General features: G+C 71.8%; 32 protein-coding genes and 1 pseudogene. 23 read left to right on the forward strand and 10 right to left on the reverse strand.

Going from position 1 to position 41760, the window contains the following annotated elements; translation table 11 throughout:
• On the forward strand, nt 1–3727 hold a 3727-nt coding region (locus B0E53_RS07400), incomplete at its 5' end, for a family 78 glycoside hydrolase catalytic domain (protein ID WP_210405977.1).
• 66 nt (nt 3728–3793) lie between these two features.
• On the opposite strand, the gene B0E53_RS07405 is transcribed toward B0E53_RS07400, so the two are convergent.
• Nucleotides 3794–4825 carry a LacI family DNA-binding transcriptional regulator gene (locus tag B0E53_RS07405; protein ID WP_107075318.1) on the reverse strand — a complete coding sequence of 344 codons (1032 nt, stop codon included), beginning with the start codon at nt 4823–4825 and terminating at the stop codon, nt 3794–3796.
• A gap of 325 nt (nt 4826–5150) precedes the next feature.
• Between B0E53_RS07405 and B0E53_RS07410 the strand changes: the two genes are divergently transcribed.
• The 13 genes from B0E53_RS07410 (at nt 5151) to B0E53_RS07470 (ending at nt 19124) form a co-directional block, all read left to right on the forward strand.
• A complete protein-coding gene (locus B0E53_RS07410; protein ID WP_107075319.1) occupies nt 5151–6674 on the forward strand; it encodes a sugar ABC transporter ATP-binding protein in 1524 nt (507 codons plus the stop codon).
• Nucleotides 6671–7732, forward strand: a complete 1062-nt coding sequence (locus B0E53_RS07415) for an ABC transporter permease (RefSeq protein WP_107075320.1) — start codon at nt 6671–6673, stop codon at nt 7730–7732. Before B0E53_RS07410 ends, B0E53_RS07415 begins: the two co-directional genes overlap by 4 nt.
• Complete coding sequence (locus tag B0E53_RS07420) at nt 7722–8783, forward strand: ABC transporter permease (protein ID WP_107075321.1); 1062 nt, start codon at nt 7722–7724, stop codon at nt 8781–8783. The genes B0E53_RS07415 and B0E53_RS07420 overlap by 11 nt, the downstream gene beginning before the upstream one ends.
• A 38-nt stretch (nt 8784–8821) precedes the next feature.
• Nucleotides 8822–9904, forward strand: a complete 1083-nt coding sequence (gene rhaS / locus B0E53_RS07425) for a rhamnose ABC transporter substrate-binding protein (RefSeq protein WP_107075322.1) — start codon at nt 8822–8824, stop codon at nt 9902–9904.
• Between the two features lie 63 nt (nt 9905–9967).
• Nucleotides 9968–10321: an L-rhamnose mutarotase gene (locus B0E53_RS07430; RefSeq protein ID WP_107075348.1), complete on the forward strand. Its 354-nt coding sequence runs from the start codon at nt 9968–9970 to the stop codon at nt 10319–10321.
• The gene (gene rhaI, locus B0E53_RS07435) at nt 10318–11499 is read left to right on the forward strand and encodes an L-rhamnose isomerase (RefSeq protein WP_107075323.1); all 1182 of its coding nucleotides are present in this window, start codon (nt 10318–10320) and stop codon (nt 11497–11499) included. Before B0E53_RS07430 ends, rhaI begins: the two co-directional genes overlap by 4 nt.
• Before the next feature lie 36 nt (nt 11500–11535).
• A complete protein-coding gene (locus B0E53_RS07440) occupies nt 11536–13569 on the forward strand; it encodes a bifunctional aldolase/short-chain dehydrogenase (protein ID WP_107075324.1) in 2034 nt (677 codons plus the stop codon).
• Between the two features lie 30 nt (nt 13570–13599).
• Nucleotides 13600–13803 (forward strand): LuxR C-terminal-related transcriptional regulator, encoded by a 204-nt coding sequence (locus B0E53_RS07445; RefSeq protein ID WP_107075325.1) that lies wholly within the window; start codon nt 13600–13602, stop codon nt 13801–13803.
• The gene (locus tag B0E53_RS07450; RefSeq protein WP_107075326.1) at nt 13800–15233 is read left to right on the forward strand and encodes a rhamnulokinase family protein; all 1434 of its coding nucleotides are present in this window, start codon (nt 13800–13802) and stop codon (nt 15231–15233) included. The genes B0E53_RS07445 and B0E53_RS07450 overlap by 4 nt, the downstream gene beginning before the upstream one ends.
• A 2-nt stretch (nt 15234–15235) precedes the next feature.
• The gene (locus B0E53_RS07455) at nt 15236–16009 is read left to right on the forward strand and encodes a (Fe-S)-binding protein (protein ID WP_107075327.1); all 774 of its coding nucleotides are present in this window, start codon (nt 15236–15238) and stop codon (nt 16007–16009) included.
• Nucleotides 16010–16026: 17 nt separating this feature from the next.
• Nucleotides 16027–17427: a lactate utilization protein B gene (locus B0E53_RS07460; RefSeq protein ID WP_107075349.1), complete on the forward strand. Its 1401-nt coding sequence runs from the start codon at nt 16027–16029 to the stop codon at nt 17425–17427.
• Nucleotides 17424–18116 carry an LUD domain-containing protein gene (locus tag B0E53_RS07465; RefSeq protein ID WP_246835288.1) on the forward strand — a complete coding sequence of 231 codons (693 nt, stop codon included), beginning with the start codon at nt 17424–17426 and terminating at the stop codon, nt 18114–18116. Before B0E53_RS07460 ends, B0E53_RS07465 begins: the two co-directional genes overlap by 4 nt.
• A 432-nt stretch (nt 18117–18548) precedes the next feature.
• Complete coding sequence (locus B0E53_RS07470; RefSeq protein WP_107075329.1) at nt 18549–19124, forward strand: RICIN domain-containing protein; 576 nt, start codon at nt 18549–18551, stop codon at nt 19122–19124.
• A 64-nt stretch (nt 19125–19188) separates the two neighbouring features.
• Here the strand turns inward: B0E53_RS07470 and B0E53_RS07475 are convergent, their stop codons facing one another.
• Nucleotides 19189–22149, reverse strand: coding sequence for a helix-turn-helix transcriptional regulator (locus tag B0E53_RS07475; protein ID WP_168215257.1), 2961 nt, complete (start codon nt 22147–22149; stop codon nt 19189–19191).
• 273 nt (nt 22150–22422) lie between these two features.
• Here B0E53_RS07475 and B0E53_RS07480 point away from each other — a divergent pair, with 273 nt between their 5' ends.
• Nucleotides 22423–22776 (forward strand): hypothetical protein, encoded by a 354-nt coding sequence (locus B0E53_RS07480; RefSeq protein ID WP_146167612.1) that lies wholly within the window; start codon nt 22423–22425, stop codon nt 22774–22776.
• 50 nt (nt 22777–22826) lie between these two features.
• Here the strand turns inward: B0E53_RS07480 and B0E53_RS07485 are convergent, their stop codons facing one another.
• The 4 genes from B0E53_RS07485 to B0E53_RS07505 all read right to left on the reverse strand — a co-directional run bounded on the left by B0E53_RS07485 (nt 22827) and on the right by B0E53_RS07505 (nt 27574).
• Entirely contained in the window at nt 22827–23069 is a 243-nt protein-coding gene (locus tag B0E53_RS07485) for a DUF4236 domain-containing protein (RefSeq protein ID WP_107075332.1), read from the reverse strand.
• 86 nt (nt 23070–23155) lie between these two features.
• Nucleotides 23156–24847, reverse strand: a complete 1692-nt coding sequence (locus tag B0E53_RS07490) for a hypothetical protein (protein WP_107075333.1) — start codon at nt 24845–24847, stop codon at nt 23156–23158.
• A gap of 629 nt (nt 24848–25476) precedes the next feature.
• The gene (locus B0E53_RS07500) at nt 25477–25878 is read right to left on the reverse strand and encodes a DUF6069 family protein (protein ID WP_246835289.1); all 402 of its coding nucleotides are present in this window, start codon (nt 25876–25878) and stop codon (nt 25477–25479) included.
• 274 nt (nt 25879–26152) lie between these two features.
• Complete coding sequence (locus B0E53_RS07505) at nt 26153–27574, reverse strand: glycoside hydrolase family 6 protein (protein ID WP_107075336.1); 1422 nt, start codon at nt 27572–27574, stop codon at nt 26153–26155.
• 484 nt (nt 27575–28058) lie between these two features.
• On the opposite strand from B0E53_RS07505, the gene B0E53_RS07510 reads away from it, so the two are divergent.
• The 8 genes from B0E53_RS07510 (at nt 28059) to B0E53_RS07545 (ending at nt 37520) form a co-directional block, all read left to right on the forward strand.
• Complete coding sequence (locus B0E53_RS07510; protein ID WP_168215258.1) at nt 28059–29348, forward strand: MFS transporter; 1290 nt, start codon at nt 28059–28061, stop codon at nt 29346–29348.
• Nucleotides 29349–29617: 269 nt separating this feature from the next.
• The gene (locus B0E53_RS07515) at nt 29618–30799 is read left to right on the forward strand and encodes a condensation domain-containing protein (protein WP_107075338.1); all 1182 of its coding nucleotides are present in this window, start codon (nt 29618–29620) and stop codon (nt 30797–30799) included.
• Nucleotides 30796–32127: an MFS transporter gene (locus tag B0E53_RS07520; RefSeq protein WP_246835290.1), complete on the forward strand. Its 1332-nt coding sequence runs from the start codon at nt 30796–30798 to the stop codon at nt 32125–32127. Before B0E53_RS07515 ends, B0E53_RS07520 begins: the two co-directional genes overlap by 4 nt.
• Nucleotides 32120–33211, forward strand: a complete 1092-nt coding sequence (locus B0E53_RS07525) for a condensation domain-containing protein (protein ID WP_146167613.1) — start codon at nt 32120–32122, stop codon at nt 33209–33211. The genes B0E53_RS07520 and B0E53_RS07525 overlap by 8 nt, the downstream gene beginning before the upstream one ends.
• A complete protein-coding gene (locus B0E53_RS07530) occupies nt 33189–33419 on the forward strand; it encodes a phosphopantetheine-binding protein (RefSeq protein ID WP_168215259.1) in 231 nt (76 codons plus the stop codon). The genes B0E53_RS07525 and B0E53_RS07530 overlap by 23 nt, the downstream gene beginning before the upstream one ends.
• Nucleotides 33416–34624 carry a cytochrome P450 gene (locus B0E53_RS07535; RefSeq protein ID WP_107075341.1) on the forward strand — a complete coding sequence of 403 codons (1209 nt, stop codon included), beginning with the start codon at nt 33416–33418 and terminating at the stop codon, nt 34622–34624. The genes B0E53_RS07530 and B0E53_RS07535 overlap by 4 nt, the downstream gene beginning before the upstream one ends.
• Nucleotides 34621–36036 carry an amino acid adenylation domain-containing protein gene (locus B0E53_RS07540; protein WP_107075342.1) on the forward strand — a complete coding sequence of 472 codons (1416 nt, stop codon included), beginning with the start codon at nt 34621–34623 and terminating at the stop codon, nt 36034–36036. Before B0E53_RS07535 ends, B0E53_RS07540 begins: the two co-directional genes overlap by 4 nt.
• Complete coding sequence (locus B0E53_RS07545; protein WP_107075343.1) at nt 36033–37520, forward strand: aminotransferase class V-fold PLP-dependent enzyme; 1488 nt, start codon at nt 36033–36035, stop codon at nt 37518–37520. Before B0E53_RS07540 ends, B0E53_RS07545 begins: the two co-directional genes overlap by 4 nt.
• 103 nt (nt 37521–37623) lie before the next feature.
• Here the strand turns inward: B0E53_RS07545 and B0E53_RS07550 are convergent, their stop codons facing one another.
• The 4 genes and pseudogenes from B0E53_RS07550 to B0E53_RS39140 form a co-directional block, all read right to left on the reverse strand.
• Nucleotides 37624–40242: a tetratricopeptide repeat protein gene (locus B0E53_RS07550; RefSeq protein ID WP_107075344.1), complete on the reverse strand. Its 2619-nt coding sequence runs from the start codon at nt 40240–40242 to the stop codon at nt 37624–37626.
• Between the two features lie 174 nt (nt 40243–40416).
• Nucleotides 40417–40758 (reverse strand): nuclear transport factor 2 family protein, encoded by a 342-nt coding sequence (locus tag B0E53_RS07555; RefSeq protein ID WP_168215260.1) that lies wholly within the window; start codon nt 40756–40758, stop codon nt 40417–40419.
• Complete coding sequence (locus tag B0E53_RS07560; protein WP_210405979.1) at nt 40646–41362, reverse strand: hypothetical protein; 717 nt, start codon at nt 41360–41362, stop codon at nt 40646–40648. The genes B0E53_RS07555 and B0E53_RS07560 overlap by 113 nt, the downstream gene beginning before the upstream one ends.
• A 237-nt stretch (nt 41363–41599) precedes the next feature.
• Nucleotides 41600–41760: pseudogene (locus B0E53_RS39140) on the reverse strand (endonuclease/exonuclease/phosphatase family protein); the annotation flags it as partial.

A 41760-nucleotide genomic window follows, 5' to 3' on the forward strand; every position in this document is an offset into this window, starting at 1 on the left:
GGCCGCGGCGGCCGCCCCGGGCCCCGGCACCGGCGCCGGCCCGCTCGCGGTCGGGCGCCCGCGCACCGAGTACGCCGATCGCCTCCTCGGCACCGACGTCGCGCAGCCCCGCTTCTCCTGGACCGGCACCGCCCGCGGCCACGGCGCCACCCAGAGCGCATACCAGGTACTCGTGGCCAGCCGGCCGGACCGGCTCACTCCGGACGCGGCCGACGTCTGGGACTCCGGCCGGGTGGCCTCGGCGCGCTCCGTCGGCGTGACGTACGCCGGCCCGGTCCTGGCCCCGCGCACCCGCTACCACTGGACCGTACGGCTGTGGGACGGCGCCGGCCGGGAGACCGGGTGGAGCACGCCGACCTGGTTCGAAACCGGTCTGCGCGAGGACGGCTTCGGCGCGGCCCGCTGGGTCGGCGCGCAGCCGGACCTCGAGCAGGCGCCGCTGGACCTCGCCGGGGCGTCGTGGATCTGGACCCCGGGAGCCACCGCCGGCAACGCGCCGGCCGGCACCCGCTGGTTCCGGGGCCGGCTCACCGTCCCGGCCGGCGTCGAGATTGCGGCCGCGTACCTTGTCGTCACCGCCGACGACGACTACACCGCCTACCTCGACGGGCGGCAGGTGCTGTACGCGCCGCAGCAGACCGACGGCTGGAAGAGCGCCGAACTGGCCGACGTCACCGAACTGGCCCGCGCCGCCGTGGGCGGCACGCTCACCCTGGCCGCGGTGGCCACCAACCGGCCCGGTCCCTCGGTCAACCCGGCCGGCCTGCTGGCCAAGCTGGTGGTGACGACCACCACAGGCGAGCGGCTCCTCCTCGTCACCGACGGGACCTGGCGCAGCACCGATACCGAGCACCCCGGCTGGCAGGAGGCCGGATACGACGACAGCGGCTGGACCGGCGTGGCCTTGCTGGCCCCGTACGGGCAGGGCCCGTGGGCCGGCAACGTCACCGTGCCCCAGCCGCGGGCCCTGGACCTGGCCGGCGCGTCCTGGGTGTGGGGGCCGGGGGCGACGGTGAACAACGCGCCCGTCGGCCCGCGCTGGTTCCGTGCCCGGCTGGCCCTGCCCGCCGGGCTCGACATCGCCTCCGCCCGGCTGATCATGAGTGCCGACGACGATTTCACCGCTTACCTCGGCGGCCAGCTCACCCTGTCGGCACCCCAGCAGACCGACGGCTGGCGCACCGCCCGGGTCGCGGACGTCACCGCGCTGGCCCGCGGGGCCGTCGGCAAAGAGCTGGTCCTGGCCGCGATCGCCACCAACCGGCCCGGCGCATCGGTCAACCCGGGCGGTCTCATCGCGAAGCTCGTCGTCCGGACCGCCGACAGCCGCGAGCTGGTGCTGGTCACCGATGCCGGCTGGCGGACCACCGGCACGGTCGAGTCCGGCTGGGAACAGCCGGGGCACGACGACTCGGCCTGGTCGCCGGTGGTGGTGCTCGCCGCGTACGGGCAGGGCCCGTGGGGCAGCGGCATCGAGCCGCCGGTGGAGGAGCGGCCGGCGCCGCTGCTGCGCCGCGCGTTCCGGCTGACCAAGCCGGTGGCGAGCGCCCGGCTGTACGCCAGCGGACTCGCCTACCAGGTGCTGCACGTCAACGGGAAGCGGGTCGGGGACGCGGTACTGGACCCGGGGTTCACCGACTACGACGACACCGTCCTGTACGTGACGCACGATGTCACCGACCTGCTCGCCGAGGGACAGAACGTGCTCTGCGCCGAGCTGGGCCGTGGCTTCTACGGCATGACCACCCGCAACGTGTGGCGCTGGCACCAGCCACCGTGGCACGGCGAGCCCCGACTGCTCGCCCGCCTCGTCGTCGCGCACCCCGACGGGTCACGCACCGAGATCGTCAGCGACGATGCCTGGCGGATCACCGCCGGCCCCACCCGGTCCAATTCGCTGTACGCGGGGGAGACGTACGACGCCCGGCAGGAGCAGGACGGCTGGTCGACGGCCGGCTTCGACGACTCCGGCTGGGCGGAGGCGAGCGTCCTGGACGCCCCGGCCGGCACGCTGCGCGCCCAGGAGCACGAGCCGATCCGGGTGATCGAGTCCGTCGCCCCGGTAACGCTCACCTCGCCGCGCGGTGGCGTCTGGGTGGCCGACTTCGGCCGGACCACCGCCGGCTGGGTGCGGCTGCGCGTCACCGCCCCGGCCGGCACCACCATCCGCATCCTGTACGGCGAGAAGCTGCGCGCCGACGGCACCGTCGAGGCGGCCAACGGCAACGTGCAGAGCGCCCGGTTCCAGCAGGACGAGTACGTCGCCCGGGGCGGCGGCGAGGAGGTGTGGGAGCCGAGCTTCTCCTACAAGGGCTTCCGCTACGTCCAGCTCGACGGTCTGCCCGGCGCGGCGAGCACGGGCACCGTCACGATGCGGGTGGTGCACTCCGATGTCCGCGACGTCGGCGAGTTCCGGTGCAGCGAAGCACTGTTCGAGCGGTTCGAGCAGATGATGCGCCGGACGGTCCGCAACAACCTGCACGGCATCCCCACCGACACCCCGATGTACGAGAAGAACGGCTGGACCGGTGACGCGCAGGTGGCCGCCCCCACCATGGCGGGCCTGCTGGACCTGTCCCGGTTCTTCACCAAGTGGCTCGGCGACCTGCGCGACAGCCAGGTCTCCTCCGGCCAGGTGCCGGTGATCGTGCCCAGCGGCGGCTGGGGCTACCAGGAGCTCGCCCCGGCGCCGGAGTGGACGACCGTCTACCCGTTCCTGCTGCGGGAGATGCACCGGTGGTACGGCGACGACCGGCTGCTGCGGCAGCACTGGCAGGCGGTGGCCGACTACCTGGAGTGGGAGCTGGGCCGGCTGCGCGACGGGCTCGCCGTGACCGCGCTCGGGGACTATCTGTCGCCGGGCACCGGCGGGAACCCGCCCGAGGACACCCGGCTCACCGCCACCGCGTACCTGCACCGGGCGCTGGTGGCCACCGCCGAGGTCGGCGAGCTGACCGGCCAGGACGCGCAGGCCGCCCGGTTCCGTAGCGCGGCCGCCGGGCTGCGGGACCGGCTCAACGAAACATTCCTGGACCGGGCCCGCGGGCTCTACCGCACCGACCGCGATCCCGGCTACCGGCAGACCTCCAACGCGGTGCCGCTGGCCTTCGGGCTGGTACCCGACGACCTGGTCGGCGCGGTGGTGGACAACCTGGTGGCCGACATCCGCGACCGGGGCTGGCACCTCAACACCGGCTGCCTCGGCACCAGCGTCCTGCTGCCGGTGCTGACCGCGCACGGTCACGCCGACGTGGCCGTCCGGGTGGCGCGGCAACGGACCTACCCGAGCTGGGGCTACTGGGTGGAGGACGGCGCCGACACCATGTGGGAGATGTGGCCGACGTCGACGCGCTCGCGCCAGCACTACTTCCACGGCACGGTGGTGCAGTGGCTCTACGAGCACGTGGCCGGCCTGCGCCCGGTCGCCGACGGCTGGGGCCGCATCGTGGTACGGCCGGACGCCCGCACCGAGCTGTCTGCCGCGTCGGCGGCGGTGGACACGGTCCGCGGCCGGGCGTCATCGGCGTGGCTACTCGTGGACGGGCAGTTCGAGCTGACCGTGCAGGTGCCGGTGGGCGCCACCGCCGAGGTGCATGTGCCCGCGGCGCGGGCCGAGGACGTCGAGGCGTCCCCGGGCGGGCTGGTGACCGCCCGGCGGATGGCCGACGGCTACCTCGTGCACACCGTTGGCTCGGGCACCTGGCGGTTCGTCAGCACTTCCGCCTGAAAAGGCGACGACGCCGGCCGCGCGGGGGAGCGCGGCCGGCGTCGTCGTGCCGGGCCACCTGCGTGGTCAGCGCCGCACGCGTCGGGGTTGCTCGCTGGAGCGGCGTACGACCAGCTCCGGCTGGAACACGACGTGCCTGTGCCGGTGCTTCTCGCCGGACGCGGCCTCCTCGAGCAGCAGTTGGGCCGCGGTGCGGCCGAGCTGCTCGCGCGGTTGACGCACCGACGACAGCGGCACCGCCGCCGCGCCGGCGAACTCGATGTCGTCGTAGCCGACGATGGCCAGGTCGGCGGGGACCCGCAGGCCGCGTGCGGTGACTTCCTGCAGCACGCCGAGGGCGATCAGGTCATTGGCGCAGAAGACCGCGGTGGGCCGCTGCCGGGCGGGCAGGGTCAGCAGTTCCTCCGCGGCGCGCCGCCCGGCGGTGACGGTGAGGCTGGTGGTGGCGGCCACCCGCAGATCGGCGCCGCTGCCGCGTTCGTCGAGGGCGGCGGCGGCCCCGGCGTGCCGTTCGGCGACCTGGGCGATGGAGAACGGGCCGCCGAGGAACGCGATGCGGCGGTGGCCCTGGTCCAGCAGGTGGTCCATGGCCAGCCGACCGCCGAGCACGTCGTCCACGGCCACGGAGCAGAGGCTGGCCCGGCCCGAGCCCCGGTCGACGAGCACCACCGGGATGCCGCGGTCGACTAGCTTGTCCAGGTTCGCCTGGCGGCCGTGCCCGACCGGGGTGATGAGCACCCCGCGGACCCGTTGCTCCTCCAGCAGTTCCAGGTGCCGGAGTTCCCGGCCGCTGTCCTCGCCGCTGTTGCAGACGACGAGCATGGCACCGGCCTCCTCAACCACCTGTTCGGCCCCGCGCACCACGTCGGTGAAGAACGGGTTGGCCACGTCCAGCACCACGATGGCGACGGTGCGGCTGTGCCCGGCGCGCAGCTGGCGGGCGGAGTCGTTGCGGACGTAGCCGAGTGCCCTGATGGCGTCGAGCACCCGCTGCCGCGTGGCGGGGGCGACCGTGTCGGGCCGGTTGAGCACGTTGCTCACCGTGCCGAGGGAAACGCCGGCGTGCCGGGCGACCTCCTTGATGTTCGCCGCTGCCATGGGCTCCTCGACGGTCGGTGCGGTTTGGGTGGTCGCGGCCCGCTGTCGGGCGGGCGGCGGCCGCGGTGCGGTCGCGGCCGGACGGGGGCCGGTCGAACAGATCCGACCGGCTGACGACGGGCAGTCTATAGCGCCTAAAACGTTTCATCCAGTCCGGTACCGGTGCCCGGCGTGCCCCGATCCGACGACTGGCGAGGGGCCGCAAGGCCGATCGAATCGCCCGCTCCGGCAACAGGCAAGAAATCGGCGGGAAACTCTTGACGCTCACGAATGGCTGGCCCTACCGTCCATGCACAACCGATGAAACGATTCAGGAGGGGGTCGGATGAGCCCCGGCGCACCGGGCGCGGACGGCGCTCCGTTGCTGGAACTGGACGGCGTGACGAAGTCCTTCGGGGCCGTCGCCGCGCTGCAGGGGGTGCACCTGGCGCTGCACCCCGGTGAGGCCCACGCCCTCGTGGGCGAGAACGGGGCTGGCAAGTCCACCCTGGTGAAGGTGCTGGCCGGAGCGCACACCCCGGACACCGGCACGATGACCCTCGACGGCCGGCCGCTGGAGCTGCGTGACCCGGCCGACGCCCGGGCGGCCGGGATCGCCGTCATCTACCAGGAACCGACGCTGTTTCCGGACCTGTCGGTCGCCGAGAACATCTACATGGGCCGGCAGCCCCTGCGTGGCCTGCGCCGCATCGACGGTCGCGCGATGATCCGGGACGCCGAGCGACTGTTCGCGCGCCTCGGCGTTCGGATCGACCCCGCCCGCCCGGCCCGCGGATTGTCCATCGCCGACCAGCAGCTCGTCGAGATCGCCAAGGCGCTCTCCTTCGACGCCCGGGTCCTGGTGATGGACGAACCCACCGCCGCGCTCTCCGGCGTCGAGGTGGAACGGCTCTTCGGGGTCGCCCGGTCGCTGTGCGAGCGCGGCGCCGCAGTACTGTTCATCTCGCACCGCTTCGACGAGGTCTTCGACCTCTGCCAGCGGATCACCGTGCTGCGCGACGGCGCCTGGGTCTCCAGCGACAGGACCGTCGACCTCACCGTCGACGAGGTCGTGCGACGCATGGTCGGCCGCGAGGTGTCCTCGCTCTACCCGAAGCAGGACGCCCCGCTCCGCGACACCCTGCTGGAGGTACGCGGGCTCAGCCGCGCCGGCGTGTTCTCCGACGTGTCCTTCTCCGTCCGGGGCGGCGAGATCGTCGCTCTGGCCGGGCTGGTCGGCGCCGGACGCAGCGAGGTGGCCCGCGCGATCTTCGGCGTCGACCGCTACGACGCCGGCGAGGTGCAGGTCGCCGGCCGGGCCCTGCCGCCGGGCAACCCGCGCAAGGCGATCGCCGCCGGCATGGCGCTCGTCCCCGAGGACCGCCGCCAGCAGGGCCTCGTCATGGAGCTGTCGGTGGAACGCAACGCCACGCTCGCCCGCCGCCGGGCGCTGAGCCGGCTCGGCCTGCTTCTCGGCGGCGCCGAGCGCGCCGAGGCCCGCCGCTGGACCCGCCGGCTGCAGGTCAAGACCGCTCGCCTCGCCGCCCCGGTGGCCACCCTCTCCGGCGGCAACCAGCAGAAGGTCGTCCTCGCCAAGTGGCTGGCCACCCAACCACGGATCCTGATCATCGACGAACCGACCCGCGGCATCGACGTCGGCACCAAGGCCGAGGTCCACCGGCTGCTGTCCGAACTGGCCGGCGAGGGCCTGGCCATCCTGATGATCAGCAGCGAGCTGCCCGAGGTGCTCGGCATGGCCGACCGGGTGCTGGTCATGAACGAGGGACGGGTGGTCCGCGAGCTGCCCCGGGCCGAGGCCGACGAGACCTCCGTGATGTTCGCCGCGACCGGCCAGGGAGAAACGGCATGAGCCTCATCGACGCGGGCACGCCCGAACGGGTCGCCGACAACCTGCCACCCGGTCCGGGCCGACCCCGCCGCGGCCTCGCCGAGCGGCTGCTGGCCGTCCGCGAGCTGAGCCTGCTGCTCGCGCTCGGCGCGCTGATCCTGGTCACCACGTTGCGCAACGACCGCTTCCTCAGCGCGCAGAGCAGCAAGGACCTGCTGCTGGGCTGCGCGATCCTGGTGATCCTCGCGGTCGGCCAGACCCTGGTCATCGTCACCCGCAACGTCGACCTGTCCGTGGGGTCGATCCTCGGGCTGGTCGCCTTCGCCACCGGCGAGCTCTTCCTCGCCGCACCCGGCACGCCCTGGCCGATCGCCCTCCTGCTCGGGGTCGCGCTGGGCGCGCTGTGCGGGCTGGTGAACGGCGGCCTGATCGCGGTGGCCAGGGTGCCGGCGCTGGTCATCACCCTGGGCACCCTCTACGCGTTCCGCGGCGTTGACTACTACTGGGCCGCCGGTCGGCAGATCAACGCTGCCGACATGCCGAAGCCGTTCCTGCGCCTGGGTAACCAGACGGTGCTCGGCGTACCGGTGCTCTTCCTGGTCGCGCTCGTCGTAGTCGCCGCCGTCGGCTTCTACCTGCGCTCCTACCGCAGCGGTCGCGAGCTGTACGCCATCGGCTCCGAGCCGGCCGCGGCCCGGCTGTCCGGCATCCCGGTCGGCCGCCGCGTGTTCGCCGTCTTCGTCGCCAACGGCGCGCTCGCCGGCCTCGCCGGGGTGCTCTACGCCGCCCGGTTCGGCACCCTCGACGCGGCCGCCGGCTCCGGCCTCGAACTCCAGGTCGTCGCCGCCGCCGTGGTCGGCGGGGTGGCCATCTTCGGCGGCAGCGGCAGCGCGTACGGCGCGGCGCTCGGCGCCGTCCTGCTCACCACGATCGGCAGCTCGCTGGCCGTCCTGCGCATCGACCCGTTCTGGCAGCAGGCCGTGGTCGGCGCGCTCATCCTCGCCGCCATCGGTCTGGACCGGCTCCTGGCCCTCCGGATGGCAGCCCGGCTCCGAGGGAGAAGCGCTCATGGCGCATGACAGCCTGTACGCCGCGCCGACGTCCGGGCCGGACACCGAGCGGGAGTCGGGCCGCCTGGCCGGGCTGCGGGGCGCGCTCGGCACCTGGGACGCGGCGATCGTGGCCGTCCTGGTGGCGGTGCTGCTGGCCAGCCTGTCGGTGCAGAACTTCGCCACCGGCCGCAACGTCCAGTTCCTGCTGCTCGACCTGGTGCCGCTTGCCCTGCTCGCGCTGCCCATGACGCTGATCGTCATCACCGGCGAGATCGACTTGTCGGTGGCCAGCACGGTCGGCCTGAGCAGCACCCTGATGGGACAGATGTGGCTGTCCAGCGGGCTGTCCCGGGAGCTGATCTGCGTCCTGGTGGTGCTGATCGGGGCGGTGCTCGGCGCGGTCAACGGCCTGTTCGTCACCGGCTTCGGCCTGCCGTCGCTGGCGGTCACCATCGGCACCCTCGCCCTCTACCGGGGACTGTCCTTCGTCGTGCTCGGCGACCAGGCGGTGGCCGACTTCCCGGCCAACTGGACCGCGGCCGCCGTGCAGGCCATCCCCGGCACGTCGATCCCCGCCGCGGTCGTCCCGGTGCTGCTGCTCGCGCTGGTCTTCGGCGTCGTGCTGCACGCCACGCCCGTCGGCCGGGCGTTGTACGCCATGGGCAACAACGACGAGGCCGCCACGTTCGCCGGCGTGTCCGTGGCCCGGACCAAGTTCTGGCTCTTCGTGGTCTCCGGGGCGGTCGGCGGCCTGGTCGGGATCTTCTGGACCCTGCGCTACGCCAGTGCCCGCGGCGACAACGCCACCGGCCTGGAGCTGACCGTGGTGACCGCCGTACTGCTGGGCGGCGTGTCCATCTTCGGCGGCCGCGGCGGGCTGCTCGGCGTGGTCGCCGGCGTCCTGCTCCTCGGGGTGCTGCGCAACGCGCTGCAGCTCGCCGACGTCGACGCCAACGCGCTGACCATCGTCACCGGAACCCTGCTGATCCTCTCCGTGGTACTGCCCAACGCCGTCGCCGACATCCGCGCCCGGCTGCACCGCCGCCGCCGGCGACGCACGCAGCTCAGCGCGTCGTGACCGGCGCACCTTCCCCCACCACCCCCGAAAGGATATCGATGTTCACGTACCGACGGCTCCGTGCCGGCGCCACCGCCCTCACCCTCGCCGCGCTGCTGCTCGGCTCCACCGCCTGCGGCGGCACCACCCGGGAGAACTCCGGCAACGACACCGGCGGCGGCGCGCAGGCCAGCGGCGCCGCCAACCCGGACGCCAAGCTCAAGGAGGGGCTCAAGATCGCCTTCCTGCCGAAGCAGGTGAACAACCCCTACTTCACCACCAGCGACAACGGCGGCAAGGACGCGGTCACCGAGATCAAAGGTGAGTTCAAGGAGGTCGGCCCCTCCGAGGCCAGCGCCTCGTCCCAGGTCAGCTACATCAACACGCTGTCCCAGCAGGGCATGGACGTCATCGTGACCTCCGCCAACGACCCGAACGCGATCTGCGGGGCGCTGAACCAGGCGAAGGCAGCCGGCGCCAAGATCGTCACCTTCGACTCCGACACCAAGCCGGAGTGCCGGCAGATCTTCGTCAACCAGGTGACCGCCGAAGGCATCGCCGAGAACCAGGTCAAGCTCATCTCCCAGCAGATCGGTGGCGAGGGCGAGATCGCCATCCTGTCCGCCACCGCCAACGCGACCAACCAGAACGCCTGGATCGCGCTGATGAAGGAGGAGCTGAAGAAGCCCGAGTACAGCAAGCTCAAGCTGGTCACGGTCGCGTACGGCAACGACGACGACCAGAAGTCGTTCCAGGAGACCCAGGGCCTGCTGCAGTCCTACCCCAACCTCAAGGGCATCATCTCCCCGACCACCGTCGGCGTCGCCGCCGCCGCCCGCTACCTCAGTGGGTCGCAGTACAAGGGCAAGGTCAAGCTGACCGGCCTGGGCACCCCGAACCAGATGCGCGAGTACGTCAAGGACGGCACGGTCGACGCGTTCGCCCTGTGGAACCCCGCCGACCTCGGCTACCTCGCCGCCTACGCGGGCGCGGCGCTCGCCTCCGGCCAGATCACCGGCGCCGAGGGCGACAAGTTCAAGGCCGGCAAGCTGGGCGAGTTCACCGTCGGCAAGGACGGCGTGGTCGTCCTCGGCCCGCCCACCGTCTTCGACAAGAGCAACATCGACCAGTTCAAGTTCTGACGCGCTGCCCGGCCGGTGCCCCGGCTCCACCCGGGCACCGGCCGGGGCGCCGACGGGAGAACCATGCCCCGCATCTGCTTCACCCTCCAGGTCGACCCGGCCCGCCTGCACGAGTACCGCGCCCGGCACGAGCGGGTCTGGCCGGAGATGCTCACCGCCCTCGCCGAGTGCGGCTGGCGCCACTATTCGCTGTTCCTGCGCGACGACGGCCTGCTCGTGGGGTTCCTGGTGACCGACGACTTCGCCGCGGCCCGGGCCGCCATGCAGACCCGCGACGTCAACGACCGCTGGCAGGCGGATATGGCGTCCTTCTTCCTCGACCTTGACCAGGGCACGGCCGACCGCGCCATGCGGCCGCTGGACGAGATCTTCAACCTCGAGGCGCAGCTCGCCGCCCAGACGGGAGAACCACAGTGACCCAGACCGACGCGCCGACCCGGGATCGGGTCAAGCAGGCCCTGCGCATCCAGCGCATCGAAACCCCGTCATGGGCGTACGCGAACTCCGGCACCCGGTTCAAGGTCTTCCCGCAGGAGGGCGTGCCGCGCGACCCGTACGAGAAGATCGCCGACGCCGCGGTGGTGCACCGGCTCACCGGCGTGGCGCCGACGGTGGCCCTGCACATCCCGTGGGACCGGGTCGACGACTACGCCGACCTGGCCCGATACGCCACCGACCAGGGCGTCACCCTGGGCGCGATCAACGCCAACGTGTTCCAGGACAACGACTACATGCTGGGCAGCGTCACCAACCCCGACCCAGGGGTACGCCGCAAGGCGATCGACCACCTGCTCGAGTGCGTGGACATCATGGACCGCACCGGCTCCCGCGACCTCAAGCTCTGGTTCTCCGACGGCACCAACTATCCCGGCCAGGACGACATCCGCGCCCGGCAGGACCGGCTCGCCGCCGCGCTGCGCGAGACGTACGACCGGCTCGGCGACGACCAGCGGCTGCTGCTGGAGTACAAGCTCTTCGAGCCGGCCTTCTACACCACCGACGTGCCGGACTGGGGCACCGCCTACGCACACTGCCTGGAGCTGGGCCCGAAGGCGCAGGTCGTCATCGACACCGGGCACCATGCGCCGGGCACCAACATCGAGTTCATCGTGGCGTTCCTGCTGCGGGTCGGGAAGCTGGGCGCGTTCGACTTCAACTCCCGCTTCTACGCCGACGACGACCTGATGGTCGGCGCCGCGGACCCGTTCCAGTTGTTCCGCATCATGTACGAGATCGTCCGCGGTGACGCCCTGCGCCCTGAGGCGGGGATCGCATTCATGCTCGACCAGTGCCACAACATCGAGCCGAAGATCCCGGCGATCATCCGTTCGGTGCTGAACGTGCAGGAGGCCACCGCCAAGGCGCTGCTCGTCGACGCCGCGGCGCTCGCGGCCGCCCAGCAGGCCGGTGACGTGCTCGGCGCCAACGCGGTGCTGATGGACGCGTACCACACCGACGTGCGGCCGCTGCTCGCCGAGCTGCGTGCCGACCTGGGCTTGGACCCGGACCCCATGGCCGCGTACGCCCGCTCCGGCTACTTCGACAAGATCCGCGCCGAACGCGTCGGCGGCCAGCAGGCCGGCTGGGGCGCCTGACCACCACTGAGAACGCACACAGGAGATGTGAGGACGATGCATTCCGAGGTTCAGGCGCTCATCGCCCGCAGCAACCGGCTCGGCGCCGACCCGAGCACCACCAACTACGCCGGCGGCAACACCTCGGCCAAGGGCGAGGCCACCGACCCGGTGACCGGCGGCCCCGTCGAGCTGCTCTGGGTCAAGGGCTCCGGCGGCGACCTCGGCACCCTCACCGAGGCCGGCCTAGCCGTGCTCCGGCTCGACCGGCTGCGCGCCCTCGTCGACGTCTATCCCGGCGTCGAGCGCGAGGACGAGATGGTGGCCGCCTTTGACTACTGCCTGCACGGCCGGGGCGGAGCGGCGCCGTCGATCGACACCGCGATGCACGGCCTGGTCGATGCCGCCCACGTCGACCACCTGCACCCCGACGCCGGCATCGCCATCGCCACCGCGGCCGACGGGCCCGAGCTGACCAAGGAGATCTTCGGCGACCGGGTGCTCTGGGTGCCGTGGCGGCGGCCCGGTTTCCAGCTCGGCCTCGACATCGCCGCCGTCGCGAAGGCCAACCCCCAGGCGATCGGCGTCATCCTCGGCGGGCACGGCATCACCGCATGGGGCGCGACCAGCGACGAGTGCGAGCGCAACTCGCGGGAGATCATCGGCACCGCCCAGGCGTTCCTCCACGAGCATGGCCGACGCGAGCCGTTCGGCCCGGTGGTCACCGGCTACGAGCCGCTGCCGCCCGACGAGCGGCGCGCCCGGGCGGCGGCGCTGGCGCCGGTGATCCGGGGACTCGCGTCGACCGACCGGCCGCAGGTCGGGCACTTCACCGACAGCGATGTGGTGCTCGACTTCGTCGCCCGCGAACGGCACCCCGCCCTTGCCGCGCTCGGCACCTCGTGCCCGGACCACTTCCTGCGGACCAAGGTCCGCCCGATGGTTCTCGACCTGCCACCCACCGCCCCGCTCGCGGACACCGTCGTGCGGCTCCGCGAACTGCACGCCGCCTACCGGGACGACTACCGTGCCTACTACGAGCGCCACGCCACCGGCGACAGCCCGCCGATGCGCGGTGCCGACCCGGCCATCGTGCTCGTGCCCGGCGTGGGCATGTTCAGCTTCGGGGCCAACAAGCAGACCGCCCGGGTGGCCGGCGAGTTCTACGTCAACGCGATCAACGTCATGCGCGGCGCCGAGGCGGTGTCGCGGTACGCCCCGATCGACGAGGCCGAGAAGTTCCGCATCGAATACTGGGCCCTCGAAGAGGCCAAGCTCGCCCGGATGCCCAAGCCGAAGCCGCTGGCCACCCGGATCGCCCTGGTCACCGGCGCCGGCTCCGGCATCGGCCGGGCCATCGCCCACCGGTTGGCCGCCGAGGGCGCCTGCGTCGTCGTCACCGACCGGGACACCGCCGCCGCCGAACGGGTCGCCGGGGAGCTGGACGGCCCGGACGTCGCGGTGGCCGTACCGCTGGACGTGACCGACACCGCCGCGGTGGCCGCGGCGGTCCGCGCGGCGGTCCTCGCCTTCGGCGGCCTGGACCTGGTGGTCAACAACGCCGGCCTGTCGCTGTCCAAGTCGCTGCTGGACACCACCGAGGCGGATTGGGACGTGCAGCACGACGTGATGGCCAAGGGCTCCTTCCTGGTCTCACGCGAGACCGCGCGGGTCCTCATCGAGCAGGGGATGGGCGGCGACATCGTCTACATCTCCAGCAAGAACTCCCTGTTCGCCGGCCCGAACAACGTCGCCTACGGAGCGGCCAAGGCCGACCAGGCGCACCAGGTCCGTCTCCTCGCCGCCGAGCTGGGCGGCCACGGCATCCGCGTCAACGGCGTCAACCCCGACGGAGTGGTGCGCGGCTCCGGCATCTTCGCCGGTGGCTGGGGTGCTCAGCGCGCCGCCGTCTACGGAGTTCCGGAGGACAAGCTGGGGGAGTTCTACGCCCAGCGCACCCTGCTCAAGCGGGAGGTGCTACCCGAGCACGTCGCCAACGCCGTCTTCGTGCTCACCGCCGGGGACCTGTCCCACACGACGGGGCTGCACGTCCCGGTGGACGCCGGCGTCGCCGCGGCCTTCCTCCGCTGAGCCGGCCGGTGCGAGGTGGGAACGACCGTGATGGTGGGGAAACCGGTGCTCGACGAGGAGGACCTGCGGCTGCTGCGGCTGCTGGCGGCGGGGCTACCGCTCGAGACGGTGGCGCGGCAGCTCGGGCTCTCCGAACGGACCGTGCGCCGGCGGATCCGGGCCGTCTGCGACCGGCTCGGCGTGAACGCGCCGATCCAGGCCGTGGTGTGGGCGGTCCGACGAGGGATGCTGTGAACGCCGTCGTTACCCTTGCCGCCGTCGACCTGGGCGCCTCCAGCGGCCGAGTCATGGTCGGACGCGTCGGCGCCGGGAAGCTGGACCTGACGGAGGCGCACCGGTTCACCAACGAGCCGGTACGCGCCGGGGACATCCTGCACTGGGACATCCTGCGCCTGTGGCGGGGCGTGCTCGACGGTCTGCGCGCCGCCGGACCCGTGGCCAGCATCGGCATCGACTCATGGGCCGTCGACTACGGGCTGGTCGACGCCTCCGGCGCGCTGCTCGGCAACCCGGTGCACTACCGGGACGGCCGCACCGACGGGGTCGCCGAGCGGGTCGCCAAACAGCTGGGCGAGGAGCGGCTCTACACGACCACAGGCCTGCAGCAGCTGCCGTTCAACACGCTCTACCAGCTCGTCGCGGCCGCCGGCACGCCGCAGCTGGACATCGCCCACCGGCTGCTGCTCATCCCGGACCTCATCGCGTACTGGCTCACCGGCCAGCTCGGCGCCGAGCTCACCAACGCCTCGACGACCCAGCTGTACGACCTGCGGCGGCGGGCCTGGGCCACCGGCCTGATGGCCGACGCGGGCATCCGCAGCGAGCTTTTCCCGCCGCTGCGCGAGCCGGGCACCCGGATCGGCCCGGTCCGGCCCGACCTGGCCCTGCCGGGCTCGCCGCAGGTGGTGGCCGTCGGCTCGCACGACACTGCATCGGCGGTGGTGGGCGTGCCGGCGGCGGGGCACCACTTCGCCTACATCTCGTGCGGAACCTGGTCTCTCGTCGGCGTTGAACTCGACGCCCCGGTCCTCAGCGAGGCGAGCCGCCGGGCCAACTTCACCAACGAGTCCGGCGTCGACGGCACGTTCCGCTACCTGCGCAACGTGATGGGCCTGTGGCTGTTGCAGGAATCGCTGCGCGCCTGGGGCGCCGGCGACCTGACCGACCTGCTGCGGCAGGCGGCCCGTGAACCGGCCTTCCGCTCCGTCGTGGACCCGGACGACACGGCGTTCCTGCCGCCCGGCGACATGCCCACGCGTATCGCCGACGCCTGCCGGCGAGCCGGCGAGCCGGTGCCCGCACACCCGGCGGCCACCGTCCGCTGCATCATGGACAGCCTCGCGCTGGCGCACCGGCGTGCCGTCCGACAGGCCCAGCAGCTCTCCGGCCGGCACGTCGACGCCGTGCACATCGTCGGCGGCGGCGCCCGCAACGAACTGCTGTGCCAGCTCACCGCCGACGCCTGCGGACTGCCGGTGCTCGCCGGTCCCATCGAGGCCACCGCGCTGGGCAACATCCTGGTACAGGCCCGCGCCGCCGGTGTGATCAACGGTGACCTGGCTGCCCTGCGGACCGTTCTGCGCGAGACTGAGCACATCGTGAGGTACGAGCCGCGCGGTGACGAGGCGGCCTGGCGGGCCGCCGAGGACCGGACGGGTGGTTGAAGATGCGTGTCGCGCTGTTCGTCACCTGCCTTGCCGACACGCTCTTTCCCGAGGCGGCGAAGGCGACCGTCCGGCTGTTGGAGCGGCTCGGCCACGAGGTGGTGTTCCCCGCCGACCAGACCTGCTGCGGGCAGATGCACGTGAACACCGGCTACCCGGACGAGGCGGTGCGGCTGGTCCGCCGGCACGTGCGCGTCTTCGCCCCGTACGACGTGGTGGTGGCCCCGTCCGGCTCATGCGTCGGGTCGGTGCGGCACCAGCACGCGATGGTGGCCCGCCGGGCCGGGGACGAACGGCTGGCCAGCCGGGCCGAGGAGGTGGGCCGGCGCACGTACGAGCTGTCCGAGCTGCTGGTGGACGTGCTCGGCGTGACCGATGTGGGCGCCTACTTCCCGCACCGGGTGACGTACCACCCGACGTGTCATTCGCTGCGCATGCTCCGTGTCGGGGACAAACCGCTGCGGCTGCTGCGCGAGGTGCGGGGGCTGGATCTGGTGGAGTTGCCGGAGGCGGAGCAATGCTGCGGCTTCGGCGGCACGTTCGCGGTGAAGAATGCGGACACGTCGACCGCGATGTTGGCGGACAAGATGCGCCACGTGCTCTCGACTCGGGCGGACGTGTGCACGGCGGGGGACGCGTCGTGCCTGATGCACATCGGTGGCGGGCTGTCACGGCTGCGGGCCGGGGTGCGCACCATGCACCTGGCAGAGATCCTGGCCAGCACCGAGGATGAGGACGGGGCGGGGGAGCGGGACCAGTGGGAGGTGCGGTCGTGACGCGGACGTTCCTGGGCATGCCGACGACGGCCCCACGAGGGGTGGGCCACCTGCGCGGGGACGAGCCGTTCCCAGCCGCCGCGCGCCGTGGCCTCGCCGACCCGCAACTGCGCCGCAACCTGCGGCACGCCACGACCACGATCCGCGCCAAGTCCGGTGCGGTCATCGCCGAGGTGCCGGACTGGCAACAGTTGCGGGCCGCCGGCTCGGCGATCAAGGCCGATACCATGGCCCGGCTTCCGGAGCTGCTGGAGCAGCTGGAGGCGGCGGTCACCGCGGCGGGCGGCACGGTCCACTGGGCGGCCGACGCGGTGGAGGCGAACCGGATCGTCACCGACCTGGTCCGGGCCACCGGCGCCGACCGGGTGATGAAGGTCAAGTCGATGGCCACCCAGGAGATCGGGCTCAACGAGGCCCTTGAGGCGGCCGGGATCGAACCGGTGGAGACGGACCTCGCGGAGTTGATCGTGCAGCTCGGCCGGGACCGCCCCAGCCACATCCTGGTGCCGGCGATCCACCGCAACCGGGCCGAGATCCGGGAGATCTTCCGGCGGGAGATGCCCGACGTCGACCCCGATCTCACCGACGAACCGGCGGTACTGGCCGCCGCCGCGCGTCAACACCTGCGTCAGACCTTCCTCAGCACGAAGGTGGCCGTGTCCGGGGCGAACTTCGCCGTCGCCGAGACCGGCACCCTCGCGGTCGTCGAATCGGAGGGCAACGGGCGCATGTGCCTGACCCTGCCGGAAACGTTGATCACCGTGATGGGCATCGAGAAGGTCGTGCCCACCTGGGCCGACCTCGGAGTCTTCCTGCAACTGCTGCCCCGGGCCTCCACCGGGGAGCGGATGAACCCGTACACGTCGATGTGGACCGGGGTCACCCCCGGCGACGGGCCGCAGCAGGTGCACCTTGTGCTGCTGGACAACGGGCGCAGCGCGGTGCTCGCCGACCCGGTCGGCCGGCAGGCGCTGCACTGCATCCGCTGCTCCGCCTGCCTCAACGTCTGCCCGGTCTACGAACGCACCGGCGGGCACGCCTACGGCTCGGTCTATCCGGGACCGATCGGGGCGGTGCTGTCCCCGCAACTGACCGGGGTCGCCGACAACCCGTCCCTGCCGTACGCGTCGTCGCTCTGCGGCGCCTGCTACGACGCCTGCCCGGTCATGATCGACATTCCGGAGCTGCTGGTCCACCTGCGCGCCCAAGCCCCACACCCCCGCAGCGAAGCCATCGCGATGGCCGCCGCCGCGTACACCATGGACCACCCCGCGCTGTACGCGGCCGCGCAACGCGCCGCACACCTGGGCAGGATCGCCGGCCCCGCCCTGCCACCACCGTTGAACGGCTGGACCGCCAGCCGGGACCTGCCCGCCGCGCCCCCGCAAACCTTCCGCCGATGGTGGGCCGAGCGGTGAACGCACGGGAGCTCGTCCTCAGCCGGATCCGCGCCGCCCTCGGCCAAGCCCCGGCGACAGCAGTCGACGTCGCCCGCGAGTACCGGCCCGCCGGCTCCGCCGCCGCCGACCTCGACCTGCTGGCCCACCGGCTCACCGACTACCGGGCCACCGTCCACCGCTGCGCCGACGATGAGGTCGCGCAGGTCGTCGACGGGATCCTCGGCGGCGGACGCGTCGTGATCCCGCCCGGGCTTCCCCGCCACTGGCTGCCCGACACCGTCGCCACGGTGGTCGACGAGAGCCTCACCGCGGCGCAGATCGCCGCCGTCGATGGGGTGGTCACGGCGGCGGCCGTGGCTGTCGCCGAAACCGGCACCATCGTGCTCGACGCCCACCCGGACCAGGGCCGTCGGATCATCACCCTGCTGCCCGACGTGCACGTCTGCGTGCTGCGGACCGAGCAGATCGTCGCCGACGTGCCCAGCGCCCTCGCCCGATTGGCTCCGCACCGGCCTTTGACCTGGATCAGCGGGCCCTCCGCCACCAGCGACATCGAACTCAACCGGGTTGAGGGCGTCCACGGCCCTCGCAACCTGCACGTGGTAATCACGACGTCCGCAGAGAAGCGTGAACGGCGCCCTGGAGTTTCAGGGCGGGCAGACCCATCAGGCGAGGGTGACAGCGCCGCCGAGGAACACCGGGACTGAAGCCATGCCGGCTGGGGGCCACGTACCGAGCGGGCGGCGAGGCCGACCCGAGCACGTGGTCCACAGCCGGCAAGTGTCAGAGCTGCTGCGGGAGCACGAGGCGAAACGAGCCCTCTACACCCGCCAGGCCATCGGGTTCACCGCCTCCGGGGTGATTTGGCTCGCCGGGGCGGTAACGGAGGGGCCCTGCGACGCTGACGCGGCATGGCGACTATGGACCGACAGCCCGCTGACCGAAGCCGCGAGACGCCAGCCATCACGAAGACTCTAAATCACCCTCTACGCGACCCACCTAAGACGCCTGCGACGAGCGCCTAAGGCGGTATGCGGGCGGGATATATGGCGCTTACCCGATGAACCGCGACCGGGCTTAGCCATAGCTTTTCCTCAGGCCCGGCGGTGATGCCGGAAACGAGCCCGAAGGAGCCAGAGATGTTCAAGAAGGTGGCGTTGACGATGGCGCTGGCGGTGACTGTGGCTCCGGCCGCGGTGGCCGCGACCGGGTCGGCCGCGTGGGCGGCCGAAAACTACCCGCAGGGGCTGCGGAGCGTCAACAACAGTCAGATGTACATGGATGTGACCGGAGGGTCACGAACCCCCGGCACGAAGATCATCCAGTGGACCGCCAACGCCGGAAACCAGTGGTACGCCAGCTTGGGGCCGAACCAGCAGTGGATGCTTCCGATCAACGCCGATGGCAGCTTCGACCGCGCCACCGGCGCGATCAAGAACGTGAACAGCGGCCTCTGCATGGAGACCGGCGGAATCGCGGGCTACCCAGTGTACCAGTGGACCTGCAACGGCTCAGATCATCAGCAGTGGCGCCTTGAGGTGTTCTACCAGTGGGACTGGGCCGACTTCCAAGTTGTCTCGCACACGCGGATCGTCAATCCGATGTCGGGGCTCGTGCTCGACGTGAATCAGGGCAGCAAGAACGCCGGAGCGTCGATCATCGTCTGGCCGGCGCACGGGGGCGACAACCAGGCCTGGGACATCAGCCGCCTGTGACCACGAGTTCAACCGCCGCCTGACCTGATATCCGCTATACCTCGAGACCAACCGGTGTGGAAGGCTACGTCGTGAGTAAGCCGAGGCGGTGAGCGAGGACGGCCGCCTCGGTACGACTGGCGGCGTCGAGCTTGGCCAGGATGTTGGAAACGTGCACACTCGCGGTCTTCGGGCTGATGAACAGCGCGGTGGCGATCTGCCCGTTGGAGCATCCTTCGGCGACCAGTGCGAGCACCTCGCGCTCGCGGTCGGTGAGCCGGAACCCGATCTGTCGCTGTGATTGGGATTCACCGGTGGTGGCGGACGACGATTGTTCGAGGCGTAGGCGGGCCCGGCGAGCCAGCGCTCGTACGTCGTGGGAGGTGGTGGCGGCCAGATCGTCGGCGAGACGTAGGCACTCCTGGGCCGTAGCCCCGGCCGCGCTCGTGTCCGACGGAGTGGTGCCGCACTGGGCCTCGGCGAGGCGGAACAGGCTGTAGCACAAGGGGAATGCCTCGTCGGCGGCGCGGCAGGCGGTCACGGCGGCCTGCCATGCGGCAACCTCACCGCTACCGTTGAGTCGTGCCGCCTCAGCGGTAGTGAGCGCGTAGTACGCCTGCGCGGGTGTGGCATTCCTCGGGATCGCCACGGCGAGGGCCTGGAGCGCGTCGTGACGCTGACGAATGTCCGTATTAGATGGCTCGCCCGCTGCGGCGTCGGCCTCGATCCGCATGCCGAGCCAGATCAACGGCCAGGCGTAGCGCACTCCTTGGCCGACGATGGGCCGGTCGAGTGCCGCGCGCACGTGCTGCCGGGCCGCCGCGAGGTCTCCGGCGGCCCGGGCCAGCTCGGCCTCGATGAACGTCATCGGTGCCGTGAACTGCGCGTCCGTGCCGCCACCGAACTGGTGGCGGGCTTCCCGCAGGTCGGACTCGGCCGCCTGCGCAGCGCCCTGCCACCCCTGAAGCTCTCCGCGCTGCAGCAGCAGGGTGCTGGCGAAGACTCCGCTCGGGTCGTCGGCGAGCGACTCGGTGACCAGATCCAGAGCTTCGCGCCAGCGGCCCAGCCGCATCAGCGACTCGGCGAGATTGCCGACCAGCATCGCCCCCAACGAACGGGTGTGACCGAGCCGAGCGGCCAGCTCGACTCCGGCGCGGGCGGCGTCGGCGGCCTCAGCGTGCCGGCCGAGCATCTCCAACAGGTCGGAGAGGTTGATGTAACCGCGCAGCGCCACCCCGGACAGTCCCTCGCGTTCGGCCAGGGCAAGCCCATCATGAAGCGCGGTGAGCCCGGACGGCGCGTCGCCCAGGTACCCGCAGGTGTGGCCGAGAGTGATGAGCGCGTCGGCCTGCTGCGCGGTCGCGCCGACCGCCGCGGCTGCCTCCACCGCGCTACGCGCGACCTCCACCCCCTGCTCCAGTTCGTCGATGCGCATGAGCGAGTTGGCCAGCGACGCCAACACCGCGGCGTGTGTGGTGGTCAGGGGCTGGGCAGGTAGCAAGGCCAAGGCTTCGCGTAGTTGCCCGCCGGCTTCCTCGTCGCGTCCCAGCGCCCGCAGCATGTACGCTCGCCGTTCCACCACATGCGCCTGACGGACCGGATCGGTGACGGATTCAGGATCGGCCAGCACCTGATCCACGATCGACAGGCCGCGGTTGATTTCGCCGGCGGCCCAAGCCGCCTCGGCCGCCAGTACGTTGAGTCCGACCCAGTCCACGCCGGCGCGTTCGGCGGCGTCGGACACCCGGGTCCAGAGCTGCAGCGCCCGTTCCAGGTGGTGCAGCGCCTCGGCCGAGGCGTACCCCGCGGCCGCCTGCCGCCCCGCCTGCACCGACGCAGACAGCGCCCGCGGCAGATCCAGCGCGGCATACCAGTGGTGCGCCAACGTCGCCGCCACGCCGGTGTCGTCGCCCAACAGAGTCGGATCGGATTCCAACGCTGCGCCGTACGCCGCGTGCAGGCGTACCCGTTCGCCGGGCAGCATGTCCTCGTACACGGCATCGCGGGTCAACTCGTGCCGGAACGCGTAGCCGCGGCCGCTGTGGTCCACCACGAGCAGGTGGTGCTCGACCGTCTCACGCAGCGCCGGATACAGCTGCGCCTCCGGCATGCCCACGACCACTTCTAGTAGGCGGTCCTCCACCCGAGGGCTGGCCGCCGCGGCCGCGCGCAACACCCGCTGAGCAGCCTCCGACACCCGCTCAGTACGCGCCAGCAACACATCGCGCAGCGAGGGCGGCAGGTCGCCCGGGTCCGCCCCACCATCGACGGCAGCGAGAATCTCCTCCACCAGGAACGCATTGCCCTGCGAACGCTCGAACACCACGGCGGCAAAGTGCGCGCCGGGCGCCGTCCTACGGATGGCCTGCAACTGCGCGGCCACCTCCTCCCGGCTGAACCGGCCCACCTCGATGCGCTCCACGCTGCGCACCCGCTCCCAGCCGGTCACCAGCGGGCGTAGCGGGTGCCGTCGGTGCAGCTCGTCGGAGCGGTACGTGAGCAGCAGAAGTACCCCCAGCTCACGCAGCGTCTGGACCAGGAACGCCACCAGATCGCGGGTCGACCGGTCGGCCCAGTGCAGGTCCTCGACGACCAGGAGCAGCGGACGCTGCGCCGCGAGCCGGGTGATCAGCCCCAGCACGTGCTCGAACAGTTGCGCCGCCGACCCGTCCTGCCTCGCACCGACCGTCCCAGCCGGGTCCAGCTCCGGCAGGAGGCGGGCGAACTCGCGACGGGCCGGACCCAGCAGCCGATCCAACTCGTCCGCCGGGGTCGAACGGGCCAAGGCGCGCAGCACGTCCACCAGCGGTGCCAGAGGGATACCCTCGCCGCCGAGCTCCACGCACCCGCCGCTGAGCACCCGTACCCCGCGGCCGGCGGCGCCTGCGGCAAGCTCCTGGGTTAACCGGGACTTGCCCACTCCGGCCTCCCCAGCGATCAGCGCGACGGCGGGCGTGCCAGTGATGACCTGGTCGAGGAGGGCACGCAGCCGGCCGAGTTCGCGCCGACGGCCGACGACGACGGGGCTCACAAGATCACGACTCACTTCGGAAGCGTATGGCGGGCCAACTTCGGGCACCATCGGATGAAAGCTCACACAGTGGCGGCATTGGTCGATCCCTGACCGTCGCCCGTCGCCCGTCGCCCGGCTGTCAATCCCTTCCTGCAGGTCCGCTTCCGGCTGTCCAGCAACGGCAGTGAGCTCGCCACTGCCGACGGCCCGTACGCGGACTTCCCGGTGCCCGCCGACAAAGCCGCCTACCGCCTGGAAGCCACCGTCACCCGTGGCGCCCCGGACACCCTGTCGACGTCGGTCTCGGTGGCCTGGACCTTCACCTCGGCGCACACGTCGACGCCGGAGCGACTGCCCCTGACGACGGCCCGGCCGACGCCCGCGCTCGACGGCACCAACACGGCCCGGGCAGGCAGGACCATGACCATCCCCGTGAGGTTGGACCAGCAGGCCGGCTCAGCCGCGGCGCCGGGCTGCACGCTCGGTGTCGCCGCGTCCTTCGACGACGGCCGGACGTGGACCGCGTTGCCGGTCTCTCACGGCGTCGCCCGCATCACCCATCCGCGACGGCCCGGTTTCGTGTCGCTGCGCCTGACGGCCACCGACACCGCCGGCAACACGGTGACGGAGACAATCCAACGGGCATACCGGATCGCCTGAACCGCGAGTCCGGGGCGGCCGATGCCGCCCCGGACCGTGGCCTCCACCGATCAGCCGTAGGTGCGGAGTGAATCTTCGCAAGTCAGGGGCCGAGAGAGGGAGCTGTAGAAGCCGACCGGTCCGACGCCGCTGGAGAAGCCGGTACGGCCGCCACCGACGTGGATCCGGGCGGCGCGCGGCCCGACGCTGGTGCGGATCCCTCGGGAGGAGGCCCGGATACGCACGCCCGGCGCCAACTTGATCGAGAACCCCATCCGCTGACCGTAGACCGCCACGACCTCGAGCCCGTTCATCCAGCGATCCGACGTTGCCTCGCCGATCGGGCCAGTTGGCCCGACCGGGCGGGCGGCTGGGTGGCCGCCCGCCCGGATGGTGCCGGTCAGCAGTGGGGTAGGCGGAAGCTGGCGATGCGGGTCTGCCAGCCGTTGCCGTTGGGTGCCTGGGCTGCGCCGGCCTGGGTGTAGTACTCGTTGACGTACCAGAAGGTGCAGTCGTCGACGGGGTCGATGTTCATGGAGCTGTAGTCGCCCCAGCGGGAGTTGAGGCTGGTCTGCGCGGCGGTGCCGTTCACGATGGTCCCCTCGCCGAGGGTGAACTGGCCGCGCCGGTCGCCGGCCAGGCGGCCGGTGTAGCGGATGCCGGGGTAGACGTCGGTGCCGTTGACCACGCTGTAGCCGAGGGCGAAGTTGCCCTTCCGGTCCTGGGCGATGCTGCCCATCCAGCGGTTGACGGTGTCGTTGGGGGCGAAGGTGCCTTCCTGGCGGATGGTGTAGTTGCCGCGCTTGTCGCGGCGTAGTTCCCACCAGCGCATGCCGGCTTGGCCGGGCAGCGCCTCGACGGACTGGTTGGTGACCATGGACTCGTACGAGCCGAATGTGCGGTAGGCCAGCCGCCAGGTGGGCCGCTGCCGGTAGGAGAGCACGTCGAGGTACTGGTCGCGGTTGGTGATGCCGGGCTGGGGCAGGCAGTCACGAGCGGTCGGCTGGCAGGGGAAGACCGAGTCGAACCCGGCAGTGGGGAGTTGGGTCTTGAGCCCGATGGACGCGGTGGGAGCGGCGTTCCAGGTGACCTTGAACTCCCAGACGTTGACGGCGTCGAAGGTCGCGCCGTAGCCGGCGCCGTCGTCCTGGGTGCCGACGATCGGCGCGGGGGAACCGGCCGGCGGTGCCTTGGGCCCGTCGACGTCGGCGGGGAGCAGGCCGTCGCCGATGAGGTTGAGCGGAACCTTGCCCTCCTGGAGCAGGAAGCTCACCGCGCGGGCATTCGGGTCGCCGGCGATCATTCGGCTCCGCTCAAGGCCGTAGACGCCGATGCCGTAGATGGACGCGTCGATCGTGCCGAACTCGCGGGTGGTGATCAGGTAGGAATCGCCCCAGACCCCGTACTTGGGATAGTCGGGGAAGTTGTAGCCGGTGCTGAAGGCATAGCGGTAGTAGGAGCCGGTCGGGTCGCCGGTGGTGGAGACGGCGATGCAGTTGTAGAACAGGTTGGCCGGCTCGTCCGGGTAGTCCGAGCCGCGGGTGGTGAACTGGGTGAGAATCCACCGGTCGGCCCGCTGGTCGTAGAGAACGACCGGGTCGCCGGAGTTCTCGGTGCACTCGTCAACCGGGAAGCCCGCCCACAGGTCCCCGACCGCGAGGGGGCCGAGCAGCAGGCGGCCGGTCTTGGAGTAGACGCCGAAGACGAGGTTGACCATCTCGACGTAGTGATTCGGTCCGACGTCACCGACCGGATCGGGCGGGTTGACCCGGCCGCCGAGGACGTTGAAGTTGTCCTGGTTGCTCAGGCCTTCGAAGTTCGCGGTGGTACCGCCGATCGTCCTCGGCGGCTTCTTGGCCTGGACCGCCCCGTCCGGGGAGTGGCCGCGGTCGCTCAGCCGGGGGCCGCGCTCCTCGGGCAACTGCGGCGGCGTCGGCGCCAGCGAGCGCCGGGAGGTGCGGGCGACGTCGCGCAGGGGCGCGGTGACGTCGAAGGCGGCCGGCTTGCTGAAGCTCGCCTTGCCGGTTGCGGGCGCCGGGTCCGGTTGTGCCTGGGCGGTGTGAGCGGGCGTGAGCAGGCTGGCCAGGAGCACGCCGACTCCCAGTGCCGCCAGACGTCGGATGCGTCGTCGTTGACTTCCGTCGATCACGTGGTCCTCCCGTTAATCCACAACAGTAGATCTCTTGGGAAACCCTATGAGGCGATAATCGCCATGCCGCAGCGTCGATCGCGTCTGAAGCTTGGTGCGGGAAGTGACAATCCGGCCCGATAACCGAGGGTGATTAGCGTGCCCGGTATTCCGACAGGCTGTGATCGGAAGGGCAGCCGGCGAGACGTCGGGCGACTTGTGCACGAAGAGCGACTTGACTGGTGAGCGCTCGTGCCCGGGGGAGTGGGGCAGGTCCTATCGCCTCGCCCCGCCCCGCGATGGCTCATGGGGCCCGACCGGTGGGTCACCGACCCGGTACTCGATCTCTCCCGTACCGGCGCGCTGCGTGTCCTCGGCAACAGCGTTGTCCATGCCCGAGCTGCGGCCGCCCTGCGTCTCCTGCTGTGCCGCCACCACTAACCATCACCACACATCGCGTGGCTCTTCGCGGGCGGACCAGCCGGCCGCCCTCGAAGAGCCACGCTCCGCTCTTGTCAGCCACTCCCACTGAGAAGCTGGACCTGCATGCCAACGCGCCCCGACGGTGGACTCAGGCGTGCTGGGTGGGCTGGTCAGGCGGCGAGGCGGCGCGCGACAGCGGGGATCACGATCGCGGCCGCGACCAGGTGGGTGAGCATCAGCAGCACCTTGGTGGCCGCCCCGGCATCGGCGATCACGTCCGGCACCAGCGACAGAACCGTCAGCACCACCGTCGTGCGGACGAACGCCCGCCGCGGACGCCGGGCGAAACGGAACAGCAGCGCGGCGATGACGACGCCCAGCAGCGAAAAAGCAGCGGTCAGCACGCCGAACCCCGCCACCGGGATCGGGGCACCGCCCACCTCGAGGCTGACCCCTGCCGTGTGGCCGGCGGCGGCGACGGCCATGGTGGCGGCGCTCGCGGCAACCGTGGCGACGACACCGGACCGGATCATCACACCGAAGGTCGAAGTGGTGGCGCGGGTCGTGGTCACAGTGGTGGTCATCGTGCCCTCCAGGGGGTGTATGGACCGGCTCGGTACCGGGCTCTCACCAGGACGACGAAGAGGACCACCCCCAATCGACAAGCACGCCCAAATTTTTTTCGAGGACATTCGCCACGGGTATACGGCGAGGCGGTCACCGCGCATACGGTGACGTTCGCTCACCCGTCATTCCGGCGCCGGCCGGTCCGGCCCGTACCGCCGGACGGGGACGGGCCCGGCGCGGAGAGGGGTCCTCCGCGCCGGGCCGCGGGATCGGGTGGGGTCAGCCGGCCGCGCAGGTGGCCGTCGCGCCCGGGCCGGTGCCGGTGCCCTGGAAGCCGAAGTTGGTCGACTGATGGGCGCCGACGTGTCCGTTGTAGCCCACGTTGGTGAACCGGACGGTTCCGCTGCTGCCGCTGGCCTGGGCGTTCCAAGCGCCGGTGACCGCGGCGCCGCCGGGCAGCGTGATGGTCACGGTCCAGCCGTTGATGTCCGCAGAGCCGGCGGTGACCGTCACGCTTGCGGTGAAGCCGCCGGACCACTGGTTGACCGCCACCGACGCGGAGCAGCCGTTACCGGTCGGCGGCGTGGTGGTGGGGGGAGCCGTGGTGGGCGGCGCGGTCGTCGGCGGGGTCGTGGTCGGGGGAGCGGTGGTCGGCGGGGTCGTGGTCGGGGGAGCGGTGGTCGGCGGCGTGGTCGTCGGCGGCGCGGTGGTGGGTGGGTTGGGCGCACCGTTGGCCAGGCTGTAGGCCAGGTCGGGCTGGAACGAACCGGCCGTGTACCGGCAGCCGTCCGCCTCCCCCGGCGGCTTCACCCAGAGGTACGCGTCGATGTTGCCGTCGCCGGTGTTGGTCGTCGGGTACATCCCGATGCGCCGGTCGGAGTTGTCGTCGGCGCACCAGTCCCCGCTGGCACCCCCGTTGCGGCTGGTGTCGATGACCTGGCGCTTGCCGGGGATGCCCATGCCGGCGAGGGCGGAGATGACCGCCCGGCCGAAGTTCGCCTCGCCGGAGGTGGAGTTGAAGTTCGAGACGTTGGTGAAGAAGCCGTCGGCGTACTGCACGCCGGCCGCCCGGAGCCGGTTGGCCTGTTCGCCCGCGCTGTTCCAGGTGGAGTGGCCGCCGTCGAGGTACGCCTTGGCGTTGGGGTTGGCCGACTTGATGGTCTGGGTGGCCGTCGTGAGCGCCTGGTTACGCGCGCTGATCTCGCCGCCGCTCAGGCACGTCTGCAGGGCGAGCGAGTCGGTTTCCAGGATGATGATGACGGTCTGGTTGCCGAGTCCTCTGGCGAAGTTGGACACCCACGTCTGGTACTGGTTGAGGTCCGGCGCCCCACCTGCGCTGGCCCCGCCGCAGTCCCGGTTGGTGATCTCGTACACCGAAAGCACCGGGATCTGCTGCGCCGCGTTGGCGGCACCGACGAACCCGGAGACCTCGGACTGCACGGTCGACGGGTTGAAGTTGGCGAACCAGCGGGCCTGCGGCTGACTCGCGATCTTGTCCCGGATGACGGCGGCACGCGAGTCGCCGGGATTGGCGGCGACCCAGCGGACAACGGCCGAACTCGGGTCGCGGTAGAGCGATCCGGATACCGTGCCGGCGGACGCGCCGCCGACGGCGAGGCAGACGCCGGCGGCGGCGGTGCCCGCGATTGCCGCCACACTGATGGCCGCCGATCTGCGGTGCCGGGGGGAGAGGATGGCCACGACGTGTTTCCTCCTGATCGCATAGACGTGTCTAAGTTCATGGGAGCGTTCCCATGGACGGTATCGGAGGCGCGCGCCGCTGCCAAGATGTGAAGACTCGTCGTTGAGGGAGTGGCCGCGTTTGTGTGTCAAGCTCGCGCAGGGTCTCGTCTCGCCGTGCTCGTCCAGCGCCGACCAGCTGGAGCGTTCGGCGCGGCAGGCCACCGTGCGGACCACGTGCAGTTGTGCGGCGATCGGGGTCCCGCCGGCGAGCTTCCGGTCCCGCCCCACGCCCTCCGATTCCGCGAACAGCCAGCGCAGGCCCACGGGACGCGTTGCGACAAGGACTTCCCCTCGGGGGCAGCCCCGCCGATCGTCTGAGCCCACCCGAACGGAATCGAACGGCCTCGAACGCGTTGTCCCGGACCGGCCGGCGCCGGCGCGGATAGCGTCTCGACCGAGCGCCGTGATGGCAGCCGGTGGTGGGGCAGGACTGGAGGGCGGGGTGACCGAGCGCGCCGCGACGTACGCCGAGGTGTTCGCCGTGCGCGAGTACCGCTACCTGTTCGCGGCGTACCTGCTGTCCCTGGCAGGTGATCAGCTCACGGCCGTGACCGTGGCGTACCTCGTCTACACCCGCACCGGCTCGGCCGCGCTGGCGGCGGCCGCCTACGCCAGTTCCTACCTGGCCTGGCTCACGGGCGGGCCACTGCTCTCCGGCCTTGCCGACCGGTTTCCCCGGCGGCGGATCCTGGTGGCGTGCGACCTTGCTCGCGCGGCGCTCATCCCGGCGGCGGCGCTGCTGGACCTCGCCGCGCCTGCCCTGGTGGTGTTGCTCTTCGCGGTCAACCTGATGCGGCCGCCGTTCGTGGCCGCGCGGGCGGCGTTGATGCCCGAGGTGCTCGACGGCGACCGTTATGCGGTGGCGAACGGCGTGGACAACATCTGCGCCCAGGTCATGCAGGTGGTCGGCTTCGCCGTCGGGGGGAGTCTGGTGGCGTTGCTGTCGCTACGCGGTGCGCTGCTGGTGGACGCCGGCACGTTCCTGGCCTCGGCGATGCTGATCATGATCGGCGTCCGTCCCCGCCCCGCGCCCCGCCCGTCGCGGAGCCCGGACCGCCCTGGCCGGGCTGCCGGTCTGCGGGTGATCTGCACCGATTCTCGGCTGCGCGCCTACGTCCTCGTCCTGTGGACGGCCAGCGCCTTCACCTACGCCGCCGAGGGACTGATGGTGCCGCTGGCCCGCCAGTACGGCGGCGGCGCCGGCACCGTCGGACTGTTGCTGGCGGCGGCGCCGGCGGGGATGGCCCTCGGCGGGGTGGCCCTCACCCGGCTCTGTCCGCCGGCGGCGCGGGCGCGACTGATCCTGCCCCTTGCCGCTCTGTCCGCCGGGGTGCTGGCGGCGGCCTGGCTCGTCCCTCCAGTGTGGCTGATGCTCCTGTTGTTGGTGCTGGCCGGCGCCGCGACTGCCTTCGCCATCCCGCTGAACGCGTTGTTCGGCCGGGCGGTGCCGGCGGAATACCGGGGACGCGCGTTCGGGGTGGCCATCACCGGTCTGAGCGGGCTCCAGGGGACGGCGATGGTCACGGCGGGCCTGGCCGCGGATCGTTGGTCGGCCACCACGGTGATCGGATTCAGCGGGCTGTCGGGCGCGGTGGCGGTCCTCGCTCTCGCGCCGCTGTGGCCACGGCCGCATGCTCCCGCGCCGGTGCGGTTCGAGGTCCCGGTCGAACAAGCTCGAACACCCTCGACCGCCGATAGCCCTACCGCCGAAGCGGGCGGCGGCCGACGCTGAGATGACCGGGCGGGCACGGGGCCGCCACGTAGGGAGAGGAGAAGCGCATGCGCAGCGTCGGCAAGCGTGGCGTCAGCTGGACCTGATCCAGAAGCTCCATCCCATCGGCGACGCGTCTCCGGATCCCACCGGATCCGGAGGAAGTCGACCGCTCTGACGAGAGGAGGTGCGGGCGATGCGGAAGGACGACTGCACCGGCTGAGACACGCCAACGATGGTGGGTGGTCGCCGCGAGGTGACCACCCACCCCCGCGACCGCTGGAGGAGTTATGCGCAGTCAGGGTGGCTACCCACTCACCATGGGCCAGCTCTCCATGTGGCGAGCCCTCTCGGTGCGCCCCCCGGAGCAGCTGTGGGAGTCCAATCAGGACCTGGTGTGGTCGGTTCCGGCCGGGACCACCGAGGAGCAGGTGCGGAACGCTCTCACCGCGCTGGCGGCACGGCATGAGTCGCTGCGCACCGTCTACCGCCCGGCCGAGGATCCGGGCGGCGTGCGGCAGGTGGTCCTGCGCGACCCGCCCGTGCACCTCACCGAGGCGTCCGCGCGGGAGCCGTTCGACCTCGCCGCCCAGCCGGCGTGGCGGGCCTGGGTGCGTACTCCCGACGACGGCGGGTCACCGCAGGTCCACCTGGTGATCCACCACATCGCGGCCGACGGCGCGGCGGTGCGGATCCTGGAGTCCGACTTTCACCTCCTGCTGCGTGGTGGCCGCCCCGCCGACGCCCCCGCGCCCCGCGAGGTGGCCGAACGCCAGCGCGGTGACGCGTTCCGGGCCCGGTTGACCGCGGCCGGCGAGTACCGTCGGCGGACCGTCGCCGCGGCGCCGCGGGTCCCGGTGTCCCGGGGTCCCCTGGTGCGGGCCTGCGCGCACACCGGTATCCCGTACGACGCGGTTCGCCAGGCGGCGCGGGGCCTGCAGGTCACCCTGCCCACCCTGCTGCTCACGGTCTACGCGCAGGCGCTGGCCCTGACCACGGGTCTGACCGATCAGTTGCTGTGGCAGTTGGCCGCGAACCGGCTGGATCCCTCAGTGCGGCGCCTGGTGTCGTCCATGACCCAGTGGGTGCCCATGTTTACCGTCAGCGACCCCGATGGGCCGGTGCGCCCGATGGCCCGTGAGGTGAACGTCGCGGCGGTGCGTGCCATGCAGCACGGCGTGTACGACCCGTTCGCCGTGACACCCATGGACTTCGACCACGGCAGCTTCTTCACCTTCATCCCGGCGCCGGCCGACGCCGATCCGGCGCCGTCGGAGATGGTTCCCGGGCGTATCGAGTTTCTCCCGCCCCGCGCGTACAGCGGGGCCAGCTTCTATCTGATGGCCCGGGTGCACCCCTACGTGCAGGTCACCGTGCGGGTGATGCGCAGCGGGTACGGGCGCGCCGAGGTGGAACGCTTCCTGACCACCATGGCCGACCTCCTGCTGCGCGCGGTGAAGGAGGCGGCGTGAGCGGCAGCCTCTGGCGACACCGTGACTTCATGGTGTTGTGGTCGGGCCGAACCCTCAGCGAGGTCGGCGATGCCGTCTCGATGCTGGCGATCCCGCTGCTGGCCGTCACCGTCCTGGATGCCTCCGCCGTGGAGGTCGGCGTCCTCAGCGCCACCCGGATGGCCGCCTACCTGTTCCTGTCCCTACCCGCCGGGGTTTGGGTGGACCGGATGCGCAAACGCCGCGTCATGGTGGCCTGTCACCTCGTGCGGGCCGCGCTGGTGGCCACCGTCGCCGTCGGCGCGTGGGCCGGCTGGGTCACGATGGCGCAGCTGTGGATCGTCGCGCTGCTGTCCAGCGTCTGCACCGTGCTGTATGAGACCGCGCATCAGAGCTTCCTGCCGACGGTCGTCGCCGGAGACCAACTGCTCGACGCCAACGGCAAGCTGGCGACCACGTACTCGGTCTCGCGGATCGCCGGATACGGCGTGGGCGGCGCGCTGGTGTCGGCGCTGGGCGTGGCGCGTACCGCGGGCATCGACGCGCTCGCCTACCTGGTGAACGCGGTGTCCCTGATGCTGATCCGCAGTCGGGAGGAGCCGCCGGCCGTGGCGCAGCGTCGGGACTTCCGCCGGGAGTTGGTCGCCGGCCTGTCCTTCGTGTTCCGCCACCCGATCATGCCCAGACTGGTGGCGGCCTCGGCGTCGCTCAACCTGTTCAGTCAGATGATCTTCGCGTTGGCGATCCTGTACCTGGTGCGCGACCTACGCCTGAGCGAGCACATGGTCGGCGTGGTGTTGGCGTTGACCACGCTGGGTGGGATCGGTGGTGGCGTGGTGTCCGCGCGGCTGGCGCGGCTGGTGGGCACGGCCCGGATCATCTGGATCGCTCCGCTGGGGCTCGGCTGGACCGTGCTGCTCGTGCCGGTCGCCCAGCCCGGCTGGGGTGCGCTCGCCTACACCGCCGGCATGGCGGGGCTGGGGGCGGTGTTCGCCGTCTACAACGCTGCGGCAATCAGCTATCGGCAGCGGGTCTGCCCGCCGGAGCTGTTGGGCAGGATGACCGCCTCGGTCCGGTGGGTGATCTTCGGGGTGATGCCGGTGGGTGCCCTGGCGGGCGGGCTGCTGGGCAGCTGGCTGGGAGTGCGGCCGACGCTCTGGATCGCCGCCGCCGGAGTGTGGGCGTCCGGCCTGCTGCTCTATTTCTCGCCGCTGCGGCGGTGGCGTGACCTGCCGGACGAGGCCGTCGCGCGGGACGCCGGGCAGTCGCCGACGAGATTACCGGCACCGCACGGGCGGGCGCCGGCCGACACGGCCGGGAAGGCCATGGGAGGTGTACGAGGTGGATGACCAGCCGTTCGGGCAGCGGATTCTGTCCTGGGCGGGCGGGCCGGCGGACATCGACCGGTTCGTGGCGCTGGGCGCCATCCGGCTGCCCGCGGAGCCCGACCCGGCCGCCCTGCGGCGGGCGCTGGACGTGATCGTGGCCCGGCATCCCGTACTGGGTGAGGCGCCGGTTGCGCTGCGTACGGTTGACGACGTGTGGGCGGCGGCCGCAGCCGGCCGGTACCCGCCCGATGCGCGGTGCCTGCTCTGGGCGTACCTGGCCGGCCGCGAGTTGCTGCTCGTGGCGCACCACACCGTGTCCGACCCGTGGTCGATGCGGCTGCTGCTCCGCGAGGTGCTGAAGCCGCAGACCCGTCCGGCGCCCTCCTACCACGACAGCGGGTCCACCTACGCCTCCCGGAGAGTGAACCGGTCCCTGCCGTTCTGGCAGCGGATGCTCGCCGACGTGCCGGCCCTCGTCCCGGGTACGGCCAGCGAAGCCGGCACGGCCGAGATCAGGACGCCGAGCGGCATCACCCAGGAGCAGTCGGCAGCGGTCGCCCGGACCGTACGCAGTACACCGTTCGTCGTCCTGCTCACCGCGTTCGCGCGGGCCCTCGGCCCGCTGTGCCACGGCGAGGCCGTCATTCCGGTGCTGACCCACGGCCGGCAGCGCTCCGACTGGGACACCGTGGGGCTGTACATGAATGTGCTGCCGGTGCGGCTCGGCACGCCGACGGTGGCGGCGGTGCACCGCGCGTTCGCCGAAGCGTACGCGCACGAGATTCCGTTTCCGGTGCTGCTGGACGCGGTGCCGCAGGCCGGTGCGCTGTTCGCCGACGGCGGACCGGGCCTGGCCCAGTTCGAGGTCATCCAGGTGCCGGACGGTGCCGGCATGGAGCCGCTGACGATCCCTGCCGGGCTCGGGCTGGGCGGGCCGGTGCTGCCCGTCAACGGGCTGACGTTCTGGCTCGAGCCGGGTGCGGGCGGCGGCTACACCATCTGCCTGCGGTACCGCCGCTCGTACCGCGAGGCCGAGATGCGTGCCCTGACGAGGCGGTTCATCGACAGTTGGGAGAATGTCCGTGCCGACGCGAACCGAGCTTGAGTCGATGCTGACCCGGCTGTGGAGCGAGAAGCTGAACATCACGCCAGTGGGTGTCGAGGACGACTTCTTCGCCCTCGGCGGCGACTCGCTGCTCGCCGCCGACCTGCTGATGGACCTCTACGAGCGGCTCGGCGTCGAGATCGACGCCGCGGTGCTGTTCCTCAAGCCGACCATCGCCGAGTTGGTCGACGAGGTACTGGCCGCATGAGAACGCCACCGTGTGGCCACACCCGGCCCCCAGCCAGTACCGACCTCGCCGACCCCGCCCTGCACGGCACGGGCGACCTGCACCACGTGTGGCGGGCGCTGCGCCGGTGGGAACCCGTCCGCTGGCAGTCGGTCCAGGGCAGGCCGGGCTTCTGGGCGGTGACCCGCTACGCCGATGCCCGAACGGTCCTGACCGACCATGCCAGGTTCACCTCCACCGGCGGGGTGATGCTCAACATGCTGGGCCGGCCGGAACCGGCGCAGAATCAGCAGTTCGCGGCGTCCGACCCGCCGCGGCACGGCCTCATTCGGGGACCGCTGCAACGCGAGATGACCACACGTGCGGTGGCGCGGCACGGGCCGGCAATCCGTTCCTTCGTACGGGAGATGCTTCGCCCCGCCAGCGGGGTGGTGGACTTCGCCGAGCTCACCTCCGCCCTGCCGCTGGCCTTCCTGGGGCCGCTGATGGGCATCCCGGCCGGGGACTGGCCCACGCTGGCCCGGTGGGTGTCGATGTCGGTGGCCGAGCGCGACCCGGAGGTCATGCTGCCGGCCGGCCCCTCCGCGACCCTCGACCGCGGGCACCGGGAACTGTTCGCATACCTGCTCAACCTGGTGATCGAGCACCGGCGGCGCCCGCGCGGGGACCTGGTGGACCTGCTGGCGGCCATGCCGCTGCGTCCCGGCGCGGTCGTGGCCAACTGCTACAGCCTGCTCCTCGGCGGCAGCGCCGCCATCCCGCACGTACCCCGCGCGGCCCTGGCCGAGCTGATCCGCACCGGCGGTTACGAGCACTGGGCCCGCCAACCCGAGCGGGTAGGGCGCGCGGTGGAGGAGGCGCTGCGGTTCACCTCGCCGGCCGGGCACTTCATGCGGTTGGCGACGCGGGACACCACACTCGGCGGCGTACCCGTCGCCGCGGGCGACGCCGTCGTGGTGTGGCTCGGGTCGGCCAACCGCGACGAGACGCTCTTCCCCAACGCCGGCACCCTGGACCTGGATCGCCACCCGAACCGGCATCTGGCCTTTGGAGACGGGCGGCACTACTGCCTGGGGGCGGCGGTCGCCAGACTGACCTTGCGCACCTTCTTCGAGGAACTGTTCGCCACCTTCGCGTCCTTCGAGCCTGCCGGCGAGGTCGAGCGCGTACGGTCGACGTGGCTGGGCGGGATCAAGCGGATGCCGGTCGTGGCCAGGCGGCGATGATCATCGAGGCGCTGGCGGCGCAACTGCGCTCCCGCCGGGAGGCGCCGGCCGTGGTGGATCCCGAGCAGACCCTGACGTACGCGGACCTGGACGGCTTGAGCGGCGCGGTCGCCGCCCACCTCGTGCAGCGGGGAGTGGCCGTGGGGGAGCCGGTGATCGTGCACACCCGACTGTCGCGCTGGGCCATTGTGGCCATGCTCGGCGTACTGCGGGCGGGCGCGCGCTACGTCCCCGTCGACGCGGCCTTCCCGGCGGCCCGCCGCGAACTGATGGCCGCGGGCAGCGGCGCCGCCGTCGTGCTCACCGAGAGCCTGCTGGCGTCGCTGCGTCCGGCTCGCCGCGACTGGCGGGACGGGCCCGACGCGTACACGCTGTTCACCAGCGGCTCCACCGGCGTGCCGAAGGCGGTCACGGTGTCGCGGGCGGCGCTGAGCTACTCGACCGGTGCCCGCCTGGACTACTACGGTCTTGCGCCGAAGCGGTTCCTGCTGTGCTCGTCGATCTCGTTCGACAGTTCGGTGGCGGGCATCTACTGGGCGCTGTGCACGGGGGGCACCCTGGTCATCCCGAGCGACCGGCCGTTCGACGTGCGGGCGCTGATCCGGGCCGGCGCCGCGCACCGGCCCACCCACACCCTGATGGTGCCGTCCCTGTACCGGCTGGTGCTGCGTTCGCCGGTGCCCAGCCTGACCACCGTGATCGTGGCCGGGGAGAGCTGCCCGCCCGGTCTGGTCGACCTGCACCACGAGCGAATGCCCCACGCGACGCTCTACAACGAGTACGGCCCCACCGAGTGCACCGTCTGGAGCACCGTGCACAGGTGCTCGGTGGGCGAGGACCCGGTGCCCATCGGCCGTCCGATCCCTGGCACGACGATCTCGATCGACGACGGCGAGCTGTGCATCTCCTCGCCGGGCGTGGTGTCCGGAGGGCCGGTGTACCGCACCGGCGACCGGGTCAGCATGGGCGCCGACGGCCTGCTCCGCTACCACGGACGCGTCGACGAGCAGCTCAAGGTCGGCGGCATGCGCATCGAACCGGCCGAAATCGAGCACGCCCTGATGTCCCACCCGGCGGTGCTCCTCGCCGGCGTCGCCGTTCCCTACCAGGGTGTCGCGTTCGTTGTCTGCGCCGAACCGGTGGATCAGAAAGCCCTGCGCGCACACCTGCTCGAACGGCTGCCCGCCGTGGCCGTTCCCACCGCCTTCGAGCGGGTGCGGCGGTTGCCCACCCTGCCCAACGGCAAACTCGACAGGCGTGCCCTGAGCCGCTCCGGCCGCCCGGGACACGGCCACGACGGACCGGCCGCTCGTGCCGCAGCCTCGCGCCGCAGTCGCGACGGCGACAGCACATGCGATGTCCGCAAGGCCGGCGGCTCGACCCACCCATCGGATTGGCCGCACACCACATGACATTCGAGAAGCAATCCTCCTCGACACAGGCCGGCGCGCGTGTCGCTGCGACCGCCGCGTACGCGAGCACCGCCCGAATCGACGACCTGCGCGCCACCGAGTATCGGCACCTCGACCGCGACGGCCGGGTCTACCTCGACTACGCCGGGGCCGGTGTGGCCGCACGGACCCAGGTCGTGGCCCACCACGACCGGTTGCTCTCGGGCCTGTACAGCAATCCGCACTCGGAGAATCCCACCTCAGAGACGACCGGATCGCTCGTCGAGTCGGCCCGGCGCGCGGTGCTCGACTTCTTCCGTGCCGACCCGACCGAGTACGCGGTCGTCTTCACCCCCAACGCCAGTGGCGCCTGCCGCCTGGTGGGCGAGGCGTACCGCTTCGGCCGCGGCCGCCCGCTCGTGCTGACCTGGGACAACCACAACTCCGTCAACGGCATCCGGGAGTACGCCCGCGCGGCTCGCGCCCCGGTCCGTTACGTGCCGCTGGCCGGGCCCGACCTGCGGGTGGCCGAATCCGACGTGATCGCCGCGCTGGCCACCGGACGGGGCGGGCCGGCCAGCCGTTCCCGGTGGCGCGGGTCCGGCGCCTCGGGGCTCTTCGCGTACCCGGCACAGAGCAACTTCACGGGAGTGCAGCATCCGCTGGGGTGGGTGGACCTGGCCCAGCAGCACGGGTACGACGTGCTGCTCGACGCCGCCGCGTTCGTCCCAACGAACCGGCTGGACCTGAGCGTCGTCCGCCCGGATTTCGTCTGCCTGAGCTGGTACAAACTCTTCGGTTATCCCACGGGGGTGGGGGGGCTGCTCGCCCGGCGCGACGCGTTGACCCGGCTGCGCCGCCCCTGGTTCGCGGGTGGCACCATCCGGGCGGTCAGCGTCCAGGGCGACTGGCACCAGCCGATGGGGGACGAGTCCGGCTTCGAGGACGGCACGCTCAACTTCCTCAGCATCCCCGATGTGGAGTTCGGGCTGCGCTGGCTGGACGCGATCGGCGTCGACCTCGTTCACACCCGGGTCGGCCTGCTCACCGGGTGGCTGCTGGAGCGGCTTGCTGCGTTGCGACACAGCAACGGCCGGCCGCTGGTTCGGGTCTACGGGCCGCCGACGGGCGATGCCCGGGGTGGCACCGTAGCGTTCAACTTCCGCCACCCGGACGGCTCGGTCGTCGACGAGCGGCTCGTCGCGCTCGAATCGTCGGCGGCCGGCTTCGCCCTGCGTACGGGGTGCTTCTGCAATCCGGGCGCGGCCGAGGCCGCCTTCGGGATCAGCCGCGGCTCCCTGCACCGAACGATCCTCGCGCGCGCAGAGACGATCGACCAGCACCTCGCCGCGCTGGGGCTGCCGACCGGCGGGGCGGTACGCGTCTCCTTCGGTCTGGCCTCGACCGCGGCCGACGCGGAACGCTTCCTGGCCTTCGCCGCGTCGACCTACCTGGATCGCAACGGCCCCGCCGACATCCGGCTGGCACCACGGATACGCTGCTGACCGCCAGCCAGCAGTCGTATCACGTACATCGCGCTGGTCGGCGTCACATCAGGGCCGGAACGCATCTGAGGTGGCTTCGACACCCCAGCAGTGGCGCTGACCGTCAGTGCGGTTCAGCGGGGGTCGTGGCCTGCGCCAGGGCGGCGCGGAGCCGGGCGCATGCCTGCGGGTCCAGCCCGTCGAGCCGGTCCAGGGCCTCCCGCCAGTGCCGGCGAGCCACGGCGCTGTGTCCGAGGCCCGCGTGGGCGTCCCCCAGCATCTGCAACGCCAGGCCGATGCCCCGCTGGTGCTCGTGGCGCCGGCAGATCTCCAGTGACTCGGCCGCGCGGCCGATCGCCGCCCGGTGGTCACCGGAAGCCCGCAGCGTCTCGGCGAAGTTGACCAGCGCCTGGGCCTCGCGTAGCGGATCGGTGCCGCTGTCGGCGACGGCGCGTCCCGCCTCGTGACAGGCGATGGCGCGGGAGTAGTCGCCTTGGCGCTGATACACCAGTGCCAGGTTGTCGAGCACCGACCCCTCCTTGTGTCGGTGGCCGAGTTGCCGCCGGATGACCAGGGCCGCCTGCAGGTGGTGCAGGGCGCCGGTGAGGTCGCCGCGGTCGCGCAGGGCGTTTCCGAGGTTGTTGAGGATGGCGGCCTCCCGGCTCCGGTCGCCGAGTTCGCGATGCACGGCCAGGCACCGCTCCAGGATCGGGATCGCCTCGTCGAGCCGGCCCTGGCGCAGCAGCGCGACCGCGATGACGTTGAGCGCGGACGCTTCGCCTGAGCGGTCGTCGCTCCGGCTCGCCGCCGTGACGGCGAGGTCGCCGAACTGCAGCTGCTCGGCGATGTATCCGGCGTAGTCGAGGAACTTGGCTGCCACGAGGGCCAGGTCGCGGACCTCGGTGAGTGTCCGTCCGGCCGCCATCTGCTGGCGGGCAATCAGCAACAGGTTGGTGTGCTCCCGCTCGAGCCAGGCCCATGCGTCGGCGGTGTTGCCGAGTGGTGGGCCGGGACGCGTCGGCCCGGTCGGCTCGTCGACGCCGAACCGGTCGTCCGGGTAGAGCAGCCGGGCGGCGCGGGTGGTGGTCGTGAGCAGCCATGCGGTCAGGCTGCCGAGGGCCTCCTCCCGGTGGGGCGGGTCGTCCACGGCCTGCGCCCGCTCCCGGGCGTAGAGCCGGACGACGTCATGGAAGCGGTAGCGGTCGCCCCCGGCCGACTCGACCAGGTGCGCTTCTACCAACGCGTCCAGCGCCTGCTCCGCGGCGGTGACCGGCAGATTGGCCAGCGCCGCGCAGCCGTACGACGTGAGGTGCGTCCAGTCCGGCAGCGCGGCGAGCCGGAAGAGCCGGGCCGCCTGCCGGCGTTCGTCCTGCCGCGCGTCCTCGAACGCCTGGTAGCCCACATGCAGGCTGGCCCGTACGGACAGGTCACCGACCTCCAGGACGTCCAGCCGCGTGCCCTCGTCGTCCATCCGCTCGGCCAGGCCGGTGAGCGAGGCGTCCGGCCGGGCCGCGGCGCGGGCGCCGACGATGCGCAACGCCAGCGGCAACCCGCCGCACCGGCGGACGACCGTCGCGGCTGCGGCCGGTTCCGCCTGCAGGCGTTGGGCGCCGGTGAACCCGGCGAGCAGGGCGTGCGCCGCGTCGTCGGGTAACGGATCGAGGCGGATCCGGGCCGTCGTGTCCAGGTCGGGGAGCATGCCCCGGCTCGTGATGATCGTGGCGCACTCAGGTCCGCTGGCCAGCAGCGGTCGGACCTGCGCCGCCGACGCGGCGTTGTCCAACACCACGAGCACGCCCCGATCGGCGGTCCAGGTGCGCAACAACGCCGATGCCTCGTCGAGCGAGGCGGGGACGGCGGGCGCGCCCAGCGCCCGCAGGAACCGGCCCATCACGTCCGCGGGCTCGGCCGCCGCGATGCCGTCGGTGGCCCCGCGCAGGTCCGCATAGAGGCAGCCGCCGCCGTAACGCCCGACGATCCGGTGCGCGACGTGCAGGGCGAGCGCGGACTTACCGACACCGCCGGCACCCTCGACCAGGCAGACCGCGGCGTCGACCACCGTTGACGCGAGCAGCCGGCCGATTTCCGCCGAGCGGCCGACCATCAACGGTGGCGCCGGCGGCAGTTGATACGGAACCGGTGCCCCTGACCCGCCTTCCACCGGCCGCGCCTCGTCGGCGGTCGGCCACGGCAACCCACGCAACACAGTCCGGTCCCGCCCCCCGCCGGACGCCGCCCGTGCCCCTTCCGGGCCGACCGTCCCGGCCCCGCCGCCTGCGGAGATCAGGCGTAGGGCGGCGGAGCGCTGCGTAGGGGATGTCGGTCCGGTACCGTCGGAGCCCGGCGCGGCGACGGGACCGCTCGGGCCGGTGGTGCGGCCGGCCGGACCCACCGGGGCGTGTCCGAGTCGGCTCGATGAGGTTCCGCGTGCGGCCGCCGGGGGCCTCGCCGCCGTACGGGCGGCAGCCAGCCGGCCCCACACGGCCAGCCACGCTGCCGCGCGGTCGTCCGGCACGCCGGAGGCCCGCAGCAGGGCCGACACCAGATCGCGGCGGGGCAGCGTTGACCGGCCCAGCATCGTCGCCAGGGTGCTCGCCGGCAGCACGTCCCCGTTGCGCTGCGCGCGGCGGGCAATCTCACGGTAGGCGAGGCCGGACTGGTCACGGACGCGACGCAGCAGCATGACGTACTGCTCCGGGCTGGTCGCGGTGCTCGGGTTGACGCCGAAGTCGGCGGCCGTCATGCGCGCCCTCACGTCAGGTGTCACGTGCCCGGGGCCGAGGGGCGCCGGGCGGTTCTGCCAGAGTGCGTTACACGCTACCGTGCCCGCGCCAGGGATCGCCGCCCCGTCACTCCCCAGTGGACAGACACGAACCCCGCTGCCTACGCGTCACCCGACCAGCGACCGGGTTTGGTTTTAGCTTGCGTACGCGTGCATTGAAGTAATCATGGCCTGGTCGTCGAAGGTCATGGTGTCGATGACCTCTCTGGTGGGGCCTTCGGCTGGTGTCGCGCGGAAGTGGAACGCGGCGTGGTGGTCGGCGATCGCCACCATAACCAGTTCCATTTTCCGTTGCTCGGTGAGGACGCCGGCAAAGTGCTGCTCGATGGCCGTTCGGCCGGTGACTGGGGGTCCGCCAGCGGGGTCATGCAGGCGGGCATCCGGTGTGTAGAGACCTGCCAGTGCGGTAGCGTCGGCGGCGCCGACGGCGGCGAGGTGAGCCTCGATGGTGGCCCTGATCTGCTCCGTGCTGGCCACGATCAACCGTCGCTTTCTGCCGAAGGACCCGCAGTCGAGGCAGGTCGCGCTTGCGCGTCGAGGACGACGCAGAGGACCCGGTGTAGCCGGTCGTCGGATCTCCCTGCAGGTCCAGGATCATCTGCTCACCGCCGTCGGCGAAGATGCTGTCGGTGGCGTTGGTGGTGTCGCGCTGCGGCCGGCCCCGATAGGGCGGGCGAGTGAAAACCTGGTCGGTGACCGGGTCGGGAAAGTAGAGCTGCGTGGTCACCGAGCGGTCGCCGAGGTGCGCGATGAGGTGGATGTGCACGGTGCGGCTGGCGTACCAGCCCGGGTAGATCGTGTTGAACGCGCACATCCCGCGCTGGTCGGTGCGCTGGCTGCCCCGCAGGTACGTCTCACCGGCGGCGATCACATCGTGCGGCACCGACTCCGAGGTGACCACCTGTCCCGGCCTCGCCTCGAATGGCTGGAAGCCGGAGTATCGGCCCACGTGGTCGGCCTGCCAGACCTCGACGAGGACGTCCGCGAGGGGAGTGGTGGCGTCCGCCGCCAGTAGGCGTAGCCCGAGGCGCAGCGGGAGGCCATCGCGGTCCTCGGTGATCTCCCGACGCTCGGGATGCACAGCTCGGTGGTATGGGCCCCGCGTCTGCTCGACCAACAACCGGCAGGTGACTCCGGTCGAGGCCAGTAGTTCGACGAGGTCCTCCTCCACCGTGCCAGTATGGTCCGCCGTTCGTTGCGGCGCCCGCGGTTCGCCGCCCGCCACCCGCGTAACCGATGCTTCTACCCAGGGGAGCGGTGATGGCAGACGACCGTGCTCCCTGCCGCAGGAGGTGGAGCGCCAGCCTTTACGCGCTGTTCACCAGCTGATTTTGGCTGCCACCGGCAGGTGGTCGCTGCCGGTGGCCGGCAGCAGCCATGAGCTCTCCGGCTTCACGCCGCGGACCAGGATCTGGTCGATCCGCACCACCGGGAACTTTGCCGGCCAGGTGAAGCCGAAGCCGTTCCCGGCCGTGTCCT

This window comes from Micromonospora sp. MH33 (assembly GCF_003013775.1).
In the GTDB taxonomy this organism is placed as follows: domain Bacteria; phylum Actinomycetota; class Actinomycetes; order Mycobacteriales; family Micromonosporaceae; genus Micromonospora; species Micromonospora fulviviridis.

Bases quoted from the DNA above. Each gene is read 5' to 3' on its own strand.
- B0E53_RS07405 (WP_107075318.1), bottom strand. From the start codon at position 4,825: ATGGCAGCGGCGAACATCAAGGAGGTCGCCCGGCACGCCGGCGTTTCC.
- B0E53_RS07410 (WP_107075319.1), top strand. From the start codon at position 5,151: ATGAGCCCCGGCGCACCGGGCGCGGACGGCGCTCCGTTGCTGGAACTG.
- B0E53_RS07415 (WP_107075320.1), top strand. From the start codon at position 6,671: ATGAGCCTCATCGACGCGGGCACGCCCGAACGGGTCGCCGACAACCTG.
- B0E53_RS07420 (WP_107075321.1), top strand. From the start codon at position 7,722: ATGGCGCATGACAGCCTGTACGCCGCGCCGACGTCCGGGCCGGACACC.
- rhaS (WP_107075322.1), top strand. From the start codon at position 8,822: ATGTTCACGTACCGACGGCTCCGTGCCGGCGCCACCGCCCTCACCCTC.
- B0E53_RS07430 (WP_107075348.1), top strand. From the start codon at position 9,968: ATGCCCCGCATCTGCTTCACCCTCCAGGTCGACCCGGCCCGCCTGCAC.
- B0E53_RS07440 (WP_107075324.1), top strand. From the start codon at position 11,536: ATGCATTCCGAGGTTCAGGCGCTCATCGCCCGCAGCAACCGGCTCGGC.
- B0E53_RS07445 (WP_107075325.1), top strand. From the start codon at position 13,600: ATGGTGGGGAAACCGGTGCTCGACGAGGAGGACCTGCGGCTGCTGCGG.
- B0E53_RS07455 (WP_107075327.1), top strand. From the start codon at position 15,236: ATGCGTGTCGCGCTGTTCGTCACCTGCCTTGCCGACACGCTCTTTCCC.
- B0E53_RS07460 (WP_107075349.1), top strand. From the start codon at position 16,027: ATGCCGACGACGGCCCCACGAGGGGTGGGCCACCTGCGCGGGGACGAG.
- B0E53_RS07470 (WP_107075329.1), top strand. From the start codon at position 18,549: ATGTTCAAGAAGGTGGCGTTGACGATGGCGCTGGCGGTGACTGTGGCT.
- B0E53_RS07485 (WP_107075332.1), bottom strand. From the start codon at position 23,069: ATGAACGGGCTCGAGGTCGTGGCGGTCTACGGTCAGCGGATGGGGTTC.
- B0E53_RS07515 (WP_107075338.1), top strand. From the start codon at position 29,618: ATGCGCAGTCAGGGTGGCTACCCACTCACCATGGGCCAGCTCTCCATG.
- B0E53_RS07535 (WP_107075341.1), top strand. From the start codon at position 33,416: ATGAGAACGCCACCGTGTGGCCACACCCGGCCCCCAGCCAGTACCGAC.
- B0E53_RS07540 (WP_107075342.1), top strand. From the start codon at position 34,621: ATGATCATCGAGGCGCTGGCGGCGCAACTGCGCTCCCGCCGGGAGGCG.
- B0E53_RS07545 (WP_107075343.1), top strand. From the start codon at position 36,033: ATGACATTCGAGAAGCAATCCTCCTCGACACAGGCCGGCGCGCGTGTC.
- B0E53_RS07550 (WP_107075344.1), bottom strand. From the start codon at position 40,242: ATGACGGCCGCCGACTTCGGCGTCAACCCGAGCACCGCGACCAGCCCG.